At 61.4% G+C, this 56,697-nt stretch carries 56 protein-coding genes (2 of these 56 cut by a window edge); 23 read left to right on the top strand and 33 right to left on the bottom strand.

What is annotated here, in order from left to right; genetic code table 11:
- A protein-coding gene (locus tag GTP27_RS06455; protein ID WP_229633468.1) for a CPBP family intramembrane glutamic endopeptidase crosses the window boundary here: on the top strand, positions 1-611 show its 3' portion. Its footprint begins 1,768 nt before the window's first position; only the last 611 of its 2,379 coding nucleotides appear in the window; its start codon lies beyond the left edge, outside the window; the stop codon is at positions 609-611.
- A gap of 62 nt (positions 612-673) precedes the next feature.
- On the opposite strand, the gene garD is transcribed toward GTP27_RS06455, so the two are convergent.
- Entirely contained in the window at positions 674-2,236 is a 1,563-nt protein-coding gene (garD, locus tag GTP27_RS06450; RefSeq protein WP_161038360.1) for a galactarate dehydratase, read from the bottom strand.
- 307 nt (positions 2,237-2,543) lie between these two features.
- Between garD and GTP27_RS06445 the strand changes: the two genes are divergently transcribed.
- From GTP27_RS06445 to GTP27_RS06415, 7 genes are all read left to right on the top strand, one after another.
- The gene (locus GTP27_RS06445) at positions 2,544-3,248 is read left to right on the top strand and encodes a FadR/GntR family transcriptional regulator (protein WP_161038359.1); all 705 of its coding nucleotides are present in this window, start codon (positions 2,544-2,546) and stop codon (positions 3,246-3,248) included.
- A gap of 233 nt (positions 3,249-3,481) precedes the next feature.
- A complete protein-coding gene (locus GTP27_RS06440) occupies positions 3,482-6,196 on the top strand; it encodes a TonB-dependent receptor plug domain-containing protein (protein ID WP_161038358.1) in 2,715 nt (904 codons plus the stop codon).
- Positions 6,197-6,206: 10 nt separating this feature from the next.
- The gene (locus GTP27_RS06435; protein ID WP_161038357.1) at positions 6,207-8,090 is read left to right on the top strand and encodes a glycoside hydrolase family 28 protein; all 1,884 of its coding nucleotides are present in this window, start codon (positions 6,207-6,209) and stop codon (positions 8,088-8,090) included.
- Between the two features lie 55 nt (positions 8,091-8,145).
- Complete coding sequence (locus tag GTP27_RS06430; RefSeq protein ID WP_161038356.1) at positions 8,146-8,976, top strand: rhamnogalacturonan acetylesterase; 831 nt, start codon at positions 8,146-8,148, stop codon at positions 8,974-8,976.
- A complete protein-coding gene (locus GTP27_RS06425) occupies positions 8,973-11,609 on the top strand; it encodes a pectinesterase family protein (protein ID WP_161038355.1) in 2,637 nt (878 codons plus the stop codon). Before GTP27_RS06430 ends, GTP27_RS06425 begins: the two co-directional genes overlap by 4 nt.
- 10 nt (positions 11,610-11,619) lie before the next feature.
- Complete coding sequence (locus tag GTP27_RS06420; RefSeq protein ID WP_161038354.1) at positions 11,620-13,461, top strand: glycoside hydrolase family 28 protein; 1,842 nt, start codon at positions 11,620-11,622, stop codon at positions 13,459-13,461.
- A gap of 41 nt (positions 13,462-13,502) precedes the next feature.
- On the top strand, positions 13,503-13,988 hold the full coding sequence (locus tag GTP27_RS06415; protein WP_161038353.1) for a hypothetical protein: 486 nt from the start codon (positions 13,503-13,505) through the stop codon (positions 13,986-13,988).
- A 46-nt stretch (positions 13,989-14,034) separates the two neighbouring features.
- On the opposite strand, the gene GTP27_RS06410 is transcribed toward GTP27_RS06415, so the two are convergent.
- The 11 genes from GTP27_RS06410 to GTP27_RS06360 all read right to left on the bottom strand — a co-directional run bounded on the left by GTP27_RS06410 (position 14,035) and on the right by GTP27_RS06360 (position 25,605).
- Positions 14,035-14,913, bottom strand: coding sequence for an SMP-30/gluconolactonase/LRE family protein (locus GTP27_RS06410; RefSeq protein ID WP_161038352.1), 879 nt, complete (start codon positions 14,911-14,913; stop codon positions 14,035-14,037).
- 1 nt (position 14,914) lies between these two features.
- On the bottom strand, positions 14,915-16,489 hold the full coding sequence (locus GTP27_RS06405) for an aldehyde dehydrogenase (NADP(+)) (RefSeq protein ID WP_161038351.1): 1,575 nt from the start codon (positions 16,487-16,489) through the stop codon (positions 14,915-14,917).
- A gap of 214 nt (positions 16,490-16,703) precedes the next feature.
- Positions 16,704-17,516: an NAD-dependent epimerase/dehydratase family protein gene (locus GTP27_RS06400; protein ID WP_161038350.1), complete on the bottom strand. Its 813-nt coding sequence runs from the start codon at positions 17,514-17,516 to the stop codon at positions 16,704-16,706.
- 80 nt (positions 17,517-17,596) lie between these two features.
- On the bottom strand, positions 17,597-18,508 hold the full coding sequence (kdgD, locus tag GTP27_RS06395) for a 5-dehydro-4-deoxyglucarate dehydratase (RefSeq protein WP_161038349.1): 912 nt from the start codon (positions 18,506-18,508) through the stop codon (positions 17,597-17,599).
- Positions 18,509-18,638: 130 nt separating this feature from the next.
- Positions 18,639-19,397 (bottom strand): FadR/GntR family transcriptional regulator, encoded by a 759-nt coding sequence (locus GTP27_RS06390; protein ID WP_161038348.1) that lies wholly within the window; start codon positions 19,395-19,397, stop codon positions 18,639-18,641.
- A gap of 71 nt (positions 19,398-19,468) precedes the next feature.
- Positions 19,469-20,287, bottom strand: coding sequence for an HDOD domain-containing protein (locus tag GTP27_RS06385; protein WP_161038549.1), 819 nt, complete (start codon positions 20,285-20,287; stop codon positions 19,469-19,471).
- A gap of 149 nt (positions 20,288-20,436) precedes the next feature.
- Complete coding sequence (locus GTP27_RS06380; RefSeq protein ID WP_161038347.1) at positions 20,437-22,380, bottom strand: phosphatase PAP2 family protein; 1,944 nt, start codon at positions 22,378-22,380, stop codon at positions 20,437-20,439.
- 174 nt (positions 22,381-22,554) lie between these two features.
- Positions 22,555-23,136 (bottom strand): TerD family protein, encoded by a 582-nt coding sequence (locus tag GTP27_RS06375; RefSeq protein WP_161038346.1) that lies wholly within the window; start codon positions 23,134-23,136, stop codon positions 22,555-22,557.
- A 20-nt stretch (positions 23,137-23,156) separates the two neighbouring features.
- Positions 23,157-23,855 carry a TIGR00266 family protein gene (locus GTP27_RS06370; protein ID WP_161038345.1) on the bottom strand — a complete coding sequence of 233 codons (699 nt, stop codon included), beginning with the start codon at positions 23,853-23,855 and terminating at the stop codon, positions 23,157-23,159.
- A gap of 18 nt (positions 23,856-23,873) precedes the next feature.
- Positions 23,874-24,449 carry a TerD family protein gene (locus GTP27_RS06365; RefSeq protein ID WP_161038344.1) on the bottom strand — a complete coding sequence of 192 codons (576 nt, stop codon included), beginning with the start codon at positions 24,447-24,449 and terminating at the stop codon, positions 23,874-23,876.
- Positions 24,450-24,558: 109 nt separating this feature from the next.
- Positions 24,559-25,605 (bottom strand): DUF475 domain-containing protein, encoded by a 1,047-nt coding sequence (locus tag GTP27_RS06360; protein ID WP_161038343.1) that lies wholly within the window; start codon positions 25,603-25,605, stop codon positions 24,559-24,561.
- Between the two features lie 103 nt (positions 25,606-25,708).
- On the opposite strand from GTP27_RS06360, the gene nhaR reads away from it, so the two are divergent.
- Complete coding sequence (gene nhaR, locus GTP27_RS06355; protein WP_161038342.1) at positions 25,709-26,620, top strand: transcriptional activator NhaR; 912 nt, start codon at positions 25,709-25,711, stop codon at positions 26,618-26,620.
- Between the two features lie 13 nt (positions 26,621-26,633).
- On the opposite strand, the gene GTP27_RS06350 is transcribed toward nhaR, so the two are convergent.
- The gene (locus tag GTP27_RS06350) at positions 26,634-26,996 is read right to left on the bottom strand and encodes a hypothetical protein (protein ID WP_161038341.1); all 363 of its coding nucleotides are present in this window, start codon (positions 26,994-26,996) and stop codon (positions 26,634-26,636) included.
- Positions 26,997-27,149: 153 nt separating this feature from the next.
- On the opposite strand from GTP27_RS06350, the gene GTP27_RS06345 reads away from it, so the two are divergent.
- The gene (locus GTP27_RS06345; RefSeq protein ID WP_161038340.1) at positions 27,150-28,487 is read left to right on the top strand and encodes a hemolysin family protein; all 1,338 of its coding nucleotides are present in this window, start codon (positions 27,150-27,152) and stop codon (positions 28,485-28,487) included.
- 15 nt (positions 28,488-28,502) lie between these two features.
- On the opposite strand, the gene GTP27_RS06340 is transcribed toward GTP27_RS06345, so the two are convergent.
- The 6 genes from GTP27_RS06340 to GTP27_RS06315 are packed head-to-tail and all read right to left on the bottom strand — an operon-like array spanning position 28,503 to position 33,549.
- Positions 28,503-29,540, bottom strand: a complete 1,038-nt coding sequence (locus tag GTP27_RS06340) for an AI-2E family transporter (RefSeq protein WP_161038339.1) — start codon at positions 29,538-29,540, stop codon at positions 28,503-28,505.
- 3 nt (positions 29,541-29,543) lie between these two features.
- Complete coding sequence (locus tag GTP27_RS06335) at positions 29,544-30,161, bottom strand: SCO family protein (protein WP_161038338.1); 618 nt, start codon at positions 30,159-30,161, stop codon at positions 29,544-29,546.
- A complete protein-coding gene (gene cyoE, locus GTP27_RS06330; protein ID WP_161038337.1) occupies positions 30,158-31,051 on the bottom strand; it encodes a heme o synthase in 894 nt (297 codons plus the stop codon). The genes GTP27_RS06335 and cyoE overlap by 4 nt, the downstream gene beginning before the upstream one ends.
- On the bottom strand, positions 31,048-32,226 hold the full coding sequence (locus GTP27_RS06325; protein ID WP_229633466.1) for a COX15/CtaA family protein: 1,179 nt from the start codon (positions 32,224-32,226) through the stop codon (positions 31,048-31,050). Before GTP27_RS06325 ends, cyoE begins: the two co-directional genes overlap by 4 nt.
- A gap of 2 nt (positions 32,227-32,228) precedes the next feature.
- Positions 32,229-32,846, bottom strand: a complete 618-nt coding sequence (locus GTP27_RS06320; RefSeq protein ID WP_161038336.1) for an SCO family protein — start codon at positions 32,844-32,846, stop codon at positions 32,229-32,231.
- Positions 32,815-33,549, bottom strand: a complete 735-nt coding sequence (locus GTP27_RS06315) for an SURF1 family protein (RefSeq protein ID WP_161038335.1) — start codon at positions 33,547-33,549, stop codon at positions 32,815-32,817. The genes GTP27_RS06320 and GTP27_RS06315 overlap by 32 nt, the downstream gene beginning before the upstream one ends.
- A 36-nt stretch (positions 33,550-33,585) precedes the next feature.
- Between GTP27_RS06315 and GTP27_RS06310 the strand changes: the two genes are divergently transcribed.
- The gene (locus tag GTP27_RS06310) at positions 33,586-33,789 is read left to right on the top strand and encodes a twin transmembrane helix small protein (protein WP_161038334.1); all 204 of its coding nucleotides are present in this window, start codon (positions 33,586-33,588) and stop codon (positions 33,787-33,789) included.
- Between the two features lie 116 nt (positions 33,790-33,905).
- Here the strand turns inward: GTP27_RS06310 and GTP27_RS06305 are convergent, their stop codons facing one another.
- From GTP27_RS06305 to GTP27_RS06280, 7 genes are all read right to left on the bottom strand, one after another.
- The gene (locus tag GTP27_RS06305) at positions 33,906-34,766 is read right to left on the bottom strand and encodes a cytochrome c oxidase subunit 3 (RefSeq protein ID WP_161038333.1); all 861 of its coding nucleotides are present in this window, start codon (positions 34,764-34,766) and stop codon (positions 33,906-33,908) included.
- Between the two features lie 35 nt (positions 34,767-34,801).
- Positions 34,802-35,002, bottom strand: a complete 201-nt coding sequence (locus tag GTP27_RS06300) for a DUF2970 domain-containing protein (RefSeq protein ID WP_161038332.1) — start codon at positions 35,000-35,002, stop codon at positions 34,802-34,804.
- Between the two features lie 15 nt (positions 35,003-35,017).
- Complete coding sequence (locus GTP27_RS06295; protein ID WP_161038331.1) at positions 35,018-35,575, bottom strand: cytochrome c oxidase assembly protein; 558 nt, start codon at positions 35,573-35,575, stop codon at positions 35,018-35,020.
- Between the two features lies 1 nt (position 35,576).
- Entirely contained in the window at positions 35,577-35,687 is a 111-nt protein-coding gene (locus GTP27_RS24255; RefSeq protein ID WP_371865890.1) for a cytochrome oxidase small assembly protein, read from the bottom strand.
- A 2-nt stretch (positions 35,688-35,689) separates the two neighbouring features.
- A complete protein-coding gene (gene ctaD / locus GTP27_RS06290; protein WP_155434305.1) occupies positions 35,690-37,285 on the bottom strand; it encodes a cytochrome c oxidase subunit I in 1,596 nt (531 codons plus the stop codon).
- Positions 37,286-37,300: 15 nt separating this feature from the next.
- Positions 37,301-38,527 (bottom strand): cytochrome c oxidase subunit II, encoded by a 1,227-nt coding sequence (gene coxB / locus GTP27_RS06285; protein WP_161038330.1) that lies wholly within the window; start codon positions 38,525-38,527, stop codon positions 37,301-37,303.
- Positions 38,528-38,924: 397 nt separating this feature from the next.
- Complete coding sequence (locus GTP27_RS06280) at positions 38,925-39,851, bottom strand: methyltransferase domain-containing protein (RefSeq protein ID WP_161038329.1); 927 nt, start codon at positions 39,849-39,851, stop codon at positions 38,925-38,927.
- A 64-nt stretch (positions 39,852-39,915) separates the two neighbouring features.
- On the opposite strand from GTP27_RS06280, the gene GTP27_RS06275 reads away from it, so the two are divergent.
- Together GTP27_RS06275 and trmL are read left to right on the top strand one after the other, a co-directional pair.
- Positions 39,916-40,689, top strand: coding sequence for a ComF family protein (locus tag GTP27_RS06275; RefSeq protein ID WP_161038328.1), 774 nt, complete (start codon positions 39,916-39,918; stop codon positions 40,687-40,689).
- 20 nt (positions 40,690-40,709) lie between these two features.
- Positions 40,710-41,180, top strand: a complete 471-nt coding sequence (gene trmL, locus GTP27_RS06270) for a tRNA (uridine(34)/cytosine(34)/5-carboxymethylaminomethyluridine(34)-2'-O)-methyltransferase TrmL (protein WP_161038327.1) — start codon at positions 40,710-40,712, stop codon at positions 41,178-41,180.
- 12 nt (positions 41,181-41,192) lie between these two features.
- On the opposite strand, the gene rfaE2 is transcribed toward trmL, so the two are convergent.
- Entirely contained in the window at positions 41,193-41,675 is a 483-nt protein-coding gene (rfaE2, locus tag GTP27_RS06265; RefSeq protein ID WP_161038326.1) for a D-glycero-beta-D-manno-heptose 1-phosphate adenylyltransferase, read from the bottom strand.
- A 41-nt stretch (positions 41,676-41,716) separates the two neighbouring features.
- Entirely contained in the window at positions 41,717-42,913 is a 1,197-nt protein-coding gene (locus GTP27_RS06260) for a PilT/PilU family type 4a pilus ATPase (RefSeq protein ID WP_161038325.1), read from the bottom strand.
- Between the two features lie 104 nt (positions 42,914-43,017).
- Here GTP27_RS06260 and GTP27_RS06255 point away from each other — a divergent pair, with 104 nt between their 5' ends.
- The 4 genes from GTP27_RS06255 to GTP27_RS06240 all read left to right on the top strand — a co-directional run bounded on the left by GTP27_RS06255 (position 43,018) and on the right by GTP27_RS06240 (position 45,623).
- Complete coding sequence (locus GTP27_RS06255) at positions 43,018-43,953, top strand: hydrogen peroxide-inducible genes activator (protein ID WP_161038324.1); 936 nt, start codon at positions 43,018-43,020, stop codon at positions 43,951-43,953.
- A gap of 60 nt (positions 43,954-44,013) precedes the next feature.
- The gene (gene ubiA, locus GTP27_RS06250; RefSeq protein WP_161038323.1) at positions 44,014-44,868 is read left to right on the top strand and encodes a 4-hydroxybenzoate octaprenyltransferase; all 855 of its coding nucleotides are present in this window, start codon (positions 44,014-44,016) and stop codon (positions 44,866-44,868) included.
- A 110-nt stretch (positions 44,869-44,978) separates the two neighbouring features.
- Positions 44,979-45,359: an ElaB/YgaM/YqjD family protein gene (locus GTP27_RS06245; protein WP_161038322.1), complete on the top strand. Its 381-nt coding sequence runs from the start codon at positions 44,979-44,981 to the stop codon at positions 45,357-45,359.
- A gap of 117 nt (positions 45,360-45,476) precedes the next feature.
- Positions 45,477-45,623, top strand: coding sequence for a hypothetical protein (locus GTP27_RS06240; protein WP_161038321.1), 147 nt, complete (start codon positions 45,477-45,479; stop codon positions 45,621-45,623).
- A gap of 18 nt (positions 45,624-45,641) precedes the next feature.
- Here the strand turns inward: GTP27_RS06240 and GTP27_RS06235 are convergent, their stop codons facing one another.
- On the bottom strand, positions 45,642-45,941 hold the full coding sequence (locus GTP27_RS06235; RefSeq protein WP_161038320.1) for a high-potential iron-sulfur protein: 300 nt from the start codon (positions 45,939-45,941) through the stop codon (positions 45,642-45,644).
- A 162-nt stretch (positions 45,942-46,103) separates the two neighbouring features.
- Here GTP27_RS06235 and GTP27_RS06230 point away from each other — a divergent pair, with 162 nt between their 5' ends.
- A complete protein-coding gene (locus tag GTP27_RS06230) occupies positions 46,104-47,363 on the top strand; it encodes a parallel beta-helix domain-containing protein (RefSeq protein WP_161038319.1) in 1,260 nt (419 codons plus the stop codon).
- Complete coding sequence (locus GTP27_RS06225) at positions 47,363-48,520, top strand: SO2930 family diheme c-type cytochrome (protein WP_229633506.1); 1,158 nt, start codon at positions 47,363-47,365, stop codon at positions 48,518-48,520. The genes GTP27_RS06230 and GTP27_RS06225 overlap by 1 nt, the downstream gene beginning before the upstream one ends.
- Before the next feature lie 17 nt (positions 48,521-48,537).
- Here GTP27_RS06225 and proC read toward each other — a convergent pair whose 3' ends face one another.
- Positions 48,538-49,368, bottom strand: a complete 831-nt coding sequence (proC, locus tag GTP27_RS06220; protein ID WP_161038318.1) for a pyrroline-5-carboxylate reductase — start codon at positions 49,366-49,368, stop codon at positions 48,538-48,540.
- Between the two features lie 11 nt (positions 49,369-49,379).
- Positions 49,380-50,084, bottom strand: coding sequence for a YggS family pyridoxal phosphate-dependent enzyme (locus tag GTP27_RS06215; RefSeq protein ID WP_161038317.1), 705 nt, complete (start codon positions 50,082-50,084; stop codon positions 49,380-49,382).
- A 73-nt stretch (positions 50,085-50,157) separates the two neighbouring features.
- Here GTP27_RS06215 and GTP27_RS06210 point away from each other — a divergent pair, with 73 nt between their 5' ends.
- The 4 genes from GTP27_RS06210 to GTP27_RS06195 are packed head-to-tail and all read left to right on the top strand — an operon-like array spanning position 50,158 to position 55,432.
- A complete protein-coding gene (locus tag GTP27_RS06210) occupies positions 50,158-51,201 on the top strand; it encodes a type IV pilus twitching motility protein PilT (protein WP_161038316.1) in 1,044 nt (347 codons plus the stop codon).
- Positions 51,202-51,219: 18 nt separating this feature from the next.
- Complete coding sequence (locus GTP27_RS06205) at positions 51,220-52,356, top strand: PilT/PilU family type 4a pilus ATPase (RefSeq protein WP_161038315.1); 1,137 nt, start codon at positions 51,220-51,222, stop codon at positions 52,354-52,356.
- Complete coding sequence (locus GTP27_RS06200; protein WP_161038314.1) at positions 52,356-52,841, top strand: glutathione peroxidase; 486 nt, start codon at positions 52,356-52,358, stop codon at positions 52,839-52,841. The genes GTP27_RS06205 and GTP27_RS06200 overlap by 1 nt, the downstream gene beginning before the upstream one ends.
- Before the next feature lie 35 nt (positions 52,842-52,876).
- Entirely contained in the window at positions 52,877-55,432 is a 2,556-nt protein-coding gene (locus GTP27_RS06195; RefSeq protein ID WP_229633464.1) for an EAL domain-containing protein, read from the top strand.
- Here the strand turns inward: GTP27_RS06195 and glcF are convergent.
- Both glcF and glcE read right to left on the bottom strand, forming a co-directional pair.
- Complete coding sequence (glcF, locus tag GTP27_RS06190; protein ID WP_161038313.1) at positions 55,429-56,649, bottom strand: glycolate oxidase subunit GlcF; 1,221 nt, start codon at positions 56,647-56,649, stop codon at positions 55,429-55,431. The genes GTP27_RS06195 and glcF overlap by 4 nt on opposite strands.
- 7 nt (positions 56,650-56,656) lie before the next feature.
- A protein-coding gene (glcE, locus tag GTP27_RS06185) for a glycolate oxidase subunit GlcE (protein ID WP_371865889.1) crosses the window boundary here: on the bottom strand, positions 56,657-56,697 show its 3' portion. It continues 1,051 nt past the right edge of the window; only the last 41 of its 1,092 coding nucleotides appear in the window; the start codon falls outside the window, past its right edge; the stop codon is at positions 56,657-56,659.

Below are 56,697 nucleotides of genomic sequence, written 5' to 3'. Positions count from 1 at the left end.
GCGCTACCGCTTTCTTCATCCTGCAGGGCGTGGCCGTAATGATCATCGCCAGCGATCCCGCCAACATCGACATGCGTGCCACCACCCTGGCCTTTACCAGCGCCGGCATACTGGTGTACGGGCTGATGCGGCTGTACTACTGGCGTGCCAGAACCGCTGGCGTGCCCGCCATCCTGCGCGGCAGCCAGCTGGGTGGGACGCTGAAAGCCGCCCTGCCGGCCGCACTGCTGGCAATAGCTGTCGGCCTGCTGAGCATCGCCGTGATCCGCCATAGCGAATACGCCCCCATGCTCAGGCCGAAAATCGATGGTAAGCCCTCTCTTCAATACTGGCTGCTGGGACTGGCGGTACTGGCGGCACCGCTGTGCGAAGAATTCATTTTCCGTGGTCTGATCTTCGGTGGTCTGCGCCGCACGCTGGCGGCCCTGCCATCAGCAGTGGTGAGCGCCGCCATCTTCGCCGTGGTACATCCGCCCTTGTCCATGCTCCCCGTATTCGTACTGGGCCTGTGCACGGCGTGGGCCTATCAGCGCAGCCAGACCTTGCTGGCACCCATGCTGGTGCACGCGCTGTATAACGCGGCCGTAGTGACTGCGCTGCTACTGGGCTAGGCAAAAAAAACGCCGCTGTGCCTGTGCGCAGCGGCGTTCCAGTAAAACCAGTGCAAGGGGAGTCAAGTCACAGGAGCTGGATTAAACAGTACAAGGGAGTTATGCAGTTTCCACTTCTCGGCCCAGGTCTGGCGGCCGCTCGCCACATCGAGCAGCAGGTGGAACAGTTCCCAGCCCACATCGGCAATGCTGGCTTCGCCGCTAGCGATACGGCCCGCATTAATATCCATCAGATCATGCCAGCGTGCTGCCAGCTCGTTACGCGTGGCGACTTTAATCACCGGCACTTCGGCCAGACCGTAAGGCGTGCCGCGCCCCGTCGTGAACACATGCAGATTCATACCGGCCGCCAGCTGCAGCGTGCCGCATATGAAATCGCTAGCCGGCGTGGCAGCGTAGATCAGCCCCTTCTGGCGCAGCTTCTCACCCGGCGACAGCACGCCCGAGATCGGGCTGCTGCCCGACTTGACGATGGAGCCCATGGCCTTTTCCACGATGTTGGACAGGCCGCCCTTCTTGTTGCCCGGTGTGGTGTTGGCACTGCGGTCCACCCCGCCCCGCTTCAGATAATTGTCGTACCACTCCATCTCGCGGATCATGGCCTGCGCCACTTCCGGCGTGGCGGCACGTGCCGTCAGCTGGTCTATCCCGTCGCGCACTTCCGTCACTTCCGAGAACATCACGCTGGCACCGGCACGCACCAGCAGATCGGTGGCAAAGCCCACGGCTGGATTGGCCGTCACGCCGGAGAATGCATCACTGCCGCCGCACTGCACGCCTACTACCAGTTCCGAAGCGGGCACGGTCTCGCGCTTGCGCGCATTGAGCACAGCCAGATTGGTTTCGGCCTGACGCATGATGGATTCGATCATAGACATAAAGCCCACATGCTGGGCATCCTGCAGGCACACCAGCGCCGGATCGGCACCGCCGCCGTTCTGGATAGGGATGGCGCCCTTGGGGAACAGCCGCGTTGGCTGCAGTTTTTCGCAACCGAGACTGACCACCATGGCCTGACCGCCGAAATTGGGATTGAGGGTGATATTGCGCAGTGTCTGGATAGGCACCATGGCACCCGGCGCATCGATCGCTACGCCGCAGCCATAGGTGTGCTCCAGCCCCACCACATCATCCACATTGGGATACCTCGGCAGCAATTCGTTCTTAATGCGCTGCACAGCAAAGTCCACTACGCCGGACACGCATTGCACGGTGGTGGTAATGGCCAGTATATTGCGCGTGCCCACGCTGCCATCGGGATTGCGGTAGCCCTCGAAGGTATAGCCTTCCAGCGGTGCGGCGGCTGGCGCCAGATTGGTCGATACGGGCAGGTTCACCAGTTCGCGCGCATCCGGCATTTCCACCTGCGCTTCCGCCACCCAGCTGCCGGCAGGCAGATCGATGGCCGCATAGCCGATGATGACGTTGTAGCGCCGTACCGCTTCGCCTTTGGCAAGCGCGCGCAGCGCTACCTTATGCCCTTGCGGAACCGCCTCGCGCAGCGTCAGGCCGTTTTCAAACACGGCGCCGGCCGGCAGGCCGCCGTCGTTGACGACAATCGCAACGTTATCGTTTTCATGCATGAGGATGTAGCGCGGCGTGGCGGCGCTGGCGGGTGTGCTCATCTGGCGTCCTTTGCTGTGTTCGGCGTCTCGAATATCGTTGTTTTTTTCTATCTCAGGTGTTGCAAAAAGTGGTCAGGCCACTTTGGCCGGACCACTGCACTAATCCTTTGTGGTCTTGGCGCCACACTGTAAAATCGCTTATTTTTCAAGGAATTACCCCTGCAAACCACGATAATCCAGCGTTACAACATGATTCGAGTATGACAGCTAAAAATTATTTTGGCTAGTCCACATTGCATCTTTGGTCTGACCACCTTAGAATTGTCCTAACCACAAAGCACTTGCACACCAAGTGAATAACGAGACCATGCTGAAAAAACCGTCTTCCGTTGCCGACCACAGTGCCCACGAACCGCGTCTGTACCGCGTCGTGGCCAACCGCATTCAGGACCTGATCCGCGACGAACATATCGCCGGCGGCGAACGCCTGCCGTCGGAACGCGACCTGTCCACCAAGCTCAATGTCAGCCGCGCCTCGCTGCGCGAAGCGCTGATCGCGCTGGAACTGAGCGGCGTAATCGAAGTACGCGGCGGCTCCGGCGTCTACGTCTGCGAAGTCGAGCAGCCCAGCGCTTCCGATCTGACCGAAGCGGGCCCCGGCCCGTTCGAAGTGCTGTCGGCACGTCGCCTGATCGAATCGGAAATCGCCGCCATTGCAGCACGCGTAGCCACCGACGGCGCCATCGACGCGATTTTGCAGGCCGTCGAAGAGATGGAAAAAAACCACGACAACTACGCCAGCAACGAGCAGGCCGACCGCAACTTCCACCTGTCGATAGCCCGCGCCACCGGTAACAGCGCGCTGGTTGGTTCGCTCAATTATCTGTGGGACCAGCGCGGCCGTCTGTGGCACAAGCTGAAAGAACACTTCCAGACCGAAGAACTGCGTCAGGAAACCCTGAAAGATCACCGCCGGATACTGGAGGCGATTGCCGCCCACGATCCGGCAGCAGCACGTAAAGCCATGCGCTCCCACCTCGAGCGCGTGACCCGTACCTTCTCGCGCGGCTAAAAGCCGGCGCGTTGCAGCAGCAGTACGTTGTCAGCATCACGCAGTAACGCAGGACCAGCCTCGCTGCTGGTCCGCGCATAAAAAAGTAATCAAGTTATCGACCGGTTTGCGACCTCGGCGCGCGTTCCACGCAGCGACCCTCGTCTCAACGGCACGGAGTACGCGAGGTGCTCCACACACGCCTGCGCTTTTCAGCGCGCGTATAACTTTATTCAAAAACCAAGGAGACTCGTATGAAACAGCCCGCACAGCAACGCTCTGCACAACCTCGCTTGCTGCTGTCGGCCATCACGGTGGCCGTACTGACCCTGGCCAATCAGGCCGCTGCACAGCAATCTGGCGAAGGTGCCATCACCCGCGTGGAAGTCACCGGTTCCAGCATCAAGCGTCTGGCTACCGAAGCCTCGCTGCCGGTCAGCACCGTCAAGGCCGAAGACTTCATCAAGCAGGGCATGACCACTCTGGCCGACGTAATGATGTCGCTGCCGCAATCGGCTTCGCTGGCGCCATCGAACGCCGGCTCGGGCACTAACATCAACCTGCGCGGTCTGGGCGTCAACCGCACGCTGGTACTGCTGAATGGCCGCCGCATGGCCAATGAAGCCATCGCCGACGGTTACGCCAATCTGGACGTGATCCCGATGAGCGCCATCGCCCGCGTGGAAATTCTGCGCGACGGTGCTTCTTCGATCTACGGCTCCGACGCCATCGGCGGCGTGGTCAACTTCATCACCAAAACGTCGTTCGAAGGGCTGTCGCTGACCGGTCAGGCAGTACAGCCCGAGCGCAATGGCGGCGGCGACGAACAGCGTGCCGCCATCACCTGGGGTAAAGGCAATCTGGAACGCGATGGCTGGAGTTTCTACGGCACCATCGATGCGCACCAGCGCACCCGCCTGGCCTCGGCCGATCGCGCTGATCTGAGCTCGAACGAACTGCTGACCAGCATAGGCCGCGCGCCGACGCTGGGCACCGGCGGCAATGCCACCCCGGCCAACTTCACCACGGCCACCAACAAGACCGCACAGAACCCTTACGGTTCCACCGGCTGTCTGGCGCCCTACTCGATCAGCGGCCAGAAAGGCACCTGCATCCTCAACGCCAACGAGTACGGCACGGCACTGTATGCCAACCAGCAGGTCACTTTCTACGCGCGCGCCGCCAAGAAGCTGAGCGAAGACCACGTCATCACCATGGACTACTCGCGCGGCGAAGAATTCATCCTCGGCACCAAGAACCCGACCAATGCGCTGGCAGTGAACGGCGTAGCCGCCATCCTGCCATCGACCAGCAAATGGTATCCGGGTAAAGCGGGCGGCGTACCTGCCGTAGCAGGCCTGAACAATGCCCCGCTGACGGTTACCTGGGCTGTGGCCGATCTGGGTCTGGCCACCACCAAGGACGTACAGCTGAACCAGCGCTTCGCTGTCAGCGACGAGGGCAAGCTCGGCGCATGGGACTACAAGGCCGGTCTCGTGATCGGTATCTCCAACCGCGACAACTACTACTATTCCGGCTACGTCAAGGGCCAGGGCCTGCTCGATGGTCTGAAAGGTGGCCAGCTCAATCCGTTCGGCCTGCAGGATGCCGATGGCCGCGCCTATCTGGATACCATCAAGGTCGATGGCCAGAAGAACCGTACCTCCAAATCGACCTTTACCGGTATCGACCTGACGGCTAGCCGTTCGCTGATGGATCTGGAAGGCGGCGCGCTGGCACTGGCACTGGGCGCCGACCTGCACCGCGACACTACTGAAGACACCAAGCTGCCGCTGTCGGGTGAAGTTACCTACGCCAACAGCGCGCCATCGCACGGCGAAGGCCAGCGCAACGTGGCCGCGCTGTTCGCCGAGCTGAATATGCCGCTGACCAAAACGCTGGAACTGAACGCCGCCGTGCGTGACGACCATTTCAGCGACTTCGGTAACACCATCAACCCGAAAATCAGCTTCCGCTACGAGCCATCGAAACAGCTGATGTTCCGCGGTTCGGCTAACACCGGCTTCCGCGCACCGACCCTGTTCGACCGCTACGGCTACCGCCTGCCCGGCGCCACCGGCCTGACCGCCGCCAAGTGGGACGATCCGGTACTCTGCCCTGGCGGTACGCCGGGCGTGGCCGGCACCGGCAAAGCACTGCCGGGCTATGTCGCCTCCACCGTCTGCAACACCACCCTGCCTAAACAGACCGGTTCCAACCCGGATCTGGTGCCGGAGAAATCCAAAGGCTTCACGCTGGGTACCGTGTTCGAGCCGACTTCGAGCTCCTCGATCTCGCTCGACTACTGGAACATCAAGATGACCGACATGCTGGCCAATCTGCCAGAGCAGGTCTACTTCCTCGATCCGGTGAAGTACGCTTCGTACTTCGTGCGTAATGCGGACGGCACCATCAACTACATCAAGAACACCACCATGAATCTGGGTGGCCAGAAAGCTGCCGGTATCGACGTGTCGGCTGCCTACATGTTCCCGAAAACTTCGTACGGCACCTTCAAGGTCTCGCTCGATGGTACCTACCTGACCCAGTTCGACAACCAGCTCGATAAAGGCAGCCCGTATGTTTCCAACGTCGGTCAGTTCGGTCTGGCTAGCAACGGCACCACTTCCAGCTTCCCTATCATTACCTACCGCTGGAAGCACACGCTGAAACTGAACTGGGCCGCCGGTAACTGGAACAGCCAGCTGACCCAGAACTACAACTCCAAGTACACCGACCAGAATCTGGTGGCGCAGCAGTACTGGCGCAACATCAATTCCTACAAAGTGTGGAACCTGACCACGACTTACAGCGGCTTCAAGAACATTTCGGTCACCGCCGGCATCACCAATCTGTTCAATGTGAATCCGCCAGTGACCAACAGCAGTCTGTATAGCTTCGGTTACCTGAGTAGCGCCGCCAGCCCGATCGGCCGCGCCTACAACGTGCGTGCCACCTACTCGTTCTGATGGAGTGCCGATGTCTAAGCTGGAACAACAATTAACAGCGACGGTAGCAGGCCCGGGCCGTCGTCGCTTCCTGCAAACCCTGTCGGCTGCCGGTGTCACCGGCGCCTTCGGGCCTGCAGCGATGGCGGCGGCCCGGGCCGACGATCCGTGGAAAGCTGCCGACGCCATCGTCAAGCGGGTACGCAATGCGGTCAAGTTCCGCAACGAAGACTTCGTGGTGACGGCGTTTGGCGCCGCACCCTGCGAGGTGCGTGCGGTAACGGCATGGACCTCGTTTACCGAATCGGACACGCTGCAAACGCCGGTGGCCGGTTCGCACGACTGCTACCCTGCCATCAGCGCAGCCATCGCGGCCTGCCACAAGGCCGGTGGTGGCCGCGTGGTGATCCCCGCCGGTAACTGGTACTGCGCCGGCCCTATCGTGCTGCTGTCGAACGTGCACGTGCATCTGAAGGCCGGTGCACACATCTACTTCAGCAACAACCCGCTCGACTACGCCCGCTACGGCGCCTACGATTGCGGCAAGAACGGCAAACTCTCCATCACCCGCTGGGAAGGCAACGACCTGCTTAACTACTCGTCCATGGTGTATGCCCACGGCCAGAACAACATCGCTCTGACAGGTGAGGACTGGACCAGCATCCTCGATGGTCAGGCCGGCGTAACTTTCGATGGCGACGTGGATTGCTGGTGGTCGTGGAAAGGCCGCGAGAAACCCAACTGGGCCGGCGATATCGCTGCCGGCACGGGCAACTACGTCAAGCACACCAAGGGCAAGACGGAAGTTCACATCAACCCCGTCAATCCCGTCTCGCTGCGCGAAGTGGCGCCCCACCTGAGCGAACAGGAAGCCCTGTTCATACAAGGGCCGAACGACAAGTGGCGTACCGACTCCTACTACCTGCGTTCGCTGGCGGAAGCCCGCGTTCCGGTGGAGAAGCGCATCTTCGGCATCGGCCACTATCTGCGCCCGCACATGGTACAGTTCATCAGCTGCACCAATGTGCTGTTCGAGGGCTACCAGACCACCAACACGCCGTTCTGGCAGCACAATCCGGTCAATTGCCACAACATGCATGTGAAGAAGATCTATGCCAACAGCATGGGGCCGAACAGCGACGGCTTCGATCCGGAATCGTGCACCAATGTGCTGATCGAGGACTGCCACTTCAATACCGGCGACGACTGCATCGCGATCGACTCGGGCAAGGGGCCCGACATCCAGTTCGGCCCGGCCAAGGATATCGTGATCCAGAACTGCCGCATGCAAAGCGGCCACGGTGCGCTCACGCTGGGCAGCATCATGTCGGGCGGGATCGAGAACATCTATGCGCAGGATCTGCTGTTCGAGAACGCGCACTGGCAGACCGACCCGCTGAATATCGCCATCCGTCTCAAGACCAATATGAGCCGTGGCGGCTATCTGCGCAATATGCATGTGCGTAATGTGCATATCCCGAACGGCATCCGCACCACGCCGGCGTTCTATTCGACGCTACCGGGCTCGCTGATTCCGACCAAGACGGTGGCTACTTCGGCAGGCGGCATCATCACCATCGACTGCGGCTACGATCCGGTGAGCGATAACGTGCGTATCCGCCCGCCTAGCGTGAGCCATGTACGCATCTCCAACGTGACCTGTGCCAACGCGCCTACCAAGGCTGGCAACTACTCGTGCTATCAGGCTGTGGTGGTACTGGGGCCGGTGGCGTCGGACTACAACGGTCCGGGCAAGCCGTCCATATTGCCGGTATCCGATATTGAGATCAGCGATTGTGATCTCGGCACGCCAGTCAATGCCGACAAGCCGCTGTACCTGTACAACGTCAAAGGCCTGAAGCTGAAAAACGTCAAGATCGCCGGTAAGGTGGTCAATCAAACTCTCTCCGCCTGAGTTGAAGCGCCGGTCCGCTCTGGGCCGGCGCTTTTTTTTATACGCCTATCCATCCATGAAACTGCACCGACTCAGCCGGACCGTCTCGCTGGCAAGCGCTCTGGCCACGTTCTTTTCGACCGCTCTACTGCTCGCCACCAGCAACAGCCATGCGGCCGATGCACCCGCCCGGCCTATCCGCATACTGCTGGTAGGCGATTCCACCATGGCCAGCACCAGCGGCTACGGTGACGCCTTCTGCGCCCGCGTCAACCGCGCTAACACCTGTCTGAATCTGGCCAAAGGCGGCCGCAGTTCCGGCAGCTTCCGCGCCGAGGGCCGCTGGGACGAAGTGGAAGGTCTGCTGCGCGGCGCTGCCGCCTACCGCATTACCTATGTACTGATCCAGTTCGGCCACAACGACCAGCCGGGCAAACCGGGGCGCTCAACCGACCTGAAAACCGAATTCCCCGTCAATATGGCACGCTATGTGCGCGAGGTGCGCGCGCTGGGCGGCATACCCGTACTGGTCACGCCGCTCACGCGCCGCACTTTCAAGGACAAGGTACTGGAAAATAATCTGCTGCCATGGGCCGAGGTCATCCGCGCCACTGCCGTCGAACAGCAGGTAGCCCTGCTCGATCTGAATGCCGACAGCTACGCCGCTGTACAAGCCCTGGGACAGGACGAAGCCGATACGCTGGCCGTAGTGCCGCGCCCCGACAACTTTAACGATGCCGCCAACGGCGCCACCAAGGTGGAAGTAGCAGGTGCTGCCAAATCCGCCTTCGATCGCACCCATGTGGGCGCCAAGGGCGCAGCCTATTTCTCGCGCATGGTGATGGAAGAAATGAAGCGCGCCCTGCCAGAAAGCGCGGGCTACTTCAAACCGGAGAGCGAACAATGAAGCGTATGCTGCCGCAACTGGGCCTCGCCGCGGGCATGCTGTGCGGGGCCATGCTGCCTGCGCAGGCGCAGGACAGCCGCAATGTGCGCGAGCCGGTCACGCCGCCCGCCTGCACCACCTTGAGCGCTGCTTCCGCCGGTAGCGACGACACTAGCCGCATCCAGCGGGCGATAGACCAGTGTGCCGCCGGCCATGCCGTGCGTCTGAGCGCCGCAGCAGGCCAGAGCGAATTTGTCGCCGGTCCGCTATCGCTGCGCAGTGGCGTCGCCCTGCTGATCGACAAGGGCGTTACCCTGTATGCCAGCCGCAACCCCAAGCTGTACGACCGCGGCGCCGGGACCTGCGGCAAGATCACCGACGCCAGCAAAGGCTGCAAGCCTTTCATCAGCGCCCAGCAGACTGAGGGCAGCGGCATCTTTGGCGAAGGCATCATCGATGGCCAGGGTGGCCGCGTGATGGAAGGCCTGACCGAATCATGGTGGCAGCTGGCCCGCCGCGCCCAGAAAGAGGACGCACACCAGAATGTACCGCGCTTGATCGAAGTAAGCGGCTCGCGCAACTTCACGCTACACCAGATTGCCCTGCGCAACTCGCCCAATTTCCACGTCACCCTGAACGGGGTGGACGGCTTTACCGCATGGGGTGTGCGTATCGATACACCCGCCACGGCGCGCAACACGGACGGCATCGATCCTATTTCGTCGCGCAACATCACGATAGCCCATAGCTACATCCGCACTGGCGATGACAACATCGCCATCAAGGCCAACAGCAGCGGCCCTACGGAAAACGTCTCCGTGCTGCATAACCGTTTCTACAGCGGCCACGGCATGTCCATCGGCAGCGAGACCAATGGCGGCGTGCGCCGCGTGCTGGTGGACGACCTGACGCTCGACGGCACAACGTCCGGCCTGCGCATCAAGAGCGACATCTCGCGCGGCGGCGTAGTGGAGCAGATCCGCTATCGCAATGTCTGCCAGCGCAACGTCAAAGCACCTATCGATTTCAGCACCCGTTACAACCCGCGTGCCAGCGGCAAGCTGATTCCGCTCTACCGCGAGATTGCGCTGGAGTCGGTGCACAGCATCACGCCGGGCCGGGTGATCATTGCCGGTTACGACGCAGCCCACCCGCTGCAGGTGAAACTCGATCAGGTTTCGGTGGGACAAGGCAGTGCCAGCAGCATCGAGTTTGCCGACGTCAGCGGAACTCTGGATACGCCGGCCAGTATCAGCGGCAGCAGCGCCGATTGCGAGCCGCGCTTGCTGCCCTACCCCGAGATAGCAAGCAGTGCCAGCCGCCCCCAGCTAAGCCTTGAGCAGGCCAAGCTGTTCAGCTATGGCGAAGTGCTGAAATTCGTCGGAACGGCTGGCAAGGAACGCGTCGATCCGTGGGACCCTTTGAGCGACCCGCTGGCACGCGGCGCCAGCTTTACGCCGGACTACATCGTCGACCAGAACGCAAGCGCCAATGGCATCAGGCTATTCAACACGGTGCAGCAGGCCGTCAATCGAGCCATCAGCGACAGCAAACGCGATCCCGCGCGCAGACGCTACTTGCTGGTCAAACCCGGCACCTATCAGGAACTGGTGTACGTGCCTGCCGTGATGGCACCGCTGACCATGTACGGCGAGGGCAAGGATGCCAGCGCCACCCGTATTACCGCTAAGCTCGATGCCTCCAACACTGGGGCAGAATACGCCAGCCGCCACGGCGCACAGTTTGCCGATGCAGCACCGGAAGTACAGGCCATGTACGCCACCATCAAGGACCGCAGCGCCATCGGCACCATGGCCACTGCTACCGTCTGGGTACAGAACAACGGTTTTCAGGCGCGTAATCTGACTATCGAAAACGGCTACAACAAGGATATCGGCAATGCCCGCGCCGAGGAACTCCCCAACATCAACAATGTGCACCATCAGGCGCTGGCACTGCAGGTAGATGGCGCCGACAAGGCACAGTTCGAAAACATCCGGCTGCTGGGTTTTCAGGATACGCTGTATCTGAAGTCGCCCCAGTTGGGCAGTACCAGCCGCAGCTTCTTCAATCAATCCTACATCGAGGGCGATGTGGATTTCATCTTTGGTGACAGCACGGCCTATTTCTATCAGAGCGAAATCCGCACGCTGGGTGACCGTGGCACCTCGTATGTGGCGGCGCCGGATACGCACTTAAATAGCCGCTACGGTTTCGTCTTCGATCAATGCCACTTCACCCACGACAATTCTGTCAACGCCCGCGCTGGCAAATTCTCCCTGCTGCGCCAGTGGTTCCATAGCGCGCGCTGCAGTCCTTACGCGCCGGTACAGGTGGATGGCTATGCCTGCACCTACGGCGACAGCAACGGCTATCAGGCGCCGAAAGGCACAGTAGCACGCACATCGCTCGAAGCCGTCGGCAAGATGGTGGTACTCAATTCGCGCATCGGCACGCATATCAACCGGCTTGCGCCATGGTCGGACTGGAACAGGAAGGGCTCGATATCTTATCGGCCGGTTCAATACAACTCGGACGACCACTGGAACTATCTGCAACAGGCCGGCATCGATCCCGTGCGCGATCTCGGATACGCCGCACGCCCAGCACCGGCCATGATCTTCCTCGGTGAATTCAATAATTCGGATGAATAGGACGCACACAATGAGCATCAACACCCAACGCCGCAATCTGATGAAAGCCCTGCCCGCAGCGGGACTGGGCGCGGCACTGCCGGCCAGCGCCAGCACTGCGCCTGATCCATGGCTGCAGGCACAGGCCATCGTCGATCACGTATCGAAGCCGCTGCAGTTCCGCAAACAGGATTTCCTCGTCACCGCCTACGGCGCCAGGCCATGCAATATGGAGAAAGTGCGCGCCTGGATTTCGTTCGAGGAGCAGGACACTATCGACACACCAGCCAAGGATGCGCCGGACTGCTACCCCGCCTTCCGCGACGCGATACAGGCCTGCCACGACGCCGGTGGCGGCCGCGTGCTGATCCCGAAAGGCCGCTGGTACTGCGCCGGCCCTATCGTGCTGCGCTCCAACGTGCATGTGCATCTGGCCGCTGGCGCGCAGATCTACTTCAGCAACCAGCCGCAGGACTACGCCCGCTATGGCGACATCGATTGCGGCAAGCACGGCAAGCTATCCATCTCGCGCTGGCAGAGTAACGATTGTCTGAACTACTCGTCCATGATCTACGCCTACGGCCAGCACAATATTGCGCTGACGGGCGAAGACTGGACCAGCACCTTCAACGGTCAGGGTGGCGTGCCGTTTAACGAACAGGGCGACTGCTGGTGGACCTGGAAGGGCAAGCTGAAAACGCTGAACGCCGTTGCACAGGGCTCCACGCCGAATTTCACCAAAGGCAAAATGTCCGAAAATACGGAGAACCCGCTAAATGCCATGTCGCTGGCCGACGTGGCGCCTCAGCTGACTGAAGCAGAACGCCTGCAGATACAGGGCGAAGGCCAGCGCTGGCGTGCCGATGCGCAGTATCTGCCTGCGCTGTCCGAAGCCGGTGTGCCGATTGCGCGCCGCGTGTTCGGCATCGGCCACTATCTGCGTCCGCCGATGATACAGCTGATAGGCTGCACCAACGTGCTGCTGCAGGGCTACCACGTCACCCACACGCCGTTCTGGCAACACCACCCTGTCCATTGCCGCAATATCGTTATCCGCAACGTGCACTGCGAGAGTCTGGGACCGAATAGCGATGGCTTCGATCCGGAAGCCTGCGACCATGTGCTGATCGAAGGCTGCACCTTCGATACGGGCGACGACTGCATCGCCATCAAGGCCGGCAAGGATCTCGATACCCAGTATGGTCCGTCGCAGAACATCGTGATCCAGAACTGCATCATGCAGAGCGGCCATGGCGCCGTCACGCTGGGCAGCGAAATGGCAGGGGGTATCCAGAACGTCTACGCTCAGAAGCTCACTTTCCAGAACATCAACTGGGCCACCAATCCGCTCAACACGGCGATCCGGCTCAAGACCAATCTGAATCGTGGCGGCTATCTGCGCAACTTCTTCGTGCGCGATGTGACCATACCCAATGGCGTGCAGACCAGCCCTTCGTTCTACGCTTCGCTGCCCGGTTCGCCGATACAGTCGAAAACCGTGGCCACGGCGGCAGGCGCCATCGTCACCTTCGATTGCGACTACACGCCGATCAGCGACAACGTCCGTACCCGTCCGCCTATCGTCGACAATATCCAGATCTCCAACGTCAAAGCGGGCAATGTGCGCACGCGCGACGGCAAGTCAGCCTCCTGCTATCAGGCTATCGTGGTATTGGGGCCAGTCGCCTCCGACTACAACGGCCCCCTACCGATACCGCCCGTGCCGCCAGTCACCAACGTCAGCATCAGCGACTGCGATTTCGGCACGCCGGTCAACACGGCGCAGCCATGGTTCCTGTTCAACGTCAAGGACCTCAGACTGAGCAACGTTTCCATAGGTGGAAAAATTTACACCACCACACTCTCGGCCTGAAGCTGGCATATACTTGGCCCATCTCTACACGGAGCCGGGCCATGCGCAAATTCTTTACACTCGTACTACTGGCAGCAGCGGGCGTGCAGGCGGCTCCCCTTGCGCCCTTGCAGCCTATGGCTTTTCTGGCGGGCCACTGCTGGAAGGGCACTTTTGCCGATGGCAAGACGACCGACGAGCATTGCTTCCGGTGGCAGTATGAGGATCACGTGCTGCGCGATGTGCACACGGTGCGTGCTGCAGGACGGCCCGACTATGTGGGCGAAACGCTGTACTACTACGATAGCGCCAGCGCAAAGGTGGCGTTTCTGTACGTGGAAAATGGCGGCGGCTACAGCCGCGGCAGCATGATCGCTACCAGCGACGGACTGGAATTCCCCGAGACGGACTACGTCGCCGCAGGCAAGGCGCTGCGCTACCGCGTGCGCTGGACGCCCGGCGCAGCCGATAGTTACGAAGCCCACAGCGAAATGCTGCTGAACGGCCAGTGGACCACCCAGTTCCGCCTGCAAATGAAAAAGCAGTGAGCGCAGCTGGCTGCAACTCACTGCCTGTTTTCGTGCTCTCAGCAGCCTAGGCGGCGAACAGCGTTTCCGCCACTCCCTGCACGCCCGGTTGCAACAGCACGACGGCGCCGCCCCACTGCGCATCTTCCGGCTTGCCGGAGATGATAGAGGTGACCAGCAGCGTGTCGAGGTTCTTGCCGCCGAATGCGCACATCGATGGCTTCAGCATCGGCACTTCCAGCCGGCGATCGAGCTTACCATCCGGCGTGTAGCGCAGCACGCAGCCGTCATCATTACCGCACACCCAGTAGCAGCCATCGGCATCGATAGCCGCACCATCAGGACGCCCAGCCATGCTGGTCATATCGGCAAACACGCGGCGATTGCTGGGCACACCATCGTCGGTATCGTAGTCGAATGCCCACACCATGCGCCGTGCCGGATGCGAATCCGACAGATACATGGTGCGGCCATCGGGCGAGAACGCCAGCCCGTTCTGGGTCAGCAGCTCGGAGACAAACGGTGCCGACAAGCCGCGTGCGCTATCGTAGCGATACAGCTGTCCCACGGCGCGGGCCGCAGCCATGTCCATGAACATGGTGCCGCTCCAGAAACGGCCCTGACGATCGCAGCGGCCATCGTTGAAGCGCATGCCCTCGCCCAGGCCGCTGGCCGGTGCTGCCAGCTTGCGCTGCGCCAGCGCCGTGCAGGCATCGAGTTCGAGCGCAAAGATACCCGTCTCCATGCCGGCAATCAGGCCGCCGTCCGAGCGTGGCGCCACACAGGCCACCATTTCATCAGCCACCCAGTAACGGCTTGCGCCAGTTGCGGCATCGAGCCGCCACACGCGCTGCTGCGGAATATCGACCCAGTACCACGCGCCTTCGCCGGCATGCCAGGTGGGGCTTTCGCCCACCTGGCAGCTAACGTCGCTCAGTCGCTCCATTTCAGCCGTTCCAGACCAGATCACCGTTCACCACGCGCGGAATGTTCTGCGGGTTGGCATCGGCCAGTGCTTCCGGCAACAGATAGGACGGCACGTCCTGATAGCAGACCGGACGCAGGAAGCGGTCGATGGCCGAAGCACCCACCGAAGTGGTACGGCTGTCCGAAGTCGACGGGAACGGGCCGCCGTGAACCATGGCATGTGCCACTTCCACACCGGTGCCGAAGCCGTTGAACAGGATACGGCCCACTTTACGTTCCAGCGTAGGCAGCAGCTTGGCGGCCAGTACGCGATCATCAGCGCTGGCGTGTACGGCCGAGGTCAGCTGGCCTTCCACGTGTTCGGCCACGGCCAGCATCTGTGCTTCGTCGTCGCAGACCACCAGCAGCGAGGTCGGTCCGAAGATTTCGCCTTCCAGTGCGGGGTTGCTGAGGAATTCGCTGGCAGGTACCTGATACAGGAAAGCCTGTGCCGCACATGGCGCCTCGCTGCCCTGACCCGCTGCCTTCTGGCTCACGCCATCAATAGCGGCCAGCGTGGCAACGCCATGCACATAGGCTTTGTGAATGCCGGGAGTCAGCATGGTGGTAGCCGGCTTGGCGCCTATGGTGCCGCCCACGGCGGCCACGAATGCTTCGAGCTTGTCGCTCTTCAGACCAACCAGCATGCCGGGATTAGTGCAGAACTGGCCCGAGCCCATAGTCAGCGAATCGGCAAAGGCCTGCGGCAGTTTAGGATTATCGAGTGCGCCCGGCAGCAGGAACACGGGGTTGATCGAGCTCATTTCAGCATACACAGGAATCGGTTCCTTGCGTGCAGCTGCCGTGCGCATCAGCGCGATGCCGCCCGAACGCGAGCCGGTAAAGCCTACCGCCTTGATGGCAGGATGCGCCACCAGCTCCTGTCCGATAGTCTGGCCGGAACCGATCAGCAGCGAGAACACCCCTTCCGGCATGCCGCATTCTTCTGCCGCTTTAGCCACGGCCTTGCCCACCAGTTCGGAAGTGCCAAGGTGAGCCGAATGGGCCTTGACCACCACCGGACAGCCTGCGGCCAGTGCCGAAGCCGTATCACCGCCAGCGACCGAGAAGGCCAGCGGGAAGTTACTGGCGCCGAACACGGCCACCGGGCCCAGACCGATTTTGCGCAGGCGCAGGTCCGGACGTGGCGGCGTGCGTTCTGGCAGCGCCGAATCCAGCGTAGCGGACTGCCAGCGGCCATCACGCACAACCTTGGCGAACAGACGCAGCTGGTTGCAGGTACGGCCACGCTCGCCCTCCAGACGCACTTGCGGCAGACCGGTTTCCTGCATAGCGCGTTCGATCAGCGCCGGCCCCAGATCCATGATGCGGTCTGCGATGGTTTCGAGGAACCTGGCGCGCGCTTCCAGACCGGTGGCGCGGTACGCATCGAAAGCCTGCTCGGCCAGTACGCAAGCACGTTGCAGATCTGCTGCACCGGCCAGACCGAAAGCTGGTTCGATTTCCACGTTACGCGATGGGTCCACCGCTTTCATCGTGCCTTCTTTGCCGAAAAACGCGCTACGGCCGATGATCATTTCGCCTGCAACTTGCATAAAGCCTCCAGATAGTTTCATGCGCGCGGCCTTGCCGCACGCCTCGTTATGCCGATTGCTGCAACACCTGTGCGGTGTTCAGCATAAAGTATTCGTCTGTGTCGCTTGCATGCGATCCGATAGGCCGGACGCAGCAAACTAAAACGCCAGCGCCAGTTTCCGCAAAGGCGAAACCAGCGCTGGCAGTATACTCCGCTATCGCAAACCGGTGCACTCAGGGCTGCTGATATTGCGGGCCCGGCACGACGAAACCGCCGCCCTGATACAGGGTGGCACGGTCGTCGGCAGCAGGGTAGTTACCCGTCGGCGGGAACTTGTCGGCGAACTGCAGCGAGCTGTCTTTCGGACGGAAGCCCAGATGTTCAGCCTTGCTGTTATCCCACCAGCTGGCCGGATTGGCCGAGGCACCAAACAGTATGGTGTGGCCCACGCGCGGCGTGAACAGCGAGCAGCGCAGCGACTCCACCAGATCGTCATAGCTGAACCACGTCACCAGCATGCGCGGATTGACCGGCTCGGGGAAGGACGAACCGATACGCAGACATACGGTTTCGATACCGGTGCTGTCGTAGTAGTAGCGCGACAGCGATTCGCCGAAGCATTTGCTCACGCCATACAGGCTGTCCGGACGCATCGGGCTATCGGCGTCGATGTAGTCGGTGGTCTTGTAGAAGCCTATGGTGTGATTCGAACTGGCGAACACGATACGCTTGATGCCGTTCTTGTGCGCCGCTTCATACAGGTTGTAGGTACCGGCGATATTCGCCGCCATGATGTTTTCGAAAGTATTCTCGGTCGAGATACCGCCGAAGTGCAGCACCACATCCACGCCTTCCAGCAGCTTGAGTACTGCCGCCTTGTCGGCCAGATCGCAGCGCACCACTTCCTCGCCTTCGCCAGCCGGCGCCATGTCGCCGATATCGGAAAGGCGCACCACATCGGCCCATGGCTTGATGCGCTCGCGCAGAATTTTGCCCAGACCACCGGCCGCGCCGGTCAGAAGAATACGTTTAAATGGTTTACTCATTTTTCACCCGAAGTTAAACCGCACCGGTACAGCCGCAGGCCGCACCGGTGCGCAAAGACATGAGAAGCGGCAGCAGCGCCTTATTGCGGGCCCTGCTTGCGGATCAGTTTGTCGAGCATATCGCATTCTTCTGCCGTCAAGTCGGTCAGTGGTGCGCGCACCGGACCGGCATCGTGACCAACCAGACGGGCGCCCGCCTTGACGATGCTGACTGCGTAGCCGGCTTTGCGGTTACGGATTTCCAGATACGGCAGGAAGAACTCGTCCAGCATGCGGTTCTGTTCTGCGTGGTTGTCCGCCGCAACGGCATGGTAGAAGTCCATGGCCAGCTTGGGCATGAAGTTGAACACCGCCGACGAGTACACCGGCGTGCCCAGCGCCTTGTAGGCAGCGGCGTAGACTTCCGCGGTCGGCAGACCGCCCAGATAGCTGAAGCGGTCGCCCATGCGGCGCCAGATCGACATCATCAGTTCGATATCGCCTACGCCATCCTTGAAGCCGATCAGATTAGGGCAACGGTCGGCCAGCTTGGCCAGCGAATCCGGGGTCAGGCGGCAGTTGGCGCGGTTGTACACCACGACGCCCAGACGGGTGGCCTTGCAGACCTGTTCGACGTGGGCAATCAGGCCATCCTGGCTGGCTTCGGTCAGGTAGTGCGGCAGCAGCAGCAGGCCGTGGGCACCGACGCGCTCGGCTTCGCGGGCATAGGCTGCAGCGACGCGGGTAGGGCCGCCCACACCGGCCAGAATCGGCACTTTGCCGGCGCAGGTATCCACCGCGGTCTTGATGATGTCGGTGTATTCGCTAGGCTCCAGCGAGAAGAATTCGCCGGTGCCGCCGGCAGCGAACAGTGCGCTCGCGCCGTACGGAGCCAGCCACTCGAGACGTTCGATATAGGTCGACTTGCGGAAGTTGCCTTCTGCGTCGAAGTCGGTCACCGGAAACGACAGCAGTCCGGAAGAAAGGATTTTTTTAAGGTCATTCGGTTGCATAAAGTCTCCAGTGTGGTGTGAGGTGGAAATCAGCGTATTTCGTGTCGTGTTGTACGACATCGTACAACTATATCTGGACGCAAGCAAGCGATTTAGCGAAATCTCCTGTTTCAGCGTAAAAACGTGGTTTTCAGGCGTCCTGCGCGGCTATGCCTTCCTGCGCGCGACGCAGTCGTTCACGGCTGTTGCTCAGATGGGTACGCATAGCGGCGCGGGCTGCTTCCGCATCCTTGCGCGCAATGGCATTGTAGATATCTTCGTGCTCGCGGTTCAGGCGTTCCAGATAGACGTTCGGATCGTCATGGGCAAGCTGGGCCGAATCGACGCGGGCGCGGGGAATGATGGTATGTCCCAGATCGCTGAGAATATCGACGAAATAGCGGTTGCCGGTGGCTTGTGCTATCAGCAGGTGGAAGGCCACATCGGATTCCACCGAACCGGGCCGGCTCTGCGATTCCTGTATGCGCTTGAGTACGGCGCCCATTTCCGCCACCTGCGCCTCGCTGCGGCGGGTGGCGGCTAGCCACGCGGCTTCCGTCTCCAGACTGATGCGCAGTTCCAGTATCGCCAGCACATCGGCGATGGTACGGATGGTATCGGAGGAAATGCGCAGACTGGCCGCCGGCGGTTCCAGTACAAACGTGCCGATGCCGTGGCGGGTTTGCACCAGCCCTGCCGCCTGCAGGTGGGAAATCGCTTCGCGCACCACGGTACGGCTGACACCATGCAGTTCCATGATGACGGATTCGGTGGGTAGTTTTTCGCCGGGCTTGAGCGTACCGGCCTGTATGCTGCCGGTGATGGCCGCCACCACACCTTGTGCGAGGTTGCGGTGCTTCTTCACTGGTGCGGCGGGCAGGCTGCTGGGCTGGGCGAAATTCTGATTCATGGCAAACTATCGGTTGTATGATGACCGCTAGCATACACGCTACGGCAGGCCAGAGAAAGAGGCAGCGACATTTACGCTAGCAGCGCCGCGCTCATCGAGGCGGCATCGTCGGCCGATTCTTCCAGTATCTGCTCGAGCGCCACGTTGCCGTCGATGAATTCGGCCAGGCTGGAGTGGACAGCTTCGGTGGCCAGTGGCGACGGCACAGGCGCCAGCGCACGGGCCACCAGCAGGGTATCGCGCAGGCCTATCGGCGGCGGCATCAGACTGGCGCCGCGCAAAGCCACGATGGCCTGGCTGACCGGTTCCGGTATGGCCATTTTCTTCATCATCTCGCGCGTGATAATTTCCTGCGCTGCGCCCTGCCACTGCTCGGGATGCTCCAGCAGGCCCGGCAATTCGTCGGCGCAGGACAGCAGATAGAAGCCGCCCGCCTCGTGCACGATGGCAGCGAACAGCGCGGTATCAGGATCGGTATGGGTCAGTTTGCGGCCTATGATGTAGGCCAGCGCCGCCACGTGGGCCGTGTGCTGCCACAGCTGGTCGGCCTTGGCGCGCAGTGCCGGATCGTTGATGCGGTTGCCGAACTGGCGCACCACCATCGAGGCGGCCATGGAATACAGGTGGCGGAAACCCAGCCGCTGCACGGCAATGCGCACATTGGTCACCGGCGTGCTGCCGCGATTGAAAGCAGCCGCATTGGCCAGCGCCACCGTGCGCGCCGCCAGTTGCGGCTCGGCCAGCACCTTGCGGATCACATCTTCCATCTCGCAATCAGGATCAGCCAGCGCCAGCTGCAGCCGCAAGGCTGCATTCACGCTGGTCGGAAATACCAGTTCACCGCGCTCGGCACGGCTCACTACTTCCGCATAATCCTTGAGCTTTTCCATACCCTGATTATAGCGGTAGCCAGCGCGCAAGGATTATTCCGCGAAGAAACTCTCTAGGAAATGTGCAGAAATTGCCATTTACCACAGTATATTTGTGGAAAAACAGCAATTCCTGCGATTTTGGTTATCAACAAAATAATTAATCGAGCTTAACTACCCAGATTCAGCGTCAGCGTCGTTGCGCCATACACGGGGCTCACATTGCTGTAACCATCCACGCTGATGCTGGTATAGCGACCTTTCAGGCTGCCGGCCGTCAGCACCACCAGACTATCGCCTGCTTTCGGTTTGTAACCATTAGCAAAACGGATGCGCAAGACCCCGCCGCCGATAGTCGCAGTAGCAGCGACGCTCAGGCTGCCCTGCCCGTTGGCGCCGATCACCATGTCCGTCGTCGTCGCGCCTGCCAGCTGGGTGTATTTGCCTGCCAGCTTGAGCGCTTGCGGCGCTGTCACGGTCAGCGTACCGCCGCTGACATACACATCACCGCTACCCAGCGCTGTGACCGACTCGGCCTGCAAGCCACCGGCCGCCAGCTCCACGCCACCAGTCCAGCTATTATTGCCTGCCAGCTTGAGCACACCCGTGCCCTGCTTGACCAGTTTGCCCGTGCCGCTGATATCGTTGCGCCAGCGGTCCGCCGCATTGAAGCCGCCTTTGCCGGCATCCATTGCGATCACCACATTGCCGCTGAAGGCCGCATAGCCATCTGCCGCCGCGAACAGATTCAAACGGCCCCAGCCTTCGGCATCATCCATCACCGGGTAGCCCGACGGCAGAGCGGTAGTTTTCAGCACCACGCGGCGCTGCGCGTCGCTCAGGTATGGCTGGCGGGTTTCCAGCAGCACTTCGGCGCCTTTCGGCACCGCCGCCGCCACACCGGTTGCAGCAATCGGAGCGAAACCGTAAGTGCTGCGCCGCGTGTAGTTGGCCTTGTTGACGCTGTAATCGGCAAAGCGGTCATTCGCCGTAGTACCGGACTGGGCAAATGCGGCAAAGGTATCGGCGTTGGTGCCGGTGGCGGCCATCAGGGTGGCATGGGCCTGCGTCACGGCGGCAGCCTTCCTGGCCGCATTGGCAGGATCAGCCAGATTGGCGGCAGCGCTGGCCTGACCGAGGATGCGGCCACTGAGCACGTCCAGCGGCGAGTGCATACCGGCCAATATGCGCGATTCGCCCAGTTCCAGCCCCCGGCTCAGAATTTCCTGATAACGCTCGGGCAAGGCATAGGCCATGGCGACCGCATCACGCACAGCTTCTGCCGAGTGACCGCTGGTAAAGCCGCCGTCCGTGGCCGGCGTGCTGCTCTTGGCGGGCACCAGCGCAGGCAAGACCTGCACGCTGCTGCTCCAGCGGTAAGGGCGGGCATATTTGTAGAAGCGTTTGGCCGGTTCGGTGGAAGCGTTATTGCCGACCAGATTGACCAGATCCACCACACTGCCGAACGCTGCATTGGCGCTGCCGCCCACGCCGGTATTGTTGCCGCCGTCGTTATACAGCACGCTGGTGGCGTCCGCCGGAATACCGGTAATGGTGGTGGTCTGCTGGGCCGCAGTGCGCCATGCTGCCGTCAGCGGGCCCAGACCTTCGGTCACGCTATAGCCCTTGCCACGGCGGTCATCCAGATAGGCTTGCAGTGCCTGGGCATCGGTGCGGCTGGCGGTAGCCGTTGCCACGTAGCCGATATTGGCCGCGTGCACAGCGGCATTGAGTACCGTACCGTCCGCCGTGCCGTCATTCGGCACACCGCTCCACTTGGATGCGACAACGGCTGGAAAACCATCCACGGCGGGCGCGGTCACGCCCGCATCGACGATTTCCGTCAGCGGTTTCCAGATCTGCAGGAAGCCGCCCAGCACGCGCACCCCGGCATTGGTGGCCAGCGTGGCATAGCGGGCATCGCCGCGCTGATTGGTCGCGATGGTATCGACAAAGGCGGTCGCTGCCGGCACCGGCACCACTTCGGCAGCGCCCTGATCGGCCGGCGCTGGCGGGATGACCAGCGGCTGGTCTTCCACATTGGAGCCACAGCCACTCAGCGCGAGCGCAACACTGGCGGCCAGAATCAGAGGACGGGGAGAGAAATGACGCATACGATTTCCGTTACTGTTGGTTAAAGTAGCAGAACGGTAACATTGCTTTGTGACGCAGATGTTACACGTCGTATGACATGCATTTAAAACATCATCATTCTCTTCGAGCAATCCAGCAATAAAAAAGGCAGCGGGAATACTTCCCCGCTGCCAAGGGCGACTACAAAACCGGCGTTACAGATGGGCGCCTATCTGCGGCAGTAATTCATCGAAGGTGCGGCCTTTGCCGTTCTCGCCGATTGCATGCATTTTCCATTCGCCGTTGTGGCGATACAGCTTGGCCATGATCTGCGCCGAGTGCGGTCCCTGCACGGACAGGTTGAAGCGCGCCACTTCCTGGTTCTGGCTCGCGTCGAGCAGCCGGCAGTAGGCGTTCTCCACCTGCGCGAAAGTCTGGCCGGTGAAGCTGTTCACCGTGAACACCAGACTCTTGACAGAGGCCGGCACGGCATTCAGATCGACATTGATCTGCTCATCGTCACCATCGCCGGCACCGGTGCGGTTATCGCCCGTATGCAGCACGCTGCCGTCACGGCTGCGCAACTGGCGGAACCAGATCACATCGACCGGACGGCCGCCCTCATCGAACATGACGCAGGAAGCATCGAGATCGACGGCTTCCGTCTTGGCGCCGAAGCCGAAGAAACCCTTGCTCTTGATGGCGTCCCAGCCCAGCCCCATGGTGACGCGACCCAGCGCGCCGCCACTCTCTTTGACCAGCGAAATTTTCTGGCCCTTGCTCAAATTAACCGTCATTGCTGACTCCTTGAAATCGTTTATTGCTGCGCGCCGCGCTGCGCCCACAGCTGGAAGGCTGCGCGATTGCGCGAACAGATCAGTATCTTGCCCTGCCCCGAAAAGCGCAGCACCATGCCTTCGCCACTGGTCTGGCTATTCACCAGATTGCCGAGGAAGCCGCCGCTGCTGCCGGTGGTGACGGAGATCTCGTAGCGCAGCGTGCTATCCCATGCCACCACGTGGGCGTTATCGATGATCATGTCATTGCCGGGCGTGACCTCCAGCTGCGAGATCGCGCCGAAGCCCGACACCGCCACCTGTCCCACCCCGGCCGTTTCGGTGATAAAGAAGCCGCCGCTCTGGGCGAACAGTGCATTGCCCAGACTCTGGATGCGCACCTTCAGCTCCACCTTGTCGCTGGCGGCGACGAACGCGCCGTCGCTGAGCAGATACTGGCGCGCTCCCACATCGAGCACCTGCATGGCACCGGGCAGGCATGGCGCCAGCAGACAGTCGCCGCCGCTACGCACTGCTTCGATGTGCTGCTGGAAAAAGGACTCGCCGTTGGCGAAGCGGCGCATCAGTGCCGCACCGAGGCCGCCCGTCATCCTGCCTTTCAGATCGAGGCCCGCTTCCATCATCACCATCGCGTCGGATTCGCAATAGATTTTTTCACCATGGGCGAGCGACACATGCAGGAAAGGATCGATGTCACCGGTAATCGAAAATACAGGCATGATAGAGTCCCCTTCCGTTTAAACGCGCACGCCGAACGATGCAGCGAGCGGACCCAGACCGCCCTTGTAACCCTGACCTACGGCCTTGAATTTCCAGTCGCCGCCGTGACGGTAGACTTCACCGAAAATCATGGCCGATTCGGTCGAACCGTCTTCCGACAGATCGAAGCGGGCGATCTCGCCGCTGTTGGCCGCATTCACGCAGCGGATGAAAGCGCGCTGCACCATGCCGAAGTTCTGCCGGCGCTCGTCGCCTTCATGGATGGTGGCGCAGATGGCGATACGCTCCACATCGGCCGGCACGCGGCTCAGATCGATGGTCACCGTTTCGTCGTCGCCATCACCGGCGCCGGTGCGGTTGTCGCCCGAGTGCGCCACCGACTGATCGGCCGATTTCAGGTTGTTGTAGAAGACGAAGTCGTTATCGGCGCGCACCTTGCCATCGACTTTGAGCAGGAAGGCCGAACCGTCGAGGTCGAAATCCTTGCCATCGGTGCTGCGCACGTCCCAGCCCAGACCGATCACCACTTTGTTGAGGCCGGGAGCCTCCTTGCTCAGATTAACGTTGCCACCTTTTTGCAGACTGATTGCCATAATGTGTTACTCCTAAAAGAAACCGCGGACTTTGGGGATAGCCCCGCTACTACAGGCGGCGTGCCGTGTCCGTTTTTAACGGCGCGCCGGATTCTTGACGTGTTCTGACTCAGGCGGTGATCGCGGCCGCCTGCTGCTGGCGACGATGGCGTACCGAGGACCACAGCGAAGCAGCGATGAAGGCCACACCTATCAGCCCCGTGAACAGTTCCGGGATGTGATACTTCATACTGGCCAGCATGATCGCGGCGAGGATACCGATGGCGTAGTGGGCGCCGTGTTCGAGGAAGACGAATTCGTCCAGCGTGCCCTTCTTCACCAGATACACCGTCAGCGAACGCACAAACATGGCGCCTATGGCCAGGCCCAGCATGATGATCACCACGTCGGTGGTAATCGCAAAGGCGCCGATCACACCGTCGAAGCTGAACGACGCGTCGAGCACTTCCAGATACAGGAAGCCGCCAATGCCGCCCTTCTTGACCAGATCACCGACATTGCTGCCCTCTTCTTCCTTTTCCAGCAGGTTGCTGATCGCATCTACACCGACGTAGATCAGAATGCCCCACAGACCGGAAATCAGCACCACCAGCTTCTGCGCTTCAGACACCAGACTCATGGACCCAAGCAGTACGCCCATGGCGATCATCACAGCGATCGACGACACCTTGCCCAGTGCGCCCAGCTTCTGCTCGACGTGGCCCAGCCAGTGCACTTCCTTCTCGTGGTCGAACAGGAAGTTAAGGAATACCAGCAGCAGGAACATGCCGCCAAAAGCCGCCACCTCGGCGTGGTGATTGGTCAGGTGCATGGAATAAGTCTGCGGATCATTGAGCGCCAGATGCCACACATCCATGATGCCGATATCGGCCGCCACCGCCACGATCACCAGCGGGAACAGCAGACGCATACCGAACACGGCGATAATGATGCCCACGCCGAGGAACAGCTTCTGCCAGTAGGCATCCCAGGTTTTCAGCACGGAGGCATTGACCACCGCGTTATCGAACGACAGCGACACTTCCATCGCCGCCAGAATCGCGGCTATCCCGACTGCCGACAGGGCGCCGCCCCAGCCGCTTAATGCATATCCCCACCAGCCCGCTGCTGCCAGACAGAGCGCAGTAACGAGAAAAGACACTTTGAAGTGCTTCATGCTTTACTCACTTGTTGTTTTGACGATGGGATGCAGTGTAGAGAAAAACTCTATTTAAAAAAATAGAAGATAATTGAAGAATTACTTCGAAAAAACAGAAGATATGAAAACTTCCGGACTGAATTTCCGCCACCTGTATTTCTTCTACATGGTGGCCAAAGAAGGCGGTGTAACGCGGGCAGCAGAGAAGCTGGGGCTGGCCGTGCAGACCATCAGCATGCAGCTGGCACTGTTGGAACAGAGCATAGGCAAGCAGCTGCTGGAGCCGCAGGGACGGCGGCTGGTGCCGACCGAAGCGGGCCGGCTAGCCCTGAATTACTGCGAGCAGATCTTCCTGCTGGGCGACCAGCTGCAGGATGCACTGGAGGAATCCGAAGCCGGCAAGATGCGCCTCACCGTGGGCATTTCCGACTCGCTGCCCAAGCTGGTGGCCTACCGTCTGCTGCAGGCCACCCAGCAGCTGGAACAGCAGGTGCGGCTGGTGTGCATGGAAGATGAATTCGAATCGCTGCTGGCCGATCTGGCGCTGGGCAAACTCGACGTGGTGCTGACCGACCGCACCGTACGGGCCGGCGGCAGCCTGAAAGTCTTCAGCCACCTGCTCGGTGAAAGCGCCATGCAGCTCTTCGGCACGCGCAAGCTGGCGCAGCGCTACCGGCGCAATTTCCCGGCCAGCCTGCACGGTGCGCCGCTGCTGCTCCCCACCCGCAACAATGCGCTGCGCGGACGCATCGACGCATGGTTTATCGAACACGGCGTGCGGCCCGAAGTGGTGGGCGAATTCGAAGATAACGCCATGCTCAACACGTTCGGCCGCAATGGCATGGGGCTGTTTTTTGCGCCGTCGGCTCTGGCGGCCGATATCGAAACACAGTTCGGGGCCGTACTGGTAGGGCATGCGCCGGAGCTGCGCGAGCAGTTCTATGCGATTTCCAATGCGCGCAGAATTACCCATCCGGCTATCGCCGCCATCCTAGGCACGGTGCAGGACGGCCCGTTCGCGGTGGCCGACTAGCGCGCCAGGCACTCTACAGCAGCGTTGCCAGATTGTGCCGGCTGGCTTCCAGCAGACAGCGCGCCGTCTGTAACTGGCGCTGATAGGGCAGGATGGCGCTGCCGTCGCGGGGCGCCGGATGCAGCAGCGCATCGATCTGCTGCAGCGAACGGAAACAATCGAGCAAGGCTTCGAAATCCGTCACCACCTTGCGTGCCAGCCCCGCCGCACGCACGCGCTGGCGGGCCGTATCGATCAGCCCCAGTTCGGCATCGAGCGTCAGCGGCGCATGCAGCGCAATGCCGCAGATCGATGCCAGCAGCATGGCAAACTCGTTGCGCGCCCGGGCGTAGCCGTAAATGATCTGCCCTATGCTCTCGTAGTGGACGGCTTCCATGTCTGCCCGAAGATGCCATTGTTGTAACAGCCCTACTATACCGCAAGCATTTATGCCAATTTGCACACATTGTTGCAAGCTGCACTTTTAGCGTGAAACACCGCAGTCAGCTAAGATACGGGTTCCTCTACTATGGACGGTCTCCGTCTTTTTATGCAAAACCTACTGCTTGTCGTGCTGGCCCTGATTCTGGTTGCTCTCAACGGATTCTTTGTGGCCGCCGAATTCGGCATTGTCACCCTGCGCAAAACCCGTGTGCGCGCCATCGCCAAAACTCAGGGCCTGCGTGGCCGCATCCTCGCCACCGTCCACGGCGAGCTCGATGCCTATCTGTCTGCCTGCCAGCTCGGCATCACCCTCGCCTCGCTGGGTCTGGGCTGGGTGGGCGAGCCGGCCTTTGCCGGCCTGCTGGAACCTCTGCTGGCGGCCATCGGCATCCATGCTCCCGAACTGGTGCACGGCATCGCCTTCGTGTTCGCTTTCTGCGTGATCTCCTTCCTGCACATCGTGGTGGGCGAACTGGCGCCGAAATCGCTGGCCATTCGCCTGCCCGAAGTGGTCAGCCTGTGGAGCGCCCTGCCCCTGTACGCCTTCTACTGGGCCATGTATCCGTTTATCTGGGTGCTTAATGCCAGCGCCGCCATGGTGCTGGGTCTGGCGGGCCTGTCCGGCAAAGGTGGCCACGACAGCCACTACTCGATCGATGAACTGAAGCTGATCCTGCGCACCAGCCAGCCCGGTGAAAACTTCAATCGGGAAGAACGCAAGATACTGGCGCACACGCTGGATCTGAGCGACATGTCGGTGTCCGACCTGATGCGGCCGATTAATGAAGTGATAGGCCTGTATGCCAGCCGCCCGCTGCAGGAAAATCTCGACACCATGCTGCGCAACCGCTTCAGCCGCTATCCCTACTACGACAAGGACGACGAAACCGTACTCGGTGTGATCCACCTGAAGGATCTGTTCTTCGCCCAGCAGTCGGGCAAGGCGGTGACCGATCTGGCGCCCTTCCTGCGGCCGGTCGAAACTATCGCCGCGCGCACGCCGGCGCTGGAACAGTTCCGCCGCTTCCGCGACGGTGCGCCCCACTTCGCCCTGATCGGTGAAAAAGGCAAGCGCCCGCTGGGCTTCATCACGCTCGATAATCTGCTCGGTGCCATGGTGGGCGAGATCCACGACGAATTCCGCCTCAACGAAAACGACTGGCTCAAGCAAGCTGACGGCACGCTGATCGGCAAGGCCAGCCTGCCCATCGTGTCGCTGGAACGGGCACTCGGCATCGACATCGAAAACGAGGAACTGGGTATCGAGGAAGTAGAATCAGTGGGCGGTCTGCTGATGCTGAAACTGGGCGACATCCCCAAACAGGGCCAGCGCATCAGCTTCAAGGAATTCGACATCGTAGCGCGCAAGATGAACGGCCCGCGCATCCTGCTCGTGAAAGTCATTCCGCGCGACGACAGCGACGACCACGCCGAGCACGACTAGCACACTGCGCCGCGCTCAGGCGGCGGGTGCGCTCCAGTTGCGCAGCAGGCCCAGCGCCACCGCCAGCAGTGCCGGGCCGATAAACAGGCCAACAAAGCCGAAGGCCAGCACGCCGCCCGTCACACCGAGCAGCACAAGGATGAAGGGCAGGCTGCTGCCACGGCTGATCAGCATGGGCTTGACCACGTTGTCGACGCTGCTGATCACAAAGAAGCCCCATACCAGCATGAAGATGCCCCAGCCGGTCTGACCCGCATCGAACAGATAGATCGCCGCGCCGCCCCACACTAGCGGCGGCCCCACCGGCACCAGCGACAGCAAAAAGGTGGCAGCCGACAGCAGCGCCACGGCCGGCACGCCGGCGATCAGAAAACCGATGGCGGCCACGCCAGCCTGCGCCAGCGCAGTGCCCAGCAGGCCGTACACGACACCGCGCACGGTGCGGCTGACGGTCTCCGTCACCATCTGACCCTGCGGACCGATCAGGCGATGCATGGCCGTCAGCAGGGTTTCATGCAGGGCCGCGCCATCGCGGTACAGGAAAAAGCTGACAAACACTGCCAGCGACACCTGCGCCACGCCGCTGCCCAGCACCACACTGGTGCCCAGCAGCAGACGGCGCGCCGGTTCCAGCAGGTTCTTGGCCAGATTCAGCAATTCTTCGCGGCTGCCCAGCAGCTTGCGCAGATAGTTATCGGCCGCTTCGCCCAGCAGGGGTATTGCTTTCAGCCACGCGGGCGGCGCCAGCGTGCCGCTATCGAGACTGGCTTTGACATGGTCGTAGAACACGCTGATGTTATCCGCTACATTCCACGTCACCGCCGCTAGCGGCACAATGATCAGCAGGGTCAGCACCACGCTCATGATGGCGGCCGCGAGGGAACGGCGCTGGCGGCAGCGCGCCAGCACATACAGATACACCGGCCAGCTGGCGATGGTAATCGCCGCAGCAAACAGTATCGCCGCCAGAAACGGCCGCAGCACCGCCAAACAGCCCACCAGCAGCAGTACGACTGCCGCCAGACGGGTATAGGGCTGTAAGCGGTCCTGCATCGATCAGGGCTGGGCCAGCAGCAGCTTCACGTCATGCAGCACCGACGCCGGGCCCTGGCCATTGCGCACCAGCAGGCGGATTTTGCCCTGACGGTCGAATACATAGCTGGCCGCCGTGTGGTCCATCGAATAGCTGCCCGGATTCTTGCCCGGCACCTTGGCGTAGAACACCTTGAATTCCTTGGCCACGGCAGCGGTCTGCTCGGCTGTGCCGTACAGACCGATGAAACGCTTATCGAACGTCGGCACATATTGCGCCAGCAACGGCTGAGTGTCGCGCTCGGGATCGACGGTGACGAACAGCACCTGCACCTGATCGGACTGCGGCCCCAGTTCCTGCATCAGCTGGGCCATTTCCGTCAGCGTGGTGGGGCACACGTCAGGGCACTGGGTATAGCCGAAGAACATCAGCACCACTTTGCCTTTGAAGTCGGCCAGCGTGCGCGGCTTGCCGGTATGGTCGGTCAGGGCAAAGTCCTTGGCATACGGCAGGCCCGTCAGATCAGTATTCTGGAACGCCACGCGCGGCGCCGACGATTTGTTCTCGCCGCAGCCGGTCAGCGAAGTCAGGGCGAGGATCAGGGCAAGGCCGGTAGCGCCCGCAACAAACAGTTTTTTCATATTTTGAAGTAGTGGTCCACCAGCAGAGCGGCGAACAGCAGCGACAGATAGATGATCGACCATGTGAACGCCTTGCGCGCAATCAGGTCGGTGTAGTGACGGTAGATTTTCCATGCATGGTGCAGGAACACGGCATTCAGCACGATAGCGCTGACCAGATAGATCAGGCCGGACATGCGCACCGCATACGGCATCAGCGTGGTGGCGGCCAGTGCAATCGAATACAGCCAGACGTGGAAGCGGGTGAACTGCATGCCGTGCGTCACCGGCAGCATGGGCAGACCGGAACGGGCGTAGTCGTCGCGCCGGTACATGGCCAGTGCCCAGAAGTGCGGCGGAGTCCAGACGAAAATGATCAGCACCAGCAGCCAGGCCTGCATAGGCACATCGTTGGCCACCGCCGCCCAGCCCAGTGCGGGCGGCATGGCGCCGGACAGGCCGCCGATGACGATATTCTGCGGCGTGGCCGGCTTGAGGATCATGGTGTAGATAATCGCGTAGCCGACAAAAGTCACAAAGGTCAGCCACATGGTGAGCGGATTGACCAGCGTGTAGAGTATCCACATGCCTGCACCGCCGATCACGGCAGCAAAGATCACCGTCTGCATCACGCTGATTTCACCCAGTGCCATCGGGCGGCGCGCCGTGCGCGCCATGCGCGCATCGATTTCGCGTTCGGCCAGACAGTTGACGGCAAACGCAGCGCCGGACAGCAGCCAGATACCGGCCGTCGCGGCAATCAGCAGACGCCAGTCCGGCATGCCGTCCGTGGCCAGAAACATGCCGATCACGGCGCAGAACACGGCGAGCTGGGTCACGCGCGGCTTGGTCAGCGCCCAGTACTGGGCAGCACGGCCGGGAAGTTTGGTAGAGACAGTCTGTGTGGTCATGAGGGGGTGTTATCTTTGCGGCCATGTTGCGCATGCGCGGCCGCCGTGGCATTAGTAGCAAGGGCCAGCGCAAACTGGCATTTTGCCTGATAGTTTAACATGGTCAGCCACAGCACCAGCAGCGCCGCACCGGCATTGTGCAGCACTGCGATCACCAGCGGGAAGTTCAGATAGATCGTGGCGATACCGCTGACCAGTTGCAGCAGCAGGGTCAGCGCCAGCCAGCGCGCCGTGCGCTGCAGCGCCGTATGCTGCCACGCGCGCCATGCCGTGTAGCCGGCCACGCAGGCCAGCAGCAGGCCGAAATTGCGGTGCACCCAGTGGATCGCCGTCAGGGCGGAAAACGGCAGATAATGGCCGGCCGCCGTCTTGCCCAGTGCGCGCCACAGGGTAAAGCCATGTTCGAAGTCCATAGTCGGCACCAGTTCGCCGCCGCACAGGGGAAACTCGGTACAGGCCAGCGTAGCGTAATTGGTGCTGGTCCAGCCGCCCAGCGCCAGCTGCACCAGCAGCAGCGCGCCGGACAGACCGGCCAGCCAGCGGATGCGGCGCATGGCCGGCGGCGAGGCCGTCAGCGTGCGCGCGGGCGAAATCAGCTGGTCCTGCCGGCAGCCGTACCACACCAGCAGGGCCAGCAAGCCCATGCCGAGCAGCAGATGGGTGCTGACGATGACGGGCTGCAGCTTGAGCGTCACAGTCCATGCGCCGAATGCGCCCTGCAGACAGACGAAGAAGAACAGCAGCGTGGGAATCAGCGGCGCATAGTTGGCGCGCCGCTGCAACGGATCGCTGCGGCGCCACTGGTACCACGCCTGCGCCATCATGGCCACGATCAGCACTCCGATGGCCATGGCCAGATAGCGGTGGATCATTTCTATCCATGCCTTGAAGACGGTGACAGGGCCGGTCGGCAGCAGCGCTTCGGCGGCGACGATGTTCTCATGGGCGAGGAAGGGATTGGCAGCGCCATAGCAGCCCGGCCAGTCGGGGCAGCCCAGACCGGAATCGGTCAGGCGGGTGAAGGCACCGAACACGATCAGGTCGAAGGTGAGGAAGGCCGTCACCCACACCAGCTTGCGGTACTTGCTGACGTCGGACGAAGTCCACACCAGCGACAGCGGCAGCAGCGCCACCAGCAGGGCCGTTACGGCCATTTGCGCCAGAGTCAGATGCATGATTAACCTATGGCCGAAGCCTTGAGCAGTTTGGCAATATCCTTGTGCACCCGTTTGACCTGTACCGTGTCGCTGGACACGGCGCCTTTCGGGAAGCGCATCATCAGATTACCGAGCGGGTCGATCAGATACACATGGTCGGCCACCTGATCGCCCTGCTCCGCCGTCGGCAGCCAGCGCGCGACCACGTCAGCCGGCGCGCGCAGCATACGGGTGCCATCGTTCACCCGCAGCAGCATGGTGTCCAGCGGCAGGTTGTCGGTAATCAGCCAGACCCGCTCGATACGCTCCATTTCCTTGCCCTGCATGGTGCGCAGCTGGCGCATGGCGAACAGCTGGTCCTGACAGGCTTGCTGGCAGTCGGACGGGCCCACCTTGAGCATGATCCACTTGCCCTTGTACTGCTCCAGCGTCTGCGGCTGGCCGTCCAGCGTGGTGCTGGCCATGGCCGGAATCGGATACTGGCGCGGATCGATCAGCGTACCGGAATTGGTGGCGCCGCCCTCAGGCTTGACCACATAGTAGGTAAAGTAAGACGCCAGCAGCGGTGCCGCGCACACGGCCAGCACAGCGAGCAGCTTCAAACGGTTAATCTGTTTTTTTTCCACGTCTAAATCCATTCACGACAAAAAAGACAACGGCCATGGCAGACAGCGCATACCACTGGACTGCATAGCCCTGATTTTTTTCCACTCCCAGCGCCGGGGCCGGCCAGTCGCGCACCAGCGAGGTGTCGTCGCCGCCCGGCTGTGCCGCTGCGCTCTGCTCCACCACGAAAGGCTGCATGGTCAGGCCGCTATCCTTGGCCAGCTGCAGCGGATCGACATTCGAGACGATGGCGCCGGGCGTCAGTGCAGGCGCGCTACCGAGCTCCATCACATGGCCGGCATTGAGCCGCGCTATGCCATCCAGCGTCACGCTGCCGGCTGGCGTGGCCACTTGCGGCAAGCGTTCGCGCTGCACTGCGTCGCGCGGCACCCAGCCGCGCATCACCAGCACATGCATGCCGGTGCCGGCCAGTTTGAACGGCATCAGCACATACAAGCCGGCGCGGCCCTGATACGGCCGGTTATCCAGATACAGTGGCCAGTTGCGCACAAATTCGCCCTGTAACTGCACACGGCGGAATTCTACGGCTTCTGCTGCCAGCGCAGTGCCATCGAGCCGCAACGGCACGGCGCTCTGGCCCTGCGCGAGCTGGGTCTGCATCACCAGCTTCTGCGCCGCGCGGCGCTGCTGCCAGTTACCCAGCTGTATGCCCAGTGCCACGACCAGCACTGTCGCAATGAAGGGAATTAGCTTAAACCGGAAGCGAATACGCATTACAATGAATTCTCCCTTTGCTCTCGTCCTGCCCAAATGAAAATCGTTGTCGCCATCGCCTTCATCCTGATTATCAGCAGCCTTGCCTCAGCGTTTTTCTTCCTCATGCGCGACAAGGGCAAGACGAATAATACCGTGCGCGCGCTCGCTGTGCGCGTCGGACTGTCTATCGCCCTGTTTGCCGCCCTGCTGCTGGCCAACAAACTGGGCTACATCCACCCTACCGGTATCCGCATGTAGTGACATGTAGCGCTGAATCAGGCCGCCGCACTAAAAAAACAGCCGCATCCGGGCTTACCCCCGCATGCGGCTTTTTTTATCGGCGACCGCAGCGCAAGCACTGCGGTCAGCACAGCTTACAGCCAGTACACCACAACGTACAGGCCGAGCCAGACCACGTCCACAAAGTGCCAGTACCAGGCCGCGCCTTCGAAGGCGAAGTGGTTTTCCGGCGTGAAGTGCCCCTTCAGTACGCGCAGCAGCACGACCGACAGCATGATCGCGCCCATGGTCACGTGGAAGCCGTGGAAGCCGGTCAGCATGAAGAAGGTGGAACCGTAGATGCCCGAGGTCAGTTTCAGGTTCAGTTCGGTGTATGCATGGTGATATTCGTAAGCCTGGAAGCCCATGAACACGGCGCCCAGCAGCACGGTGGCAAACAGCCAGAAGGCGGTTTTGCTACGATGGCCAGCGCGCAGCGCGTGGTGGGACAGGGTCAGCGTCAGGCCCGAGGTCAGCAGCAGCGCCGTGTTGATGGTCGGGATAGGATACGGACCCATGGTCTTGAAGTCCTGCACCGTACCGGCCGGCCCCGTGTTACCCCAGTGCGGCACGTAGTCTGGCCAGATGGCTTTGTGATCGAGATCGCCCAGCCATGGCATGGTGATGGAACGGGCATAGAACAGCGCACCGAAGAAAGCGCCGAAGAACATCACTTCGGAAAAGATAAACCAGCCCATCGACCAGCGGTAGGAATGGTCGATGCGCTGGCTGTACTGGCCGCCTTCCGATTCGCGGATGGCATCGCCGAACCAGCAGAACAGCACGGCCAGCGTGGCCGCCAGACCGATGTAGTTCACCGTCGGGCCCCACGACACATCATTCACCCAGGCCGATGCGCCTATCATGGTGGTCAGCAGGGACATACCGGCCATCAGCGGCCACTTGGATGGACCTGGCACAAAATAGTACGGTGCCGCAGTGTTATGTGAACTCATCTTCATCTCCTCACTTTATTCGAGAGTGCTAGGTTTTATTTTAAGACTACATATTTGACGATGCTAATCAGGGTGCCGATAAAGCAGGCGACTGCAATCAGCGCCGCAATGATGATGTGCAGCGGATTGAGTTTCGCTTCGTCGCTGTCAAAATCGCTTTTGCGGCGCAGGCCGAAGAACGACCAGATGACTGCCTTGAGCGAATACAGGAACGAGGCCTGCTTGTTCGATTCCATTCCACCCCTTTACCCTTAGCGTGCTGCGGTTTTTTCCAGTCCACCCACTTCAAAGAAAGTGTAGGACAGCGTAATCGTTTTTACTTCGCGCGGCAGAGCCGGATCGATGAAAAACACCACCGGCATCTGGCGCGCTTCGTTGGCCTGCAAGGTCTGCTGCTTGAAGCAGAAGCACTCGACCTTTTTAAAATGCGGCATGGCGTTCTGCGGCGCATAGCTGGGTATTGCCTGTGCGCTGACCGGACGGTTCTGCGTGTTGACCACTTCATACATGGCCGTTACCAGTTCGCCCGGATGCACCGTCATGCTGTGCGTCACAGGCCGGAAACGCCATGGTCCCTGCGCATTGCCGTCGAACTCCACCACCACCTGCCGGCTCGTGTCGATCTGGGTATTCACCGGCGCGCTCACCGTGCCGTCCTTCTGGGTCAGCACATTGATGCCCAGTGCTTCGCAGATCTGGCGGTAGAACGGGTTGAGCGCGTAGGCAAAGCCGAACATCAGAATCGCGACGACGATCAGCTTGCCCAGTAAAGTGCGGTTCAGACCACGGCTGGCTGGCGCGTCGCTCACGTTAGCTCAGCCAGATGCGTTTGACGAATACCATCACGAAGAAGAACAGCGCCAGACCGGCCAGCAGCCAGCCGGTACGGGCATTGTTCGACTTTTTGCTTTGCTGGCTCACGATTACTTCACCTGTGGCGGGGTTTCGAAGGTATGGAACGGTGCTGGCGAAGGCACGGTCCACTCCAGACCTTCAGCGCCTTCCCATGGCTTGGCTTCGGCTTTTTTGCCGCCACGGATGGTGGGCAGCACGACGAAGAACAGGAAGAAGGCTTGCGACAGGCCGAAACCGAAAGCACCGATGGTAGCGATCGAGTTGAAGTCGGTGAACTGGGCCGAGTAGTCGGCATAGCGGCGTGGCATACCGGCCAGACCCAGGAAGTGCATAGGGAAGAAGGTGATATTGAAAGTGATCAGCGAGGCCCAGAAGTGGAACTTGCCCATGCCTTCGTTGTACATATGGCCGGTCCATTTCGGCGACCAGTAGTAGAAGCCGGCGAACAGGGCGAACAGCGAACCGGCTACCAGCACGTAGTGGAAGTGCGCCACCACGTAGTAGGTGTCCTGCAGCTGGATGTCGATCGGGGTTACCGCCAGAATCAGGCCGGTGAAGCCGCCGATGGTGAACACGAAGATGAAGCCGACGGTGAACAGCATCGGGGTTTCGAAGGTCATCGAACCCTTCCACATGGTGGCTACCCAGTTAAACACTTTCACGCCGGTAGGTACGGCAATCAGCATGGTGGCATACATGAAGAACAGCTGCGAAGTCACCGGCATGCCGGTGGTGAACATGTGGTGAGCCCAGACGATGAAGGACAGAATCGCGATCGATGCGGTGGCGTACACCATCGAAGCGTAGCCGAACAGCTGCTTGCGGGCGAATGCCGGCAGGATCTGCGAGACGATGCCGAAGGCCGGCAGAATCATGATGTACACCTCGGGGTGACCGAAGAACCAGAAGATGTGCTGGTACATCACCGGATCACCGCCGCCGGCGGCGTTGAAGAAGGAGGTGCCGAAGTGACGGTCGGTCAGGGTCATGGTGATGGCGCCGGCCAGCACAGGCATTACAGCGATCAGCAGGTAGGCAGTGATCAGCCAGGTCCAGCAGAACATCGGCATCTTCATCAGGGTCATGCCCGGTGCGCGCATGTTGAGGATGGTGACGATGATGTTAATCGAACCCATGATGGACGAAGCGCCCATCAGGTGCATGGCGAAAATACCCATGTCCATGCCGATACCCATCTGGCTCGACAGCGGAGCGTACAGGGTCCAGCCGGCTGCGGTCGCACCGCCCGGCACGAAGAAGGAACCGGCCAGCAGCAGCGCTGCCGGCGGCAGCAGCCAGAACGAGAAGTTGTTCATGCGGGCAAAAGCCATATCGGATGCGCCTATCTGCAGCGGGATCATCCAGTTAGCAAAGCCCACGAAAGCCGGCATGATGGCGCCGAACACCATCACCAGACCGTGCATGGTGGTCAGCTGGTTGAAGAACTCGGGCTGGAAGAACTGCAGGCCCGGCTTGAACAGCTCGGTGCGGATCATCAGGGCCAGTACGCCGCCCGACATCAGCATAATCAGCGAGAACCACAGGTACAGGGTACCGATGTCCTTGTGGTTGGTAGCAAACAGCCAGCGCGACAGGCCATGTGGATGGTCGTGCGCGTGGTCGCCATGGTGATCGTGCGCGTGATCTAAAGTGCTAGTGCTCATTTGTAACGCTCCTGATTACTTACGTGCAGCCACAACTTCGGCTGGTTGGACGATGTTTTCGGCGGCCTTGTTCGACCAGCTATTGCGGGTGTAGGTGATCACCGCAGCAATATCCGTATCCGACAGTTGTTTCCACGATGGCATCTCCGTGCCATATTTACCGCTCTTCTTACCGTGCAACAGCACGTTAATCTGTTCCGCTTTCGGGCCGGTCACCACCGGCGAGCCGTCCAGTGCTGCGAAGGTAGCAGGAATGCCTTTGCCGTTAGCCTGATGGCAGGCCACGCAGTTGGCGGCATACACTTTCTCGCCCTTGGTTTTCAGTTCGTCGATCGTCCAGGTCTTGCTCGGATCATCGGCCAGTGCAGCCATTTCTTTCTTCTTGGCGGCCACCCAGGCGCTGTAATCGGCATCGCTGACCACGCGCACCACGATAGGCATGAAAGCGTGTTCCTTGCCACACAGTTCCGAGCAGTAACCGCGGAAGGTGCCCGTATGTTCCGATTTGAACCAGGTGTCGCGCACGAAGCCGGGAATCGCATCCTGTTTCACGCCGAAGGCAGGGATGGACCACGAGTGGATCACGTCGTTGGCGGTGGTGACCAGACGGATTTTCTTGTTCACAGGTACCACCACTTCCTGATCGACTTCCATCAGGTAGTTGTCGCTGCGTTTTTCGGTCGGTTCGAAGCCGGGCGCGCCCACTTGCGCGCGCGGGGTGGACAGGTTGGACAGGAAGGAAATGCCTTCGCCCTCGCCTTTCAGGTAGTCATAACCCCATTTCCACTGCATGCCGGTGACCTTGATGGTGATGTCGGCATTCGAGGTGTCTTTCATGCCCACCACGGTACGCGTGGCCGGCAGCGCCATCCCGATCACGATCAGGAAAGGCACCACGGTCCAGGCGATCTCGACAGCGGTGGATTCGTGGAAGGTGGCCGGTTTGTGACCGAGCGACTTACGGTGTTTGAAGATAGAGTAGAACATCACGCCGAACACGCCGACGAAGATGACCAGACAGACCATCATCATCCACGTGTGCAGACTGTAGATTTCCGATGCAATCTGGGTTGCCGGCGGTTGCAAATTCAGTTCGCCGGCGACAGGTCCGCCGGTACCGCCCGTAGCCGACGTATAAGTGCCTGCCGCTTCAGCCGCCCACGCCGGGACGCTGGCTGCCAGTGCGGCTGCCATTACTGACAGTCCGAGCATCAACGATGGAAGTCGTTTCGCATGTTTCATGTTGTCCCCAACCACCCAAGAAATTAAAAATTAGTATATTTTTTAACGACTCCGGATTTCGGTGAACTGAACCGGCGTCGCTCCTTAAACAACCTCAGGCCCCATGCCAGTATCATCGGGGAAACTATCCGACAACCGCCCGGCGGGGCCTTAGGGCCTAGCTAGCGTCCTCGATACTGCCTAAGGACAATAAAAAAGCCCGATTCTGCTTAATTCCACTGCTCGTTCGTGCTCGCTACGATCCGCCTCCGGTTCAGGCCGCTTTTTTATGGCGGCCAGCTTGGTCCAGAGGCAAAATTTGTTGGCCGATTATATATAAGTAGACTACCACGCTCAAGAAATAATCTAAATCAAGATTTCGACTTGCTAGGCTTACCACACTCCCGATAGAAAATCCCTATTTCGGCCCTTTTCGTGGTAAATCAAAGCGAATGATGGCCTCGCCACTTGACGTCATGCGCGCCTGGGGACGGAAGGCGTGTCCATAAATGACCTCAAAAGTGAGCGCTAACTTGCCATCTGCACGGCGTCCGCGCTCCAGCGCAGCGAGCATACGCTGCCAGCGCCGGCGGCCCATCAGGCCACGCGGCACGGTGGCCAGCGGGTTGCCGCCCAGTGCACGCACGTCGGCCAGCAGGGCCTGCGCCGTGTCGTAGGTGACGGTAATGGTTTCCATATCGAGTACGGGGGTGGCAAAACCGGCTTCCACCAGCTGGTCGCCGAAATCGTGCATATCGACGAAAGGCAGGGTGTGTTCGGCCAGATCGGCGTCGGCAAAGGCGGCACGCAGCTCGCGCAGGCTGTCCGGTCCGAGGCAGGAGAACATCAGCAGGCCGTTCACGCGCAGCACGCGGCGCCATTCGGCAAACACCCGATCCGGCTGCGGGTGCCAGTGCAGCGCCAGATTCGACCACACCAGATCGGTGCTCAGATGCGCCAGCGGCAGATCGGCAAAGTCGGCGCACAGCAGGTCCACGCCGGCCTTGGCTGGCAGCAGTTTGCTGATCAGCTGGTTCAGCGAAGAGCCGCGCCCGGCCGGTTTCTGTGCGGCCTGCAGCATGGGCAGGGCCGCATCCACGCCCAGTATCTGGGCTGCAGGATAGGTTTTCTGCAGCAGCGGCAGGTCGGCCCCCGTGCCGCAACCGGCATCGATCAGGCGTTGCGGGGCGATTTTGACCAGTCCCAGCCGGTCGAACATGCGCGCGGCAATTTCGCGCCGCAGGAAATCGGCGGGTGCCACCCGCTGCGGGCGGCTGAACAGGCTGCGCACGCGCTGCAGATCAATGGGAGCACTAAGTTTAGGAGCTTGAGCGGGGGCTTGCATGGTGGTGATGGGCGATGTAATGCGATAATGTCGGCAGTGTACATGGTTGCAGCGGGAGGCTGCTATGTTTGCTGCTGATGCGCTGCCGCGCAGTCTGGCCGGCACCCTGCGCCGCTATGCCGTGCGCCTGCTCGATACCGTGCTGCCGCCTGCCTGCGCCCTGTGCGGCGACGCTCAGGCGGGCGCCCTGCTCTGCCCGGCCTGCTGCGCGCAGTTTTTCAGCGCCGCAGCCAGCGGGCCGCGCTGTCGCTGCTGCGCCAATCCGCTGCCGTCGCCTCTGCCGCCTGGGCTAGCCATGCTGTGCGGCCAGTGCCAGCAACGGCGTCCCGCCTATGACCAGACGGTGGTGGCCTGTACTTATGCGCTGCCGCTGGACCGGCTGGTGCTGCAGCTGAAATTCGGCCAGCGGCTGGCTTATGCCGGGCTGATGGCGCAGCAGTTGCGCGACGCCATCTTGCGCCAGCCCCACTACCGCCTGCCCGACCTGCTCTGCCCCGTACCGCTGGGGCCGCGCCGGCTGGCGGAACGGGGCTACAATCAGGCACTGGAAATTGCCCGCCCGCTGGCCCGCCAGCTGGGCATACCGCTGGCGCCGCGCCTGTTGCTGCGGGTGCGCGAAACGGCGCCGCAAAGTCTGGTATCGGCCACAGCGCGCCAGCACAATCTGGCCGGGGCCTTTGCCGTCAGCGATGTTGCGCTGGTGCGGGGCCGGCATATCGGCATGGTCGATGACGTGATGACCAGCGGCAGCACGCTACAGGAAATTGCTGCCACGCTGAGACGCTACGGCGCCAGCCGCATCAGTAATCTGGTGTTCGCCCGTACACCGCCCCATTGAATTGCATTAAGGAGAAGCACGTGTTTCATGTCGTACTAGTTCAGCCGGAAATTCCACCGAATACGGGCAATGTGATCCGCCTGTGCGCCAATACGGGCGCGCAGCTGCATCTGATCGAACCGCTGGGCTTTCCGCTGGAAGACTCGAAACTCAAGCGCGCCGGACTCGACTACCACGAGTACGCGCGCATGAAAGTTCACCCCAGCTGGGAGGCTTTTCTGGCCGCAGTGCAGCCTGCCGCAGAGCGCATGTTCGCCATGACCACGCATGGTTCGTCGCCGTTTGCGCAGGCCAGTTTCCAGCCCGGCGACGTGTTTGTATTCGGTTCGGAAACGCGCGGCCTCGATCCGGCTCTGCGCGAAAGTTTTGCCCCGGCCCAGCGCATCCGCCTGCCCATGCGGCCTGACAACCGCAGCATGAATCTGTCGAACACGGTGGCCGTGGTGGTATTTGAAGCGTGGCGCCAGAACGGCTATGCCGGCGGCGCCTGAGCTGATAGTGCTTTAGCGCTGGTGCGCCCGCACTTTGGTGAGTAGCTTGGTAGTGGAGCGGTCGTGTTCGAATTCGATCGCTACGGCCTCGCCGCCGTAGGCCAGCACGGCCAGCCCTTCGGGAATTTCATCCATCCGGTAATCGCCGCCTTTGGCGTAGATTTCCGGACGCGCCGACAGCACGGCCTGCAAGGCCGTATCTTCATCGAACTCCACCACCAGATCGACCGACTCCAGCGCAGCCAGCACGGCCATACGGTCGGCGCAGTTGTTGAGCGGACGATCATCGCCTTTGCCCAGCCGCTTGACGGAGGCGTCGGTATTGGCCGCCACCACCAGCGACGCACCCAGCGCGCGCGCCTGCGCCAGATAGGTGACATGGCCGCGATGCAGTATGTCGAACACCCCGTTGGTCATCACCACGGGCTTGGGCAGCGCTGCCACACGCGCTGCCAGCTGATCGCGGCTACAGATTTTTTTCTCGAATTGTGGCATGGGCTACTTCCTTTAGTGATACTGAATCCGGTACTGCATCGTTACTTGCTATCTGCTTGCTGGTCGCCATCCGTCTCGTCCGCGTCGAGCTGCATGCTGAGCGTGCCGGACGGCGCGGCGGCACCATCTGCCGGCTCCTTGCGCCCGCCCTGCAGCTTGATCTGCAGGCGTAAGCCGTTCACCGAATCGGCATTGCGCAGCGCCTCTTCATAAGCGATGTAACCGCTATTATAAAGTTCATACAGCGCCTGGTCGAAGGTGCACATACCTAATTCGCGCGATTTGTGCATGATCTCCTTGATGTTCTGGAAGTTGCCCTTGAAGATCATCTCGGCAATGGTCGGCGTGTTAAGCAGAATTTCGATGGCTGCTTTGCGGCCCGCACCATCCTCGGTGCGGATCAGCCGCTGCGACACGATGGCGCGCAGATTCGACGACAGATCCATCAGCAACTGGTTGCGCCGCTCCTCGGGGAAGAAGTTGATGATGCGGTCCATGGTCTGGTTGGCATTGTTCGCATGCAGCGTGCCCAGACACAGGTGGCCCGTCTCGGCAAAGGCGATGGCATGCTCCATGGTCTCCGTGTCGCGGATTTCGCCGATCAGGATGACATCGGGCGCCTGCCGCAAGGTATTCTTCAGCGCGTTATGCCACGACAGCGTATCTACCCCCACTTCGCGGTGGGTAATCAGGCAGCCTTTATTCTTGTGCACGTACTCGACGGGATCTTCCACCGTGATGATGTGGCCGGCCGACTGGGCATTGCGGTAATCGATCATGGCGGCCAGCGTGGTGGACTTGCCCGAGCCTGTTCCACCCACCACCAGCACCAGCCCGCGCTTGCTCATGATCACATCTTTGAGCACCTCCGGCAGGGCCAGTTTTTCGAAGTTAGGAATTTCCGACGCGATAGTCCGGATCACCATGCCCACGCTCTGCTGCTGCACGAATACATTGACGCGGAAGCGGCAGACTTCGGGCAGCGCAATGGCGAAATTGCACTCCAGTTCAGCCTCGAATTCGCGCTGCTGCTTCTCGTTCATGATCGATAGCGCCAGCGCCCGCGTCACCGTTGCCGTCAGCTTCTGCTGGCTGAGCGGCTTCATCGCGCCCTGCGCTTTGACGCTGGGCGGGAAGTCGGCAGCAATAAACAGATCGGAAGCGCCCATGTGATGCATCACCTTGAGCAGCTTGTGCAGATAGGCTTGCGCCTCGTGCGGACCAAACTCGGTAGTCATATCAGCCTTTCGATGCTTCAGAGCAATCTCCATTATATCGGTGGCGGCGCGACAATCGGGCGAGATTTATTGCATACCAGCATAGGCTGTGTTCAAATACCTGCATGACCCTGACCGAACTGAAATACATCGTCGCAGTTGCACGAGCCAAGCACTTCGGCCACGCCGCCGAAGCGTGCTATGTCGCGCAGCCGACTCTTTCGGTCGCCATCAAGAAACTTGAAGACGAGCTGGGCGTGGTACTGTTCGAACGGGGCGGCGCCGAAATTTCCGTCACTCCGCTGGGCGCGCAGATCGTCGCCCAGGCCGAGCGCGTGCTGGAACAGACCGCCGCCATCAAGGAACTGGCCAAACAGAATAAAGACCCGCTGGCCGGCCCGCTGCGCCTCGGCGTGATCTACACCATCGGCCCCTATCTGCTGCCACCACTGGTCAAGGGCATGATAGACAAAGTGCCGCAGATGCCGCTGATCCTGCAGGAAAACTTTACCGTGCGCCTGCTGGAAATGCTGCGTCAGGGCGAACTCGATGCCGCCATCATGGCGCTGCCCCTGCCCGAGCACGGCATGGCCGTGCAGGCCCTGTACGACGAACCGTTTGTGGTGGCCATGCCAGCCCAGCACGCGTGGTGCAAGCGCCGCAGCATACCGGCTGACGATCTGAAGACGGAAAACATGCTGTTGCTCGGTAACGGCCACTGCTTCCGCGATCAGGTGCTGGAAGTCTGTCCCGAAATGGCGCGCTATGCCACGCCGGGCAACGGCATGCAGCGCACTTTCGAAGGCTCGTCGCTGGAGACCATACGCCACATGGTGGCCAGCGGCATAGGTCTGACCGTGCTGCCGCGCGCCTCCGTGCCCGATATGGACAGCAAGGACGGCATGCTGCAGTTCCGCCCGTTCGAACAGCCGGTGCCATCGCGCCGCGTGGTCATCGTCTGGCGCAAGAGCTTTACCCGCAAGGCCGCCATCGACGCCATCTGCGAAGTGGTAGCGGGCTGCAATCTGCCCGGCATTACACCCGTCAGCGGCGCCGCCTGAAACAGCGCAAGTGCTCAGGATTTGCGATAATCGCTACTTTCCCGTCCTGTAGCGCACACGATGAACAAGCTGGCACTGTATTACCGTCTGGTCCGACTCGATAAACCCATAGGCACGCTACTGCTGCTCTGGCCTACCCTGTGTGCGCTGTGGATGGCCTCGAACGGCCATCCCGACCCCATGCTGGTGCTGATCTTCTCGCTCGGTACCCTGCTGATGCGCTCGGCGGGCTGCGCCATCAACGATTACGCCGATCAGGACTTCGACAAATACGTGAAACGCACGGCCCAGCGGCCCATCACCAGTGGCCGCATCAGCGGCAAGGAAGCGCTGGCCATAGCCGGCTTGCTGGCCATCGTATCGTTCTGCCTGATCCTGCCGCTGAACACGCTGACCAGGCAGCTGTCGGTAGCGGCCGTGATCATTGCCGCCAGCTACCCCTACTTCAAGCGCTTCTTCGCCATCCCGCAGGCCTATCTGGGCATCGCCTTCGGCTTCGGCATGCCGATGGCATTTGCCGCCATCCAGAACCGCGTGCCGCCGGTGGCGTGGCTGCTCCTGCTGGGCAATGTATTCTGGGCCGTGGCCTACGATACCGCCTACGCCATGGTGGACCGCGACGATGACCTGAAGATAGGCATCAAGACTTCGGCCATCACCTTTGGCCGCTACGACGTGGCTGCCATCATGCTGTGCTACGCCGCCCATCTGGGCCTGCTGCTGGTATGCGGCCAGATGCTGGATATGGGCTGGTACTATCTGGGCGGCATCGTGGTGGCGGCTGTCATCGCGGGCTACCACTACACGCTGATCCGCACGCGCGAGCGCAACGCCTGTTTCTACGCCTTCCGCCACAACAACTGGCTGGGTGCCGCCGTATTCGCCGGCGTGCTGCTCGACTACGCGCTGCGCTAGCAGCCTGCCGCGCTGCGCCTTGCGCACAAGCAAACGCGCGCCGGTGCCACAACGGGCAGGCTACATTCGCAGCATGCAGCTAGGCACCACCCAACCACAGCGAGGACAGCATGGAACACAACCATCAGAATGGCAAAGATATTGCACAAAGCAAAGCCGCCAGCAGCAATGCGCGCGAACGCCTGATGAGCGAACTGAAAACCGCCATCGATGCAGCCGAAGGCTGGCTGCAGCAGGACGACGGCGAACACGACGGCGAGCACAACAGCAAAACCGGCGGCAGCACGACGCCCAGCGCCGCTCAGGCCCAGTTTCAGGAAACGCTGAGCACGGCCCGCAAAGACCTGCAACAACTGCAGCAAAGCCTGCAGGCGCGGGGGCGTAGCGCCGCTCAATCGGCGGGCGCCTATGTACAGGAAAATCCGTGGAAATCCGTCGCTCTGGGCGCAACGCTAGGCATCATTGCCGGTCTGCTGATTGCCCGCAAATAAGCTCCGGAGATCTCCCCGTTTAAGAGAGGATTGCTGCGCTGCTGTTACCAAGCATCTGATGCCTGCGCTCATGCATAGCCGGCAGAGCTATGTTATGACCTACTAAGGACAAAAGAAATGCTGAATAAATCTGACACGAAACTGATGCTGGCCATTGCCGTCATGGCCAGCTTCTGCGCCCCGGCTTATGCTGCCGATACGGCTCCGGGCTGGTTCAAAACCGGGGTGGATATTTTAGGAATGATCTTGCACTTCTTCCCCTAATCCTCCCCGCATCAGCCCCTAACCGAAGGACGTACACCAGCCTGCTGCCGCCACCAGCCGCCTGGGGAACAGCGGGCAGCCGCCCATGTCATTGGGGCCGTCCTCGTAGATCTGGCATTTGCCGCAGCGATCCCCCGGCTTGAAGTCGGGGAACTTCTTCTGGTCAACCTTGGTCGCGTCGTTCACATAGCTGAACTCGCGCGCCTGCGGCTCGTCCTCCCGCAAAGGCTGGCGGTCTTCGGCCAGCGCGCTGCGTGTGCTGATAGCGGCCAGCGCGGCGGCGCAGCTGCCCATGATGAATATCCGACGGTTCGTCATGTCTTCCCCTTGCTGATTTACATACAGACTTACACTAGTTTCATTCTGTCGCACCGGCGCCACAGGGCGAGGTGAAATGATACAACGTTGACCCTTAGTCATGTTCTATACTCGGCTGGCATTGCTTTAAATATCAAACAAAACCAACAACGAGGGGATGATATGGTTAAGGCTATACGCGTGCTCGCCATCTGCGGGGCCGTCACTGCTGCATTGGCTGGCTGCAGCAAATCCGAAGCGCCTGCCAGCGCCGACAAGGTCAGCGCCGATGCGGCGTTCCAGAAAAAACTGCAGGAACAGCTGCTCGATGCCCAACCGGGCAGCGTGATCGAGATTCCTGCCGGCAGCTACCACCTGAGCAGCGGCCTCACCCTGCGCGCCAACGGCGTGACCATACGCGGCGCCGGCATGGACAAAACCATACTCTCCTTCAAGGATCAGGTGGCCGGTCCGGAAGGCATGCTGGTCTACGCCAGCAACTTCACCATCGAAGGCCTGACCATCGAAGACTCCAAAGGCGATGGCCTGAAAATCAATGATGGCGACAACGTCACCATCCGCCAAGTCAAAGTGCAGTGGACCGGCGGTTCCAAAGTGAGCAACGGCGCCTACGGCATCTACCCCGTCAAAACCCGCAACGTGCTGATCGAAGACTGCGTGGCGATCGCTGCCTCCGATGCCGGCATCTACGTGGGCCAGTCGAACGGCGTGGTAGTGCGCCGCTCGCGCGCCGAACAGAATGTGGCCGGCATCGAAATCGAAAACACCGTCAATGCCGACGTGTACGACAACGTCGCCACGAACAACACCGGCGGCATACTGGTGTTTAATATGCCCAACCTGTCGCAGCCCGGCCATAGCACGCGCGTATTCAAGAACAAGGTAGACAAGAACAATCTCGGCAACTTCGCCGCACGCGGCACGGCCGTGGCCAGCGTGCCGGCCGGTTCCGGCATCGTCATCAACTCCAACTCGAAAGTGGAAATCTTCGATAACGACGTGAGCGACAACCAGACCGCCAACGTCATCATCTCCAGCTACCACTCCACCGGCTACTTCACCGAGAAAGGCGTCGCCGCCAACTATGACCCGTATCCCAAGGCCATCTACGTGTATGGCAACCGCTTCAAGGGCGGCGGCGACTCGCCCGACGGCCTCGATCTGAAAGCGCTGAAAATCGCCATGTATGGCCTGAGCGGCCACCTGCCCGATGTGCTGTGGGATGGCTATGTCGACACCAAACTGCTGGTAAAAGGCCAGCTGCCGGCCGAGCAGCGCATCTGCATCCAGAACGACGCCGAAGTGCTCAATGCCGACGGGCCAAACAAGTACAAAAATCCCAGCAAGGATAGCGCACCGTTCCGCTGCGAACTGGCCAAACTGCCGGCTGTCACGATCACCCAGCTTGCGGCGCAATCGTGATGCGGGGCCTGTGGAAACAAGGCGCCATCGCGCTAGCAATGGCGGCAGCTGCAGGCTTAACGCTGGGCGGCTGCACGCGCAGCGAACCTGCGGTGAGTTTTATCACGGAGGGGAATCCGCCCAAACTGAGCGACTGGCACCTGATGGCGGTGAATGGCGGGCGGCTCAATCTGAATGCGGGTGTGGTGCCCTATGATCTGAACACGCCGCTGTTTACCGACTACGCGCAGAAGCTGCGCACCATCTGGATGCCGCAAGGGGTAAGCGCCACTTACGACGCCGAGAACACATTCAACTTCCCCGTCGGTACCATCATCAGCAAAACCTTCTACTATCCCAGGGAAAGCGGCGGCGGCAAAGCCGTGCTGGCCACCTACGATAGCAGCCGCAATGGCGGCGACCGGCTAGCTCTGGACCAAGTGCGGCTGATGGAAACCCGCCTGCTGGTGCGCCGCGCCGATGGCTGGATCGCCCTGCCCTACGTCTGGAACGCCGAACAGACCGACGCCGTACTGGCCCGCACCGGCGAGCAGATTCCTGTCGAAGTGCTGCATGATGACCAGAGCCGCCAACCGCTCACCTATGTGGTGCCGAACGTGAACCAGTGCGCGGCCTGCCATGTGGCCGATATCAAATCGCGCCAGTTCCAGCCCATAGGCCCGAAAGCGCGCCACCTGAACCGCGACTATACGCATGAGGGTGTGAGCAGCAACCAGCTGGCCTACTTGGCCAGGATAGGCTACCTGCGCGGCCTGCCGGACGATCCGGCCAGGGCCGCACCGCGCAATGCCAACTGGCGCGACAGCAGCCAGCCGCTTGACGCGCGCGCCCGCGCCTATCTCGACATCAATTGCGCACACTGCCACAACGACAAGGGTGCCGCCAATACCACCGCGCTGCATCTGAATATGGGGGCACCGGCCAATCTGCATCTGGGTCTGTGCAAGCCGCCCGTGGCGGCGGGCGCCGGTACGGGCGGACACTCGTTCGGCATCTATCCGGGCAAGCCGGATGAATCCATCATGGTGTACCGCTTGAACAGCGCCGAAACGGGGGTGATGATGCCGGAGCTGGGCCGCGGATCGGTGCACCGCGAAGGCGTGGCACTGATCCGCGAGTGGATCGCCGCCATGAAACAGGGCTGCGATCAGCGCTGAGGCCTTGCCGGCTTGGTTTAGCTGGCCGCGCCCAGCTCGTCGCCCATTTCCTTGCCGCGTGCGGCGGCGGCCTTCATAGCGCGGATAATCGCCGGTTTGACACCGGCCGCTTCCATGCTGGTCAGCGCAGCATAGGTGGTGCCGCCTTTGGACGTGACCCGTTCACGCAGCAGCGTAACCGGTTCGTCCGACTGCTGCGCCAGCTGCGCTGCGCCGGTAAAGGTCGCCATGGCCAGCTGCTGGCCCTGTTCGGCGCTCAGGCCCATTTCCTGTGCCGCCTGCTGCATCGCTTCGATGAAGTAGAACACATAGGCGGGACCGCTGCCGGAGACTGCCGTCACGGCGTCGATCTGGGCTTCGTCATCCAGCCACACGGTAGGACCGACGGCGCGCAGAATATCATCAGCCGCCTGTTTCTGCGCGGCGCTCACGCCGGCCGTGGCCACCATGCCGGTAATGCCCATGCCGATCAGCGCAGGGGTATTCGGCATGCAGCGCACGATGGCGCCATAACCGCCCAGCCAGCGCGACAGATCGGCGCCACGGATACCGGCGGCGATCGACACGATCAGCGGCTGGCGTGCCGGCTGCGCCTGCAACAAGGGCAGCAACTGGGCAGCGACAGCGCGCATGGACTGCGGCTTCACCGCCAGCACGATGACATCGGCGCCAGCCGCCACCGCATCGGCCTGCGCCGCCGTGGTGACGCCGAACTGCCGCTGCAGCCGCGCCAGCGCTTGCTCGCTGGGGTCGGCCACATGGATGTTCGCGCCAGCCGTCAGTTTGTTAGCCAGTCCTGCGATCAGGGCAGAGGCCATATTGCCGCCGCCGATAAATGCGATTTTCATACTAGTCATACTCAGGCCTTGTGATAATTTCGTGATCCAAAAATGGCGCTGCCGACGCGCACGATGGTGGCGCCCTCGACGATGGCGGCGCGCAGATCGGCTGACATGCCCATCGACAGGGTATCGAGTGCCAGCCCTTCGGCACGCAACTGTTGGTACAGCGCCCGCAGCGCGGCAAACGCCGCACGCTGCTGGGCATAGTCCTCGACCGGCTCAGGGATCGCCATCAGGCCACGCAAGGTCAGATTGGGCAGCGCGGCAACCTTGTGGGCCAGCGCCGATAATTCCTGCGGGGTTACGCCGCTTTTACTGGCCTCCCCGCTGATATTCACCTGCAGACAGATCTGCAGCGGTGCCAGCCCGGCCGGACGCTGCTCCGACAGGCGCTGGGCGATTTTCTCCCGCTCCACCGTATGCACCCAGTCGAAGTGCTCGGCGATGGGGCGCGTTTTGTTACTCTGGATAGGGCCGATGAAATGCCACTCCAGTGCCGTTGCGCCAGCCTCCTGCACGGCCCTGATCTTGTCCACGCCCTCCTGCAGATAGTTCTCGCCGAAGGCACGCTGCCCGGCGGCCACCGCCTCCAGCACGGCATCGGCGCCAAAGGTCTTGGAGACGGCGAGCAGCTGCACGGACGCGGCCGGACGACCGGATTCTTGCGCGGCGGCAACAATAGTGGCGGCGATCGCTTGCAAGTTGTGGGGAATCAGAGACATAATCAGTAGGTAAACGTTGTAAACCGGCAAGCGTCATAGCGGCGCTTCACCATGTCAGGCACAGGGATTATAAATGGACATCACCGAGCTACTCGCATTCTCCGTCAAGAACAAAGCCTCGGACCTGCACCTGTCCGCCGGATTGCCGCCCATGATACGGGTGCACGGCGACGTGCGCCGCATCAATCTGCCGCCGCTCGAACACAAAGACGTGCACGGCATGATCTATGACATCATGAACGATGCCCAGCGCAAGGCCTACGAGGAAATGCTGGAGTGCGATTTCTCCTTCTCGATTCCCGGTCTGGCCCGTTTCCGGGTGAACGCCTACAACCAGGAACGCGGTGCCTCCGCCGTACTGCGCACCATCCCTTCCAAAATCCTGACGCTGGAAGAACTCAACGCACCGAAAATCTTTTCCGACTTTGCGCTCAAGCCGCGCGGTCTGGTGCTGGTGACGGGGCCTACCGGCTCCGGCAAATCCACCACGCTGGCAGCCATGGTCAACCATCTCAACGAAAACGAGTATGGCCACATTCTGACCATCGAAGACCCGATCGAATTCGTGCACGAATCGAAGAAATGCCTGATCAACCAGCGCGAAGTGGGCCCGCACACGCTGTCGTTCAATAACGCGCTGCGCTCGGCCCTGCGGGAAGACCCCGATGCCATCCTGATCGGCGAGATGCGCGATCTGGAAACCATCCGGCTGGCTCTGTCGGCGGCCGAGACGGGCCACCTCGTATTCGGCACTCTGCACACCTCGTCGGCGGCCAAGACCATAGACCGTATCGTCGACGTATTCCCGGCCGACGAAAAGGAAATGGTGCGCGCCATGCTGTCGGAATCGCTGCAGGCAGTGATTTCGCAGACCCTGCTGAAAACCAAGGATGGCAGCGGCCGCGTGGCCGCGCATGAAATCATGGTGGCCACACCGGCCATCCGCAACCTGATCCGCGAAGCCAAGGTGGCGCAGATGTATTCGGCCATCCAGACCGGCAGCAATGTCGGCATGCAGACGCTGGACCAGAACCTCAGCGATCTGGTGCGGCGTAACGTCATCAGCGCGGCCGCGGCACGCAGCGCAGCCAAGTCACCCGACAACTTCCCCGGTTAATCGTTACAAGGACGCGCCATGGAACGCGATCAGGCCTCCAAATTCATGTTCGACCTGTTGCGCCTGATGACCAGCAAACAGGGCTCGGACCTGTTCATCACAGCCGGCTTCCCGCCCGCCATCAAGATCGACGGCAAGCTCACGCCCGTGTCGTCGCAGGCGCTGACGGCAGCGCACACCACCGATCTGGCCCGTTCCATCATGAACGACAAGCAGGCCGCCACCTTCGAACTGACCAAGGAAGCCAACTTCGCTATCAGCCCCGGCGATCTGGGCCGCTTCCGCGTTTCGGCGCTGGTGCAGATGGGTTCCGTGGCCATGGTGCTGCGCACGATTAACACCGAGATTCCCCAGCTGGAAAACCTCGGCCTGCCGCCGGTGCTGAAAGATATCGTGCTGGCCAAGCGCGGCCTCGTCATCATGGTGGGTGCTACCGGCTCCGGCAAATCGACCACGCTGGCGGCCATGGTGGGCCACCGCAACGAGCATAGCTACGGCCACATCATCACCATCGAAGATCCGGTCGAATACGTGCACCCGCACCGCAACTGCATCGTCACCCAGCGCGAAGTGGGGGTCGATACGGAAGACTGGGAAGTGGCGCTGAAAAACTCCTTGCGGCAGGCGCCGGACGTGATCCAGATCGGCGAGATCCGCGACCGTGCAACCATGGACCACGCCATCGCCTTTGCCGAGACGGGCCACCTGTGTCTGGCCACGCTGCACGCCAATAGCGCCAATCAGGCACTGGACCGCATCATCAACTTCTTCCCCGAAGAGCGCCGTCAGCAGCTGCTGATGGACCTGTCGCTGAACCTGAAAGGCATGGTGTCGCAGCGCCTGATTCCGCGCAAATCCGGCGCGGGCCGCGTGGTGGCCATCGAGATCCTGCTCAATTCGCCGCTGATCTCGGACCTGATCTTCAAGGGCCAGATCCACGACATCAAGGAGCTGATGAAAAAATCGCGCGAACTGGGCATGCAGACCTTCGACCAGTCGCTATTCGACCTGCACGAAGCCGATCTGATTAGCTACGAAGACGCGCTGCGCAATGCGGATTCCGTCAACGATCTGCGCCTCGCCATCAAACTGGAAAGTAAAACCGCGCGCAACCGCGACCTGAGCGCCGGCACCGAACACTTAGGCATAATCTGATGAGCACAATTTTCGACTACAGCGCCGATACGCTGGGCGGCATGCCCGCCAGCCTTGCACAATACCGTGGTCAGGTTCTCCTGATCGTCAACACTGCCAGCCAGTGCGGCTTTACGCCCCAGTACAAAGGGCTGGAGGCGGTCTACCAGCAGTTTAAAGAGCGCGGCGTCAGCGTGCTCGGTTTCCCCTGCAACCAGTTCGGTCAGCAGGAGCCGGGACAGGCCGACGAGATAGGCGCTTTCTGCGAAAAGAACTACGGCGTCACTTTCCCCCTGTTCGCCAAGGTCGACGTGAACGGCGAGCAGGCCCACCCGCTGTTCAAGCAGCTCAAGAAGGACGCGCCCGGCATACTGGGCACCCAGGCCATCAAATGGAACTTCACCAAATTCCTCGTGCGTAAAGATGGCCGCGTCTACAAGCGCTATGCCCCCACCACCACACCGGAAGAACTGATCGCTGACATCGAAACCCTGCTCGCCGAATAGACCGCCATGCCAGCACACGACGGGAACCAGCGCCCATGACGCTGTACGAAAGAATACAGTCGCGCTGGATGCGCACGGGCATGTACGCCCGCATGTTTATCCCGGTTTTCATCATCATCCTGATCGCGCTGAGTGTGCGCTACTCCATGTTGTACGGCAACGAGACGGCGTATGCCCAGCAGCGCTACCTGCGCGACGCGGGCGACCTGCTCACCTATATGCACAAGGCGCTGCTGCCGGCACTGCAGGTACGCGACCGCGCTGCACTCGATAACACGCTGGCCAGCGCCATGCTGCTGGAAGCCGATCTGGCTGCCGCCCACCTTGATTATCCGGGCGGCCATCTGGAAGCGCTGCGCAGCCAGCCCACCCAGGCAGAATATCCGCTCTGGTTTGCCCGCCTGGGCGGCATCACGCCGCAGCAGCGCACACTCGATCTGGGCAACGCTAAACTGGTACTGAGCTTCGTCCCCACCCTGCCGCTGACGCAGGTGTGGCGCACGCTGCGCCAGCAGGCCGTGATCACGGCGGGCAATATCACCATCATCTACACCCTGCTCGGCCTGCTCATCTACGCCAATACCCGCATGCTGCGCCGCGTAACCGACGGCACGGCACGTTTTCAGGATGGCGACTACGGCGTGCGCCTGCCTGTCACCGGCACACTGGAAGCGCGCACGCTGGCCATCACCTTCAACAATATGGCGCAGCGCATGCAGTCGCTGGTACACAAGCTGCAGCAAAGCCAGAGCCAGCTCAGCGCCCAGCTGGCGCAGACCCTGCAGGTACAGGCATCGCTGCAAACGGAAAAGGAGCGTATCGAAGTCACGCTGGCGTCGATCGGCGATGCCGTCATCACCACCGACCTGTCCGGCCGGATTGCCAGCATCAACGTCATGGCGCAGCAGCTGACGGGCTGGCAGGAAGACCGTGCGTGCGGCATGGAACTGCATCAGGTGTTTGTACTGGCGAATAACTTCGGCCAGCACTCGCTACTCAAATCCATGGCCGCCATCTATGCAGGCAGCTCGGTGATCAAGGTCGGCAACCAGAGTATGCGCAACCGCAACGGCCAGCTCTACACGGTGGAATACACGGCCAATGCCATCCGCTCGGCCGAAGACGAGATACAGGGCGCCGTGCTGGTATTCCGCGACGTGACGGAACGGCGCCAGCTGATGCAGCAGATTTCGTGGCAGAGCAGCCATGACCTGCTGACCGGCCTGCCCAACCGCACGGCACTCACCACCCGCTTCGAGCAGGAAGTGTTCCGCGCACGCGAGGAGAGCTATGCGCTGGCGGTCTGTCTGTTCGATCTGGACCGCTTCCAGCAGGTCAACGATACGCTGGGCCAGCACATCGGCGACGAAGTGCTCAAGCAGGCCGCCAGCCGTCTGCACGACTTTGCCGGTCCGCGCCATTACGTGGCCCGCCTCGGCGGCGACGAATTCGTCATGCTGCTGCCCAAACTGGATAACCGCCTTGCTACCGAACAGGCACTCGAACGTCTGCTGGCCGAACTGTCGCGCCCCTATCTGTGCAACGGCCAGCAGGTCAGCATGTCGGCCAGCGCCGGCGTCACCCTCTACAGCGGCAGCGAGGTCAGTGCCGACAGCCTGCTGCGGCAGGCCGATCAGGCGCTGTATCAGGCCAAGATCACGGGCCGTAACCGCGCCCACTTCTTCGACGCCGATCTGGACGAACAGGTACGCACCCACCACAACCGCCGCACCGAAGTGCGTGCTGCCGTGCGCGCCGGCGAGCTGCGCCTGTACTACCAGCCCAAGCTCGATATGCGCAAAGGCCGCATCATCGGCATGGAAGCACTGGTGCGCTGGGCACATCCGGAACGGGGCATCATCGGCCCGATGGAATTCCTGCCCATCGTCGAGCATAGCGATGTCATCGTCGATATCGGCGAATGGGTGCTGCGCGAAGCGCTGCGCCAGCTGCAGCAGTGGCGCAGCTTCGATGCCGAGTGGGTGGTCAGCGTGAACATCGCCGCGCGCCACTTCCAGCGCGCCGACTTCGTGCCCAAGCTGAAGGCTATCCTGTCCGAATTCCCCGATGTCCCCGCCCACATGCTGGAGCTGGAAATACTGGAATCATCGGCGCTCAGCGATATGGCCCATGTACGCAACATCATGCTCGACTGTCAGGCGCTGGGCATCAGCTTCGCGCTCGATGACTTCGGCACCGGCTATTCGTCGATGTCCTACCTCAAGCGCCTGCCGGCCGACGTGCTGAAGATAGACCAGAGCTTTGTACGCAATATGCTGGTGGACCGCGATGACCTGCATCTGGTCAGCGCCGTGATCGGACTGGCCCGTTCCTTCGGTCTGGGCGTGATCGCCGAAGGCGTGGAAACGATAGAACATGGCGCCATGCTGATGCGGCTGGGCTGCGATCTGGTGCAGGGCTACGGCATTGCGCGCCCCATGCCGGCGGGCGAAGTGCAGCCGTGGGTGGACAATTTCGGCAGCGCCGCCGTGTGGCAGGCTGCCGCGCAACTGCCGCCCATCGTCAACCTGCACCACGAGCAAATCCATGTACTGGGTACGGGCCAGATTCCGGCCTTGCAGCAAAGCTAGTTCAGCGCCCGGTCCAGCAGTTCTATCCAGTGCATGACGGGCGTCTCGGTGCCAGTCTGCAGATGCGCGCTGCAGCCTACATTGGCCGAGACGATGGTGCTGGCGCCCGTATCAGCGAGATGGGCCAGCTTGCGGTCACGCAGCTGGCGCGATAGCTCTGGCTGCAGCAGCGAATAACTGCCTGCCGAGCCGCAGCACAGGTGGCTATCTGCGCACAGCACCACATCCACCCCGACCGCACGCAGTATCGCTTCTACCTTGCCGCGAATCTGCTGGCCGTGCTGCAGCGTGCACGGCGGATGGTAGGCCACCCGTTGGTTCAGGCGGGTACGCACAGCCAGTTCGGTTTCAAACTCCGCCAGCACTTCGCTCAGGTCGTGCGTGGCGGCGGCCACCTGCTGCGCCTTGGCGGCATAAGCTGCATCGTGCGCCAGCAGATGGCCGTAATCCTTGACGGTGGCGCCGCAACCGGACGCCGTCATCACGATAGCCTCGACCGAACCATCCTGCAGCATGGGCCACCATGCATCGACATTGCGCCGCATATCATCGAGCGCTGCGTCATGCTCGTTAAGGTGGTGACGCAAGGCGCCGCAGCAGCCGGCGCGCGGCGCCACCAGCAGCTGCACGCCCAGGGCATCGAGCACACGCGCCGAAGCCGCATTGATATTGGGCGCCATGGCTGGCTGCGCACAACCATCGAGCACCAGCATCTTGCGGGCATGACTGCGCGTGGGCCACTGGCCGGGATGCTGGCGTGCCGGCAGCTTGTCCTGCATGGCAGGCGATAGCAGCGGCTTGGCCAGTCGCCCCACCGCCAGCGCTGCGCCGAACACCGCTTTGCGGGAGACACCTTCGCGCACCAGCAAGCGCTTCATGCGCTCCATGAAAGGCCGCTGTACGCGCTGCTCCACCACCTTGCGGCCGATATCGACCAGACGGCTGTATTTCACGCCGGACGGACAGGTGGTTTCACAGTTGCGGCAGGTCAGGCAGCGGTCCAGATGCTGCTGGGTTTTAGCCGTGACCGGTGCCCCCTCCAGCACCTGCTTGATCAGGTAGATGCGGCCGCGCGGGCCGTCCAGTTCATCACCCAGCAACTGATAGGTGGGACAGGTGGCTGTGCAGAAGCCGCAATGCACGCAGGCGCGCAGAATGGCATCGGCCTCTTCGCCTTCGCGGGTATTGCGGATGAAGTCAGCAAGATTAGTCTGCATGGCGCTCTCAGTACATGCGGCCGGGGTTGAAGATACCGGCGGCATCGA

Origin of the sequence: Duganella qianjiadongensis (assembly GCF_009857915.1) — a bacterium.
Lineage (GTDB): Bacteria > Pseudomonadota > Gammaproteobacteria > Burkholderiales > Burkholderiaceae_D > Rugamonas > Rugamonas qianjiadongensis.
The sequence above is the reverse complement of the archived record's forward strand: the minus strand, read 5'-3'. Positions and strand labels throughout refer to the sequence as shown.

Bases quoted from the DNA above. Each gene is read 5' to 3' on its own strand.
- GTP27_RS06280 (WP_161038329.1), bottom strand. From the start codon at position 39,851: ATGCAAGCCCCCGCTCAAGCTCCTAAACTTAGTGCTCCCATTGATCTG.
- GTP27_RS06260 (WP_161038325.1), bottom strand. From the start codon at position 42,913: ATGACTACCGAGTTTGGTCCGCACGAGGCGCAAGCCTATCTGCACAAG.
- GTP27_RS06275 (WP_161038328.1), top strand. From the start codon at position 39,916: ATGTTTGCTGCTGATGCGCTGCCGCGCAGTCTGGCCGGCACCCTGCGC.
- GTP27_RS06405 (WP_161038351.1), bottom strand. From the start codon at position 16,489: ATGCAAGTTGCAGGCGAAATGATCATCGGCCGTAGCGCGTTTTTCGGC.
- GTP27_RS06415 (WP_161038353.1), top strand. From the start codon at position 13,503: ATGCGCAAATTCTTTACACTCGTACTACTGGCAGCAGCGGGCGTGCAG.
- GTP27_RS06390 (WP_161038348.1), bottom strand. From the start codon at position 19,397: ATGAATCAGAATTTCGCCCAGCCCAGCAGCCTGCCCGCCGCACCAGTG.
- kdgD (WP_161038349.1), bottom strand. From the start codon at position 18,508: ATGCAACCGAATGACCTTAAAAAAATCCTTTCTTCCGGACTGCTGTCG.
- GTP27_RS06340 (WP_161038339.1), bottom strand. From the start codon at position 29,540: ATGCAGGACCGCTTACAGCCCTATACCCGTCTGGCGGCAGTCGTACTG.
- GTP27_RS06245 (WP_161038322.1), top strand. From the start codon at position 44,979: ATGGAACACAACCATCAGAATGGCAAAGATATTGCACAAAGCAAAGCC.
- coxB (WP_161038330.1), bottom strand. From the start codon at position 38,527: ATGAAACATGCGAAACGACTTCCATCGTTGATGCTCGGACTGTCAGTA.
- GTP27_RS06305 (WP_161038333.1), bottom strand. From the start codon at position 34,766: ATGAGTTCACATAACACTGCGGCACCGTACTATTTTGTGCCAGGTCCA.
- GTP27_RS06380 (WP_161038347.1), bottom strand. From the start codon at position 22,380: ATGCGTCATTTCTCTCCCCGTCCTCTGATTCTGGCCGCCAGTGTTGCG.
- GTP27_RS06195 (WP_229633464.1), top strand. From the start codon at position 52,877: ATGACGCTGTACGAAAGAATACAGTCGCGCTGGATGCGCACGGGCATG.
- GTP27_RS06335 (WP_161038338.1), bottom strand. From the start codon at position 30,161: ATGAAAAAACTGTTTGTTGCGGGCGCTACCGGCCTTGCCCTGATCCTC.
- GTP27_RS06210 (WP_161038316.1), top strand. From the start codon at position 50,158: ATGGACATCACCGAGCTACTCGCATTCTCCGTCAAGAACAAAGCCTCG.
- GTP27_RS06440 (WP_161038358.1), top strand. From the start codon at position 3,482: ATGAAACAGCCCGCACAGCAACGCTCTGCACAACCTCGCTTGCTGCTG.
- GTP27_RS06240 (WP_161038321.1), top strand. From the start codon at position 45,477: ATGCTGAATAAATCTGACACGAAACTGATGCTGGCCATTGCCGTCATG.
- GTP27_RS06365 (WP_161038344.1), bottom strand. From the start codon at position 24,449: ATGGCAATCAGTCTGCAAAAAGGTGGCAACGTTAATCTGAGCAAGGAG.
- GTP27_RS06385 (WP_161038549.1), bottom strand. From the start codon at position 20,287: ATGGAAAAGCTCAAGGATTATGCGGAAGTAGTGAGCCGTGCCGAGCGC.
- cyoE (WP_161038337.1), bottom strand. From the start codon at position 31,051: ATGACCACACAGACTGTCTCTACCAAACTTCCCGGCCGTGCTGCCCAG.
- GTP27_RS06230 (WP_161038319.1), top strand. From the start codon at position 46,104: ATGGTTAAGGCTATACGCGTGCTCGCCATCTGCGGGGCCGTCACTGCT.
- GTP27_RS06200 (WP_161038314.1), top strand. From the start codon at position 52,356: ATGAGCACAATTTTCGACTACAGCGCCGATACGCTGGGCGGCATGCCC.
- GTP27_RS06400 (WP_161038350.1), bottom strand. From the start codon at position 17,516: ATGAGTAAACCATTTAAACGTATTCTTCTGACCGGCGCGGCCGGTGGT.
- GTP27_RS06320 (WP_161038336.1), bottom strand. From the start codon at position 32,846: ATGGATTTAGACGTGGAAAAAAAACAGATTAACCGTTTGAAGCTGCTC.
- GTP27_RS06410 (WP_161038352.1), bottom strand. From the start codon at position 14,913: ATGGAGCGACTGAGCGACGTTAGCTGCCAGGTGGGCGAAAGCCCCACC.
- GTP27_RS06255 (WP_161038324.1), top strand. From the start codon at position 43,018: ATGACCCTGACCGAACTGAAATACATCGTCGCAGTTGCACGAGCCAAG.
- GTP27_RS06235 (WP_161038320.1), bottom strand. From the start codon at position 45,941: ATGACGAACCGTCGGATATTCATCATGGGCAGCTGCGCCGCCGCGCTG.
- GTP27_RS06325 (WP_229633466.1), bottom strand. From the start codon at position 32,226: ATGCATCTGACTCTGGCGCAAATGGCCGTAACGGCCCTGCTGGTGGCG.
- GTP27_RS06445 (WP_161038359.1), top strand. From the start codon at position 2,544: ATGCTGAAAAAACCGTCTTCCGTTGCCGACCACAGTGCCCACGAACCG.
- proC (WP_161038318.1), bottom strand. From the start codon at position 49,368: ATGAAAATCGCATTTATCGGCGGCGGCAATATGGCCTCTGCCCTGATC.
- ctaD (WP_155434305.1), bottom strand. From the start codon at position 37,285: ATGAGCACTAGCACTTTAGATCACGCGCACGATCACCATGGCGACCAC.
- GTP27_RS06375 (WP_161038346.1), bottom strand. From the start codon at position 23,136: ATGACGGTTAATTTGAGCAAGGGCCAGAAAATTTCGCTGGTCAAAGAG.
- GTP27_RS06350 (WP_161038341.1), bottom strand. From the start codon at position 26,996: ATGGAAGCCGTCCACTACGAGAGCATAGGGCAGATCATTTACGGCTAC.
- GTP27_RS06315 (WP_161038335.1), bottom strand. From the start codon at position 33,549: ATGCGTATTCGCTTCCGGTTTAAGCTAATTCCCTTCATTGCGACAGTG.
- GTP27_RS06225 (WP_229633506.1), top strand. From the start codon at position 47,363: ATGCGGGGCCTGTGGAAACAAGGCGCCATCGCGCTAGCAATGGCGGCA.
- GTP27_RS06435 (WP_161038357.1), top strand. From the start codon at position 6,207: ATGTCTAAGCTGGAACAACAATTAACAGCGACGGTAGCAGGCCCGGGC.
- GTP27_RS06425 (WP_161038355.1), top strand. From the start codon at position 8,973: ATGAAGCGTATGCTGCCGCAACTGGGCCTCGCCGCGGGCATGCTGTGC.
- GTP27_RS06420 (WP_161038354.1), top strand. From the start codon at position 11,620: ATGAGCATCAACACCCAACGCCGCAATCTGATGAAAGCCCTGCCCGCA.
- GTP27_RS06430 (WP_161038356.1), top strand. From the start codon at position 8,146: ATGAAACTGCACCGACTCAGCCGGACCGTCTCGCTGGCAAGCGCTCTG.
- GTP27_RS06205 (WP_161038315.1), top strand. From the start codon at position 51,220: ATGGAACGCGATCAGGCCTCCAAATTCATGTTCGACCTGTTGCGCCTG.
- glcF (WP_161038313.1), bottom strand. From the start codon at position 56,649: ATGCAGACTAATCTTGCTGACTTCATCCGCAATACCCGCGAAGGCGAA.
- nhaR (WP_161038342.1), top strand. From the start codon at position 25,709: ATGAAAACTTCCGGACTGAATTTCCGCCACCTGTATTTCTTCTACATG.
- GTP27_RS06360 (WP_161038343.1), bottom strand. From the start codon at position 25,605: ATGAAGCACTTCAAAGTGTCTTTTCTCGTTACTGCGCTCTGTCTGGCA.
- GTP27_RS06310 (WP_161038334.1), top strand. From the start codon at position 33,586: ATGAAAATCGTTGTCGCCATCGCCTTCATCCTGATTATCAGCAGCCTT.
- GTP27_RS06215 (WP_161038317.1), bottom strand. From the start codon at position 50,084: ATGTCTCTGATTCCCCACAACTTGCAAGCGATCGCCGCCACTATTGTT.
- garD (WP_161038360.1), bottom strand. From the start codon at position 2,236: ATGAGCACACCCGCCAGCGCCGCCACGCCGCGCTACATCCTCATGCAT.
- ubiA (WP_161038323.1), top strand. From the start codon at position 44,014: ATGAACAAGCTGGCACTGTATTACCGTCTGGTCCGACTCGATAAACCC.
- GTP27_RS06370 (WP_161038345.1), bottom strand. From the start codon at position 23,855: ATGCCTGTATTTTCGATTACCGGTGACATCGATCCTTTCCTGCATGTG.
- GTP27_RS06345 (WP_161038340.1), top strand. From the start codon at position 27,150: ATGCAAAACCTACTGCTTGTCGTGCTGGCCCTGATTCTGGTTGCTCTC.
- GTP27_RS06300 (WP_161038332.1), bottom strand. From the start codon at position 35,002: ATGGAATCGAACAAGCAGGCCTCGTTCCTGTATTCGCTCAAGGCAGTC.
- rfaE2 (WP_161038326.1), bottom strand. From the start codon at position 41,675: ATGCCACAATTCGAGAAAAAAATCTGTAGCCGCGATCAGCTGGCAGCG.